The sequence below is a fragment of the Lentzea sp. CC55 genome (genome assembly GCF_021056325.1).
Taxonomy (GTDB): Bacteria; Actinomycetota; Actinomycetes; order Mycobacteriales; family Pseudonocardiaceae; genus Lentzea; species Lentzea jiangxiensis.
This window is the reverse complement of sequence record NZ_JAJCXE010000004.1, coordinates 114,030-169,943: the sequence shown is the minus strand read 5'-3', so window position 1 is coordinate 169,943 and position 55,914 is coordinate 114,030. Positions and strand designations below refer to the sequence as shown.

Below are 55,914 nucleotides of genomic sequence, written 5' to 3'. Positions count from 1 at the left end.
CGAGGAAGCCGGGCTCTCGGTGATCGGCCGCAAGCCGCCGGGCGGGTGCATCAGCGGGCATCGGCGGAGCCGTGGTGGCCTGGGTGGACGAGCGCAGCCGCAGCCGGCGGGCAGCTTGCCCGGTAGTGTCCATTGTGGACATTTCGCGAAAGCGCGGGCCGACGGACCCCCGGTGCGTGCCCTGCGAAGCCATCACGACAGGCGCACGAAATGGTCTTCGAAGTTACTCTCTGAGAGTAGTTGACCAGCTCTCACCTGGTAATTCACTCAATTGTCGTAACTGTTAACGGTGTTTTGTGGCTTAGCGTTACCGGAACCTCCACCTGGAGGGTTGTGTCCTTCCGTTGCAAGGGGAGTCGGTAGGGGGATGCGGGGGACGTAGCCCCCTACCGGCCGTGCACTGGGCAGGTGCCGCGCCCGCACCATCAGCCTGCCCAGTGCAGCAACGGGGGGTCAGCGCGGTGTCGGCCGGTGGACGTTCTCCGCCGTCGACTCGCGGTGGGTCGAGTCCGCGATCCACCGCCCCGGGGTGGACACGTCGACGATGCCGTCCTCCAGCCACGTGTACGCGCCGCCGAGGACCTGCTCGGCCAGCACCTGGTCGCTGTCGTCGGTGTTCTTCCAGAGCTTCTCGAACAGCTCGTCCACCCGGATCCGCGCCTGCCTGGCGAACGCGTCCGCCAGCGCCTGCGAGTTCGGGTTCCGGTCCCGCGCCGCCCGCACGCACGTGGCGCTGATGGCGAACAGCTCGGCCCCGATGTCCACGATCCGGCTCAGGAACCGCTGCTTGCGCTCCATCTTCCCCTGCCACCGCGACATCGCGTAGAACGTCTGCCGCGCCAGCTTGCGCGCCGACCTCTCGACGAACCGCAGGTGCTTGGCGAGCGGCCCGAACTCGGTGTAGCCCACCGGCGTCTGGCCCTTGCCGACGACCAGCGTCGGGAACCACTTCGCGTAGAACCCGCCGGCCTTCGCCGCCGCCCTCAGCTTCGCCTGGCGGTCGGCGTCCGGGTCGATGATGTCGCCCGCGACGCTGAGGTGCGCGTCGACGGCCTCGCGCGCGATCAGCAGGTGCATGATCTCGGTCGAGCCCTCGAAGATGCGGTTGATCCGCAGGTCGCGCAGGACCTGCTCGGCCGCGACGCCGCGTTCCCCGCGCGCGGCCTGGCTCTGCGCCGTCTCGTACCCGCGCCCGCCGCGGACCTGGACGAGCTCGTCGGCGACGAGCCACGCCTTCTCCGACGCGTAGAGCTTGGCCAGCGCGGCCTCGATGCGGATGTCGTGGCTGCCGGCGTCGGCGAGCTCGGAGCTGAGGTCCAGCACGGCCTCCAGCGCGTACGCCGTCGCGGCGATGTAGGCGATCTTGCCCGCGATGGCCTCGTGCCTGCCGACCGGCAGCCCCCACTGGACGCGCTCGCCCGACCACTCGCGCGCGATCTTGAGGCACCACTTGGCACTTCCCGCGCAGAGGGCGGGCAGGCTGAGCCGGCCGGTGTTGAGGGTGGCGAGGGCGATCTTGAGGCCGGCGCCCTCCTTGCCGATGACGTTCTTCTTCGGCACGCGGACGTCGTGGAACCTCGTGACGCCGTTCTCCAGGCCTCGCAGGCCCATGAACGCGTTGCGGTTCTCGACGGTGATGCCCTCGGCGCCGGCTTCCACGACGAACGCCGTGATGCCCTTGCCCGGGACCTGGGCCATGACGACCAGGAGGTCGGCCACCACGCCGTTGGTCGTCCAGAGCTTCACGCCGTTGAGGACGTAGTCGTCGCCGTCCTCCGTAGCGGTGGTGCCCAGCCGGGCCGGGTCGCTGCCGACGTCCGGTTCCGTGAGGAGGAAGGCGGTGATCTCGCCCTTGGCGCACCGCGGCAGGAACTCCTGCTTCTGCTCGGGGCTGCCGAACATGGCGACCGGTTGGGGCACGCCGATCGACTGGTGGGCGCTGAGCATCGCGCCGACGGCCGGGTTGGCGCTGCCGAGGAGCATGAGCGCCTTGTTGTAGTAGACCTGGGTCAGGCCGATGCCGCCGTACTCCGGCTTGATCTTCATGCCGAACGCGCCGAGGTCCTTGAGGCCCTTCAGGACGTCGTCCGGGATCTGGGCGTCGCGCTCGATGACCGCGTTGTCGATGTGCTCTTCGGTGAATTTGCGGAGCTTGTCGAGGAACGCCTCGCCGCGGGCCCTGTCCTCGGCCGTGCCACTCGGATGGGGGTGGATGAGGTCGAGGCGGAAGTGGCCCAGGAAGAGCTCTTTGCCGAAACTGGGGCGCTGCCAGCGGGTTTCCCGTGCTTGTTCGGCGACCTTCCTGGCCGCGCGCTCGTCGACGGTCATGGTTACCTCCGAGTAGGGGTGTGACCTACGTTACTCAGGGGTAGGCGGTTGTCCAGGTGCGTCGGGGTGCCTCCGGGGACCGAGGACGAGCGAAAGGGCCGCCCCCTGCCTTCCGGGGACGGCCCTCGCGGTCGATCGGCGGTACCGGGCTACGGCAGCGGGGCGGCTCCGCGCTTCGCCAGGTAGTCCTTCATCAGGTCGGTCTCGGCCGACTGCGACTTCAGCATGTTGTCGGCCAGCGTCTTCACGAACGGCAGGCCCGCGGTGGCCGAGGCGTACTCGGCCATCGGGGCGCCGCCCATGTGGTGGCGCAGCATCAGCTGGAGCCAGTACACGTCGAAGTCCCGGCCCGCCGCGACCGTGCGCAGCTTGGTGAGCTCCTCGGTGGTGGCCATGCCGGGCATGATCGGCTTGCCGGCTTCCGGGGTGGTGGCGCCGTGGCCGTGGATGCCCGCTGCGTCCATCCACTTCATGTAGACGCCGCTGATGTTCTGCTCGTGCTCATTCCACATCATCAGCCAGCCCTTCATCCTGCCCACCTGTTCGAGCTGGGTGGAGGCGATGTCGAAGGCGAGCTGGCGGATCTCCGGGTCCGCGGAGCGGTCCCTGGCGATGTTGGCCATCTGGATACCCTGCAGGTGGTGCATGGCCATGTCCTGGCAGAAGCCGACGTCCACGGAGCCGGAGGCCGGGGCCGCGGAGCCGCCGGTGGAGCCGGGGAGCTTGACGAGCAGGCCGACCGCCGCGCCGAGCAGGAGCACGGCGAGGACGGCGGCGCTGATCACGAGGGTCCGGGCGACCCCGGAGGCGGGGCGCCCGGACGTGGTCTCGTCAGAGGTCATGTCAGCTCGACGGCGGCGTCGAGGCGGTGCCCGACGGGGGCGTGCTGGGGTTCTGCTGGGGCTGGCCCTCGGTCTGCGAGTCGTCCTTGCCGCCGTCCATCGGCACGGCGTCGGCGCCCGGCTTCTCGGCCACGAACGGGGCCGGGTTGGCGAGGAACTGCGAGTTCTCGCAGGACGCGCCGACCTCGGGGTAGGTGTTCGCGTTGCGCAGCAGCGAGGAGATGAACTGGTCGATGCGCTCGTCGTCGGCGTTCTCGACCTTCAGCTGGTGGCCCCAGGCCTGCAGGGAGATCGGCTTGTCGAGGCCGGGGAACGGCGACAGCATCATGTACGGGATGCCCTCGACCTTGGCCTTGAGCTTGGCGAGCGCGTCGTCCTTGACCTGGTCCGGGTTGTACGCGATCCAGACGGCGCCGTGCTCGAGGCCGTGGACCATGTTCTCGGTGCGGACGGCCTTGTCGTAGACCACGCCGGTGCAGTCGGCCCACTGGGCGTCGTGCGGGCCGCCGAACGCGGGGGTCTGGTCGTAGGCGACGCGCTGGGTCGGCTCGACGTGGCGGGAGCCCTTGTAGTCCTTGATCACGATGCCCGCGAGCTGCGTCGACGGGTCCTTGTTCGTGTCGGAGGGCTTCCACTTGGCCAGGGCGGCCTCTTTGACGTTGTTCGCATGGATCTGCGAGTACGCATACCCGAAAACGCCGCCCGCGAGGCCGAGCACTGCGATCACCGCGATGATCGTGCCCCACGGCTTGGGCTTGCTCGCCACCACCGAGGAACGGGCTGCGGCCACGCTGTTGCGTGTGGCCTTCGTCTTCTTGCCGCTGGTCATGTCCGCCTCAGATGTCGTCCTGGTCAACCGGCGCCAGTGTAGGGACTCCGTGTCGGATCGCTGTCAGCGCAGGGCGATACCACGTGCGCGTTAACACTTGCCGTCTCACCCTCCGAGACCCGGTAACCCGGTCGAGACCTGCGACAACGCTTCTCTAAACTCTTCTGGCGTGACCCCAGAAGCGCTCGCCGATCTGGTCCGGACCACGGTTGCCCGGTTGCTGGCCGACCGACGTCTGGACCCTGCCGCTGCACCCGAGCGGGTGACGGTCGAGCGACCCAGGAACCCCGAGCACGGCGACTACGCCACCAACGTCGCGCTCCAGCTCGCCAAGAAGGTCGGCGCCCAGCCCCGCGAGTTCGCGACGTGGCTGGCCGAGGCCCTGCTGACCGAGGCCGCCATCGCGAAGGCGGACGTCGCCGGTCCCGGCTTCCTGAACCTCACCCTCGCCACCGGGGCGCAGGGAGCGATCGTCCGCGCGGCGCTCGAGGACGGCTACGGCACCGGCACCGAGCTCGCCGGCAAGCGGATCAACCTGGAGTTCGTCTCGGCGAACCCGACCGGCCCCATCCACCTCGGCGGCGCGCGCTGGGCGGCCGTCGGCGACGCGCTCGGCGAGGTCCTGCGGGCCCGCGGCGCCGAGGTCACCCGCGAGTACTACTTCAACGACGCCGGCGCGCAGATCGACAGGTTCGTCCGGTCGCTGATCGCCGCCGCCAAGGGCGAACCGGCTCCCGAGGACGGCTACGCGGGCACGTACGTGAGCGACATCGCGGCCGAGGTGCTGCGCCGCGAACCGGGCGCCCTCGGCGACCCCGAGAAGGTGCGCGAGATCGGCGTCGGGCTGATGTTCGAGGAGATCAAGCGCAGCCTCCACGAGTTCGGCACCGACTTCGACGTCTACTTCCACGAGGACTCGCTGCACGAGAGCGGCCGCGTGGACGAGGCCGTCGCGAAGCTCAAGGCCAACGGCTCGCTCTACGAGAAGGACGGCGCCTGGTGGCTGCGGTCCACCGACTTCGGTGACGACAAGGACCGCGTCGTCATCAAGAGCGACGGTGCCCCCGCCTACATCGCGGGCGACATCGCCTACCTCGTCGACAAGCGCGGCCGCGGCTTCGACCTGTGCATCTACATGCTCGGCGCGGACCACCACGGCTACATCGCGCGCCTCAAGGCCGCGGCGGCCGCCCTGGGCGACGACCCGGACAGCGTCGAGGTGCTCATCGGCCAGCTGGTCAACCTCGTCAGCGAGGGCCAGCCGGTGCGGATGAGCAAGCGCGCCGGCACCGTCATCACGATGGAGGACCTGGTCGACGCGGTCGGGGTCGACGCCGCCCGCTACGCCATGATCCGGTCGTCCGTCGACTCCGGCCTCGACATCGACCTCGACCTGCTGCGCAAACACAGCAACGAGAACCCGGTCTACTACGTGCAATACGCGCACGCGCGCACGTCGTCGATCCTGCGCAACGCCGCTGATCTCGGCATCACCCCAGGTGAGGACTTCGCGCTGCTCACCCACGAGCGCGAGGGCGACCTCATCCGCACCATCGGCGAGTTCCCGCGAGTGGTGGCCACCGCCGCCGAGTTGCGCGAACCGCACCGCGTCGCCCGCTTCCTCGAGGAGCTCGCGGGCACGTACCACCGCTTCCAGCAGGACTGCCGCGTCCTCCCCCGCGGCGATGAGGAGACGACTCCGTTGCACCAGGTCAGGCTTCAGCTCGTCAACGCGACAAGGCGCGTGTTCGCCGCGGGCCTGCGCCTGCTCGGCGTGACCGCCCCGGAGCGCATGTGATGCGCGCGCACCCGGCCGGACCCCGGCACGCCGACGTCGTGGTCCCCGGCAACACCGCCGGTGACCGCCCCACCGCCGCCGGCCAGCTCGACCACCTTCACCCGAACGTGTGGCCGCGCAACGCCCGGCGCAACGACGCCGGCGTCGTGGAGCTGGCGGGCGTGGACGTGCGCGAGCTCGCCGAGCAGTACGGCACCCCGTTGTTCGTCATGGACGAGCAGGACTTCCGCGCGCGGTGCCGCGAGCACGCCGAGGCGTTCGGCGACCCGACGCTCGTGCACTACGCCTCCAAGGCGTTCCTGAGCGTGCAGGTCGCGAAGTGGGTGGCCGAAGAGGGCCTCTCCATCGACGTCTGCAGCGGCGGCGAGCTCGCCATCGCCCTGCGCGCGGACTTCCCGGCCGAGCGCATCGCGTTGCACGGCAACAACAAGAGCGTTCCCGAGCTGATCGCGGCCGTCGAGGCGGGCGTCGGCGGGATCGTGCTCGACTCGTACCACGAGATCGCGCGCCTCGACCAGATCGCGCGCGAACGCGGTGTGGTGCAGCCGGTGCTGATCCGCGTGACGGTCGGCGTCGAGGCCCACACGCACGAGTTCATCGCGACCGCGCACGAGGACCAGAAGTTCGGCTTCTCGCTGTCCTCCGGTGACGCGGCCGAGGCCGTGCGCCGCGTGCTCAAGGCGAGCGGCCTGGAGCTCGTCGGCCTGCACAGCCACATCGGCTCGCAGATCTTCGACGCGTCCGGCTTCGAGGTCGCGGCCCGCCGCGTCATCGGCCTGCTCGCGGCCGTCCGGGAGGAGCACGGCGACGTCCCGTCGCTGAACGTCGTCGACCTCGGCGGCGGTCTCGGCATCGCGTACACGCCGGACGACGACCCGCCCCCGCCGGCCGAGCTCGCGCGGCAGCTGCACAACATCGTGCAGAAGGAGTGCGAGCACAACGGCCTGGAGATGCCCCGGATCGCGGTCGAGCCCGGCCGCGCGATCGTGGGCCCCGGCACCGTCACCGTGTACGAGGTCGGCACGATCAAGGACATCGAGCTCGACGGTGGCGCGCGGCGCCGGTACGTCAGCGTCGACGGCGGCATGAGCGACAACATCCGCACCGCCCTGTACGACGCGGTCTACGACTGCAAGCTGGTCTCCCGCGCGTCCGAGCCCGAATCGAGGGCCGTGCTGTGTCGTGTGGTGGGCAAGCACTGCGAGTCCGGTGACATCGTCGTTCGCGACTGCTGGCTGCCCGACGACCTGGCGCCGGGCGACCTCGTTGCGATCGCTGCCACAGGGGCCTACTGCTACTCGATGGCGAGCGGGTACAACCGACTTCCACGGCCCGCGCTCGCCGCGGTGACCGACGGAGAGGCGCGGCTGCTGCTGCGTCGCGAGACCGAGGACGACCTGTTCCGTCTGGAGGTATGAAAGCCGTGAAACCGATTCGGGTCGCCTTGCTGGGGTGTGGCACGGTGGGCACGGAGGTAGTCCGGCTGCTGACGGACCAGGCAGAGGACCTCACCCAGCGCATCGGCGCGCCGGTGGAACTCGCCGGCATCGCCGTGCGCAGGCCGAACAAACACCGCGAGGTGCCGGAGCACCTGCTGACCACGGACGCCGAGGCGCTCGTGAAGTCGGACGACGTGGACGTCGTCGTCGAGGTCATCGGCGGCATCGACCCCACGCGCGGGTTGCTGCTGGAGGCGCTGCGCCGCGGCAAGTCCGTGGTGACCGCGAACAAGGCGCTGCTGGCCGAGCACGGGTCCGACCTGTTCGAGGCGGCCGACGCGTCCGGCGCGGACCTGTACTTCGAGGCCGCCGTCGCCGGCGCGATCCCGTTGCTGCGCCCGTTGCGGGAATCCCTCGCGGGAGACCGGATCACGCGCGTCATGGGCATCGTGAACGGCACGACCAACTTCATCCTGTCGGCGATGGACGCCACGGGCGCGGGCTACGCCGAAACGCTCGAGGAGGCCTCGCGCCTCGGTTACGCCGAGGCCGACCCGACCGCGGACGTCGACGGGTTCGACGCCGCGTCGAAGGCCGCGATCCTTGCCTCCCTTGCGTTCCACACGCGCGTGACGGCGTCGGACGTCTACCGCGAGGGCATCCGCGCGGTGTCGGCCGCGGACATCGCGGCCGCCAAGGGCCTCGGCCGCACGGTCAAGCTGCTCGCGATCTGCGAGCGCGCGGTCAGCCCGTCCGGCCAGGAATCAGTCGCCGTTCGAGTCCACCCGGCCATGATCCCCAGGACGCATCCGCTGGCGAGCGTCAACGGTGCGTTCAACGCGGTGTTCGTCGAAGCCGACGCGGCGGGGGAGATGATGTTCTACGGGCAGGGCGCCGGTGGCGCCCCCACGGCGAGCGCGGTCGTCGGCGACCTGGTCGCCGTGGCGCGCAACATGGTCGCGAGCGGACGTGGTCCGCGCGAGTCGGCCTACGCCGCGCTGCCCGCGCAGCCGATGGGCAACACGCCCACGCGCTACCACATCAGCCTCGACGTCGCGGACAAGGCGGGTGTCCTCTCGCAGGTCGCCGCCGTGTTCGCCGAGCACGACGTGAGCATCGCCGCGGTGCGCCAGGAGGGCCGCGTCGAGGACGCCAGCCTGGTGATCGTCACGCACGCGGCGACCGACGCCGCGCTGCGGTCCACTGTGGACAAAATCGGTGGCCTCCCCGTGGTGCGGGACGTCGTCAGCGTCATGAGGGTGGAGGGCGAAGAGTGAACGCCTCAAGAGCGGGCTGGCCCGGGCTCATCAACGCCTACCGGGACCGCATCGAGATCCCCGAGGGTGCCGAGGTCGTGACGCTGCACGAGGGCGGCACGCCGCTGGTGCACGCCAAGCGCCTCTCCGCCGCCACCGGCTGCGAGGTCTTCGTCAAGGTCGAGGGCGCGAACCCGACCGGTTCGTTCAAGGACCGCGGCATGACCGTGGCGATGACGTACGCGCTCGCGTCCGGCCTCAAGGCCGTGATCTGCGCCTCCACCGGCAACACCTCCGCCTCCGCCGCGGCCTACGCGGCCAAGGCGGGCCTGACGGCGGCCGTGCTGGTGCCCAGCGGCAAGATCGCCATGGGCAAGCTCGCGCAGGCCGTCATGCACGGCGCGAAGATCCTGCAGATCGACGGCAACTTCGACGACTGCCTGGAGCTCGCGTCGAAGACCGCCGCCGAGTACCCGGTCACGCTGGTGAACTCGGTCAACCCGGTCCGCCTGGTCGGCCAGCAGACCGCCGCGTGGGAGGTCTGCGACGTGCTCGGCCAGGCGCCGGACGTGCACTGCCTGCCGGTCGGCAACGCGGGCAACATCACCGCGTACTGGAAGGGCTACACGTCCTACGACAAGGGCCTGCCGAAGATGTTCGGCTTCCAGGCCGCGGGGGCCGCGCCGCTGGTCAGCGGCCAGCCGGTGCCGAACCCGGAGACCATCGCGACCGCCATCCGGATCGGTTCGCCGGCGTCGTGGACGGGCGCCGTCACCGCCCGCGACGCCTCGGGCGGCCTGATCGACGCCGTCACCGACGAGCAGATCCTCGCCGCGTACCGCCTGCTGGCCTCGTCCGAGGGCATCTTCGTCGAGCCCGCGTCGGCCGCGTCCATCGCCGGTCTGCTCAAGACCGCCGAGGACGGCAGGCTGCCGAAGGGGTCGACCGTTGTGTGCACCGTCACGGGCCACGGTCTGAAGGACCCCGACACCGCGTTGCTCGGCACCACCGAGGTCGAGCCGGTCCCGGTCGACCCCGGCGCCGTGGCGCACGCGCTGGAGCTCGCGTGAAGTTCCTCGTCTCCGTCCCCGCGTCGACCGCGAACCTCGGTTCGGGGTTCGACGCGCTGGGCATGGCGCTCGGCATGTACGACGACGTCGAGGTGGCCGGCGGCGAAGGTGTCGAAGGCCTCTCGATCACCGTTGACGGTGCCGGGGCCGGTGCCGTCCCGCTCGACGAGACCCACCTCGTCGTGCGGGCCGTCCGCGCCACCGGCTACACCGGTGGACTGGCCCTGAGGTGCCGCAACACCATCCCGCACGCACGGGGACTGGGCTCGTCGGCCGCCGCGATCGTGGCGGGTGTCGCAGCCGGGTTCACCCTGACGGGTCGCGAGTTGGACACGGACGCGTTGCAAATCGCCGCCGAGTTCGAGGGCCACGCGGACAACGCCGCCGCCTCGCTCTTCGGCGGTGTCGCCGTCGCGTGGTCGGAGGGCGAGCGGTACCGCGCCGTCCGGATGGACGTCGACGCACGCGTGCGCCCGGTCGTGCTCATACCGTCGCAGGAGTCGTCCACCAAGACCACGCGCGGCCTGCTGCCGGCCGAGGTGCCCCACGCGGACGCGGCGCACGCCGCGGGACGGGCCGCCCTCGCGGTGCACGCGCTGACGTCCGACCCGTCGGTTCTCCTTGCCGCCACTGAGGATCGACTCCACCAGAACTACCGCGAACCCGCATGGCCGGACACCGTTCGGGTGATCAACGATCTCCGCGAGCTCGGTGTTCCCGCCTGCGTGTCCGGAGCGGGACCCACCGTGATCGCCTTCGGCGATCTTCCCGCCGAGGTCGACACGCACGGCTTCGACGTGCGCAGACTCGACGTCGACGCCGCCGGCGTGCGCGTTCGTCCATTGGACTGACACACCCGGACCCGGTTGTTGCATGGTGGAGGAGCGGCGTCTACCCTCGGGGGCGATCAGTCACCGCGCGCACGGGCGCCGGTGTCGCGCCCGGACACTCGTTCCGGGTCGCAATCCTTTTGTGTTCCGGCTCTGTGCCGTGCGGGCGGAGCAGACGCAAAAGAGGCACCCGATCGCCGTGTGACCTGAGAAAAGTCCCGTGCTTGCCGGAAGCGGTGTGTGCTTCCGTCTGCATCGGACTGACCGTCGTTCCCCAGTTGAAGCGGGAAGACGGGTCCGCTGGGCCGCGTAGGAGGCGGGGCCTGGTCAGGAAGGACATGTGTGAGCAACACCGATTTGCTGAGCAGCGACGTCGCAGCTGCGTCTGGTTCTGGAGCCGAGGAGAACGCTCTGTCCACCCCTTCGAACGGCACGACGCCGCGCCGGCGCGCGGGTCTGTCCGGCATGGTGCTCGCTGAGCTTCGAGAGCTCGCGGGCCAAATGGGCATCACCGGAACCGCGGGCCTGCGCAAGGGCGACCTGATCGCGGCCATCAAGGAGAAGCAGGGCTCCGGCGCCCCCGCCAAGGCGGAGAAGCCCGCGAAGGCCGAGAAGGCCGCCGCGAAGGCCGAGGCCCCCGCCGAGAAGCCCGCGGTGCAGGCCGAAAAGGTCGCCGAGAAGCCTGTTCAGCAGCAGCTCGAGGTGGCGGAGAAGCCCGCCGCCGCCGAGCCCGGCGCTGGTGACGACTCCCGGTCGTCCGAGGACGGTGGGCGCCGCGGTAACCGTCGCCGCCGTTCCGGCCGCGGTGGTGGCGGCGCCGAGGGCGAGGGCCAGCCGCAGGCCGAGCAGCGTCCCGACCGCGGTGAGCGGTCCGAGCGTTCCGACCGAGGTGAGCGCCCGGAGCGTTCCGACCGCGGCGAGCGTCCGGACCGCGGCGACCGCAACGAGCGCTCGGAGCGTTCCGACCGTGGTGAGCGTTCCGACCGCGGCGACCGCAACGAGCGTGGTGGCCGTGACCGCAACCGCGACCGCGGCGAGCGTTCCGACCGCGGCGACCGTGGCGACCGTGGCGACCGCAACGACCGCGGCGGCCAGCCGGACGGCGACGACGAGGGCGGCCGTCGCGGCCGCTTCCGCGACCGCCGCAGGCGCGGTGGCCGTGGCGAGGGCCAGGACGGTGGCGGTCGTGGCGACCGCGAGACCGAGGTGCGCGAGGACGACGTCCTGCTCCCGGTCGCGGGCATCCTGGACGTGCTGGAGAACTACGCGTTCGTCCGCACCTCCGGCTACCTGGCGGGCTCGAACGATGTCTACGTGTCGTTGTCGCTGGTCCGCAAGTACGGCCTGCGCCGCGGCGACGCCATCACCGGCGCCGTCCGCCAGCCGCGCGACGGCGAGCAGCAGCGCCAGAAGTTCAACCCGCTGGTCCGCGTCGACAAGATCAACGGCCTGGACCCGGAAGAGGCGCGCAACCGCCCGGACTTCACGAAGCTGACGCCGCTCTACCCGAACGAGCGGCTGCGCCTCGAGACCGAGCCGCACATCCTCACCACCCGTGTCATCGACCTGGTGATGCCGATCGGCAAGGGCCAGCGCGCCCTGATCGTGTCGCCGCCGAAGGCCGGCAAGACCTCGGTTCTGCAGTCGATCGCGAACGCGATCACGAAGAACAACCCCGAGTGCCACCTGATGGTCGTCCTCGTGGACGAGCGTCCGGAAGAGGTCACCGACATGCAGCGCTCGGTGAAGGGCGAGGTCATCGCCTCGACCTTCGACCGGCCGCCGTCGGACCACACGACCATCTCCGAGCTCGCCATCGAGCGGGCGAAGCGCCTGGTCGAGATGGGTCACGACGTGGTCGTGCTGCTCGACTCGATCACGCGTCTGGGTCGTGCGTACAACCTGGCGGCGCCGGCTTCCGGCCGCATCCTGTCCGGTGGTGTCGACTCGACGGCGCTGTACCCGCCGAAGCGGTTCCTCGGAGCCGCGCGGAACATCGAGGGTGGCGGGTCGCTGACCGTCATCGCGACGGCGCTGGTCGAGACCGGTTCCGCCGGTGACTCGGTGATCTTCGAGGAGTTCAAGGGCACCGGCAACGCCGAGCTCAAGCTGGACCGGAAGATCGCGGACAAGCGGACGTTCCCGGCCGTGGACGTCGACTCCTCCGGTACCCGCAAGGAAGAGCTGCTGCTCTCGCCGGATGAGATGGCGGTCACGCACAAGCTCCGCCGGGTGCTGCACGCGCTCGACGGGCAGCAGGCCATCGACCTGCTGCTGGACCGGCTGCGGAAGTCTCGCACCAACATCGAGTTCTTGATGCAGGTGGCGAAGACGACGCCCGGCGCCGAGCAGGACTGACGTCGGACGCCAGTTCCACGTGAAATCGCCCCCGCTGCTGGTCAGCGGGGGCTTTTTCGTGGAACGCCACTCGAATGCCGAGGTGTCCCCGGCGCCGCTGCGGCCGTGCGCGGCGGGTGTCAGCGACAGCCGGCGGTCTGCTGGTTCTCGTCGTTCTGCACGAGGCACTGGAACACCAGGCCCAGCAGCACCGGTACCCCCACCACTGTCGTGACCAGCGCGGGGACCTCCACCGCGCCCACCAGCACGCCGACCACCAGGAACGCCGTCAGGTAGGCCCAGCGGAACCAGACCCGTTGCCAGGCGCGCCTCCAGCGCACGCCGCCCGAGATGGCCGCGGCCACGGCCACGCCGGCGCCCGTCACGACCGGTGACAGGGGGACTGTGGTCCAGGCGGCCGTCAGCAGCCCTGCCGACCCCATCAGGCCGAACACGGCGGCGGAGAACGCGAAAGGCACAGCAAGCCACAGGAGCGGGCTTATCGGCCGTTCAGCGACGCAGAACACCGGCACAGTCTGATGGACACCGACCAACAACACGGAGTCGTATCCAGCCGAACGGTTTCACCTTGCGCCGAACGGGCTATCGCGGGGGATGAACGGTTGTGACTTCGACCACGCATAAGGCCTCGTGCATGCGTCGGGAACAACCGCGTTTTTGCACGTGTTGAACGGTCTGGCAAACTGATCGGTCGAGTCCGGCTCCGGTTCACCCGTTCACCAACTGGGACCCGGCGGCCATCCTTGAAAGGGACAAGATCTTGAAGAGTGGAATCCACCCCGAGTACACCGCCACCGAGGTGACGTGCAGCTGTGGCAACAGCTTCACCACCCGCAGCACCACCTCGGCGTCCGAGGTCCGCGTCGAGATGTGCTCGAACTGCCACCCGTTCTACACGGGCAAGCAGCGCATCCTGGACACCGGTGGTCGCGTGGCGCGCTTCGAGGCGCGTTACGGCAAGCGCAACAAGTAGCTGCTTTCACGGCGCCTGACCTCGGCCTTCACGGCCGGGGCGGGCGCCGTCGCCGTTTCCGGGGCAACTCAAGACGAAAGCAGGAGAAGTGTCGCAGTCGCTGGACAGCTTGCTCGCCGAGTACGACGAGCTCGAGAAGAAGCTCGCGGACCCCTCCGTGCACGCTGACCAGGCGGGAGCGCGCAAGCTGGGCAAGCGGTACGCGCAGCTCGGTCCCATCGTGCAGACGGCCAGGGAGATCGAGCAGGCCCGCAACGACCTCGAGGCGGCCAAGGAGCTCGCGGCCGAGGACAGGACGTTCCAGGACGAGGTCGAGCAGATCGAGCAGCAGCTCCCCAGGCTGGAGGAGCGGCTCACCGAACTGCTGCTGCCGCGTGACCCGCACGACGGCGACGACGTGCTGCTGGAGATCAAGTCCGGTGAGGGCGGCGAGGAGTCCGCGCTGTTCGCCGGGGACCTGCTGCGCATGTACACGCGGTACGCCGAGCGCCAGGGCTGGAAGGTCGAGATGCTCGACGGCACCGACTCCGACCTGGGCGGGTTCAAGGACGTCACGGTGGCCATCAAGGCCAAGACCACGACCCCGGACGGCGTGTGGAGCCGGCTGAAGTGGGAGGGCGGCGTGCACCGCGTGCAGCGCGTGCCCGTCACCGAGTCGCAGGGGCGCATCCACACGTCCGCCGCGGGTGTTCTCGTCTTCCCCGAGACCGAGGAGACCACCGAGGTCGAGATCGACGAGAAGGACCTGCGGATCGACGTCTACCGCTCGTCCGGCAAGGGCGGTCAGTCGGTCAACACCACCGACTCCGCGGTGCGCATCACGCACCTGCCGACCGGCATCGTGGTCTCGTGCCAGAACGAGCGCAGCCAGCTGCAGAACAAGGCCCGCGCGATGCAGGTGCTGCAGTCGAGGCTCGCCGCGCTCGCCGAGGAGCAGAAGGCGCAGGAGCAGTCGGACGCGCGCCGCACGCAGATCCGCACCGTCGACCGCAGTGAACGGGTGAGGACCTACAACTTCCCCGAATCACGCATCTCCGATCACCGCGTTGGGTACAAAGCGCATAACCTGGACCAGGTCCTCGACGGTGACCTGGACGCGGTGGTGGACGCTCTCGCCGCCGCTGACCGGGCAGAACGGCTCGCAGGCGGGTAATCCGACGTGGGAGGGGCGCGTTGTGGCCGAGATCCTGGTGAAACCGCAGACAGCGCCCCTCGACCACCCGGTCGGGGTGCAGGTCGTCGGCCTGGAACCGGGCCAGACGATCACAGTGCAGCTCTCCACGGGTGAGCGCGCCTCTCATGCCGTGTTCGACGCGGACGACCATGGTGTCGTAGACCTCACCAGGCACGCGCCAGCCGAGGGCAGCTATCGCGGTGTTGACCCGATGGGGTTGTTCTGGTCGCTGGAGCGCACGGGTGGCAAGCCCGGCCCGGCCGTTCTCTCCGTCGAGGGCGTGGGGGACCGCGTTCTCGACCGCCTGACGGTGCCCGAGGGCGTCGAACGCCAGGAGGTCCGGGAGAACGGGCTCGTCGGCACGCTGTTCGCCCCTGAGGACGACGGAGGAGACCTTCCGGGCGTCATCGTGCTCAGCGGGTCCGAAGGCGGCCTGCACGAGACGGACGCGGCGCTGCTGGCCGGGCACGGGTTCGTCACGTTCGCGCTGGGCTACTTCGGCCTGCCGGGGCTGCCCGAGCACCTCGTGGACGTCCCGCTCGAGTACTTCGGCAAGGCCATCGACCACCTGAGCGAACGCGCCGGAGAGATCGGTGTGGTCGGCGGCTCGCGCGGCGGTGAGCTGGCGTTGCTCGTCGGATCGACGTACTCCCAGGTCAAGGCAGTGGTCAGCGTCGTGGGCAGCGGTGTCGTGACCCAGGCGATCGGACCGGGCGCGAACCTGCTGCAGAAGCTGTCGTACGAGGCGGCGTCCTGGACGCTCAAGGGCGAGCCGCTGCCGTACCTGCCGTACGAGATCGGCGACGAGCTGCGCGCGAGGATCGTCAACGGCGAACCGGTGCCGTTGCGGCTCGCGTTCAGCACCGAGGACGGCGTCCCGGAGGACACCGAGATCGGAGTCGAACGGATCGCCGGGGGTGTGTTGCTCATCTCGTCCGGACAGGACGACGGGTGGCCCTCGACCGAGCTGAGCGACGTCGCGCTGCGGCGGCTGAAGGACCACGACCACCCGTTCGCGCACGAGCACGTCGTGTATCCCGAGGCAGGACACCTGATCGCGGGCCCGCCGCACCGGCCGGCCACCGAGGTGACCTACCCGGGACCCGGCGTCACCTTCTCGGGTGGTGGGACTCCGCAGGCCACCGCGCACGCCCGCGCCGACGCGTGGAAACGGACGGTTGAGTTCTTGCGGGAGCAGCTCGGCACCTAGGCTGGTGCTCATGAGCGCACACTTTGATGTCGTCGTCGTGGGTGCGGGTCCCGGCGGGTACGTCGCCGCGATCCGTGCGGCTCAGCTCGGGCTGAAGACCGCCATCGTCGAGGAGAAGTACTGGGGCGGCGTCTGCCTGAACGTCGGCTGCATCCCGTCGAAGGCACTGCTGCGCAACGCCGAGCTGGCGCACCTCTTCACGCACGAGCAGAAGACGTTCGGCATCAAGGTCGACGGCACCGTCAGCTTCGACTACAGCGCGGCGTGGCAGCGCAGCCGCAAGGTCGCGGACGGGCGCGTCAAGGGCGTGCACTTCCTGATGAAGAAGAACGGCATCACCGAGTACAACGGGTGGGCCGACTTCACCGACGACCACACCCTGACCGTCGGGGACGAGACGATCACCTTCGGCCACGCGATCATCGCCGTGGGCGCCACGACCCGGATGCTGCCGAACACGCAGAAGTCCGACCGCGTCGTGACCTACGAAGAGCAGATCATGACCGAGGACCTGCCGGAGTCGATCATCATCGCCGGCGCGGGCGCCATCGGCGTCGAGTTCGCGTACGTCATGCACAACTACGGCGTGAAGGTCACCATCGTCGAGTTCCTCGACCGCATGGTGCCGCTCGAGGACGAAGAGGTGTCCGCCGAGCTGCTCAAGCGCTACAAGAAGCTCGGCGTCGACGTGCGCGTCGGCACGCGGGTCGAGTCGATCGACGAGTCGGGCGAGAAGGTCCGCGTCACCGTGTCGAAGAACGGTGCCGAGGAGGTCCTGGAAGCCGACAAGGTCATGCAGGCCATCGGCTTCGTGCCGCGCGTCGAGGGCTACGGCCTCGAGAAGACCGGCGTGAAGCTCACCGAGCGCGGCGCGATCGACATCGACGGCCGCGGCCGCACCAACGTGCCGCACATCTTCGCCATCGGTGACGTGACCGCGAAGCTGATGCTCGCGCACACCGCCGAGTCCATGGGCATCATCGCCGCCGAGACCATCGCGGGCGCCGAGACCATGGAGCTCGACTACGTCATGATCCCGCGCGCGACGTTCTGCCAGCCGCAGATCGCCTCGTTCGGCTACACCGAGAAGCAGGCCCGCGAGAAGGGCTTCGACGTCCAGGTCGCGAAGTTCCCGTTCACCGCGAACGGCAAGGCGCACGGCCTGGCCGAGCCCGGCGGCTTCGTGAAGCTGATCAGCGACGGCAAGCACGGCGAGCTGCTCGGCGGCCACATCATCGGCCCCGAGGCGACCGAGCTGCTGCCCGAGCTCACGCTGGCGCAGCAGTGGGACCTCACGGTCCACGAGGTCGCGCGCAACGTCCACGCGCACCCGACGCTCTCGGAAGCCGTCAAGGAAGCGGTGCACGGCCTGGCCGGGCACATGATCAACTTCTGAGATGGCTTCCTCCCGATGATGAACCGGCAGCCGCTCCGCCTCGCGATCTCCGAGGCGGCCAAGATCCTCGCCGAGGCGGGGGTGGACAGTCCGCGCGTCGACGCGGAGTACCTGGCCGCGCACGTGCTCGGGGTCGAGCGCGGTCGGCTGCCGCTCATCCCGCTGGTCGACCCGCCGGTGATCGACCAGCTGCACAAGCTCGTGCGCACGCGTGCCTCGCGCGTTCCGCTGCAGCACATCCTCGGCTGGGCGCCGATGGGCTCCGTCTCGGTCGAGGTCGGGCCGGGGGTGTTCGTGCCGCGGCCCGAGACCGAACTGCTGATGGAGTGGGGCCTGAAGGCGCTCTCCGACGTTTCCTCGCCCGTCGTCGTGGATCTCTGCACCGGAACGGGCGCGCTGGCGCTGGCGATCGCCGCTGCCCGTCCCGACGCGGTGGTGCACGCGGTGGAGATCGACCCGCAAGCGCTTGCGTGGACGCGTCGCAACGCGGACGCGCGGGTCGCCGCCGGGGACACGCCGATCCGGCTGCACTCCGGTGACGCCACGGACCCGTCCCTGCTGTCCGATCTGGACGGCCAGGTGGACCTCGTGGTGTGCAACCCGCCCTACGTGCCGGAGGGAACGCCCGTGCAGCCCGAGGTGGGCGTGCACGACCCGCACCACGCGGTGTTCTCCGGGCAGGACGGGCTGGACGTGATCCGGCACGTCGTGCGGGCCGCCGCGCGGTGGCTCAAGCCCGGCGGGTCCGTCGGCATCGAGCACGACGACACGCAGGGGGAGTCCGTGCCGGCGCTGCTGTCCGCGCGCCGGGTGCTCACGGACGTCGCCGGCCACCTGGACCTGGCGGGGCGGCCCCGGTTCGCGACCGCCCGCAGGGTCTAGCACTTCCTCAGTAGAGGGCGTCGAAGGCCTTCGCCAGGTCCTTCATCCGCTCGCCGAGACCCCGGTCCGCCAGCTTGTCCATGAGGTGCGCCGCGACGTCCCTGCTGGGCTTCGGCTTGCGCGCCTCCGCCCGCAGGTCGTCGACTGCCTCGACGGTCGTCGTGGCCGCCCTGGCGTCGTCGAGGTCCTCCCGCAACTCGTCGAGCAGTCGCAGGACGGCGCTCACGTCCTTGATGTGTCCGATGTGGACGTCCCCGGCCCTGGCGCGTCCGCTGGTGCCGACGTTGCTGCCGATCACGGGGCCGAGGATCTCGAACTTGCGGTCGTTCATGATCGTCCTTTGGTGTTGCCCGCCCGTGCCTTGCCGGCCGTGGCGATGTTGCTGGAGATGACCGGACCGGTGATGTGCACGTTGTTGCTCGTGACCTGCATGGCCTGCTCCATGAACTCGGTGACCGAGATGCCCTTGCTCTCCAGGAACTCGCCGAGCGTGCGCAGCAGCCGTGACTCCAGCACCTTGACGTAGCGCTCGATGTCGGTGAGCTGGAAGTAGTTGTCGACCTCGCTCCTGCTCGCGAGCTCCCGCAGGCTGGTCGTGGCGCCGTACCGCTCCGCGACGAACGTGCCCTCGGCCTGGTGGATCGGGGTCAGCCAGCCCACCGCCGTCGCGATCCGCTTCGGCAGGGACGCCGGGAACCTCAGCAGGTCGGCGACGGCCTCGAGGAACGGCCTCGCCGACTGCGCCGGCAGCACGTCGATCTCGCGGTGCCGGGCGTGGATCGGGTGCAGGATGCAGGGCGTCCACTCGACGTAGAGCATCTCGTCGTCGAGCCCGAACGTCAGGTAGGCCGAGACGACGACGTCGCGGTCCCACGTCTCGACCTGGAACGAGCGGAAGTAGCGCATCCACTCCATCGGCTCGGTGATCAGACCGTCCACAACGGATCTGCCGACCACCGCGCGTGGCGCGTGGTCCTTGTCCGGCAACACGATCCGTGCTTCGGCGTCGTCGATGTGGTCCACCAGCTCGACCGAGGAGATGACGACGCGGTCACCGGTCTTCATCCCGCGCAACCGGTGGCCGGGGGAGAGCGACGGCGAGCGGCCCGTCTTGACCAGCTCGCTCGTGACGCGGTCGTACAGCTCGGGGAGGGTGAACCCGGGCAGCGGGGCGTCGGCCTCGTCCTCGGCGGGCTTGAGGGGCAGCGCCATGGACCACGGTTCGAACATCACGCCGGAGCCGATGAACGGGCGGTAGCCGTGGTAGACGATGACCTGCGCCACGTCCGGGTCGTCAGGCCCGCCGTCCTCGTCGGTGGGGTAGAGCGCGAGCGCTTCGGCGTAGTTCGCGTGCCCAAGCCGCCGGATCGCCCATTCGTTCCGCCACAGCTCCCGCTCGCCCTTGCCGATGCGGAAACCGTTGCGGCGGAAGCTCTTCGTGACCAGTAGCCAGACGATCACCCGATCCGCCAGCAGCACCGCGAAGACCAGCGCGATCCCGATGATCACGAGCGCGAACTCGGCGTCGCTGTTCACCGGCCCGCACTCCTCCCACCTGCGCCTGCAGTAGTTGCTGGTGTCGTCGAGCTCTTCCATGAACTTGAACAGCGCGAAGAAGAGCGCGATCACGCTGGCGGTCAAGCCGAGCACGGCCGGCCCCCGAACGGCCGTCGAGGCCTGCCGCTGACGCGGCGAGGCCAGCCGTGACCCGCTCGCGGCCGCGACGACCGCGGCGATCAGCAGCCACGCCACCAGCACCGTTCCGGTCGCGGCGAACAGCACCACGAGCGACAACACCAGCAACAGCCCGTCGCGCACCTTCCGCCGCGTGCGTCCCGCCACCGCCTCCCGCAACACCGCGCCGGCGTTGACCCCGGGCGAGCGCGGAATCGACCGGGTGGACTCCACCAGGTACTCGCGAATGGCCGAGTCCGCGAACTCCTCGTCGCGGTGAGCGGCTCCGCAGAGGAAGCGGGTGGTGTCGTCGCGCACCCTCGAAGAATCGTTTCCCTGCGCCGCCCCCGGCATTGACATTGTCCTGTCCACTTTCTGTCATTGAATCGAGCACTTCTTGTTCGTGCTGGTCAGAGACGTTGTGCGACATGGGCAACACGCTTTTCCATTCCGATGGGTGGCACAATAGTCGGTCCTGATCAGAATGGGGTGGAAGTGGCGGAAACGCGAATTGTCAATGCGCCGGGAGAAGGCAGATGACGCCCCCGTCGGACGCCCCCGCCATCCGTTGCTTCCTGAGCTACGCACGCCAGGACGACGTGGTGATGGACTTCGTGGGCCCGTTCGCCGAAGCCCTGCGCCACTACGCCTACGCCGACCGCGGCCGAGCCCTGGAGATCTTCCTCGACCGCGAGGCCATCGGCTGGGGAGACCTCGTCCAGCCGACCCTGCGCGCCGCGGTCCGCAGCGCCGCGGTCCTCCTGCCCGTGCTGACCCGCCGCTACTTCGACCGCCCGTACTGCCGCGAGGAACTGTTCCTGTTCCACAACCAGGCCTCCGCGGACGACGTCCGCGGCCTGCTGCTGCCCGTCGTCCTGCTGGGCGAGGACCACCTGACCGAGGACAACCCGGACCTGGCCGTGCAGATCGTCGTGGAACGCCGGCACCACAGCGTCCGCGAGGCGTGGATCGAGGGCCCGAACTCCCCGGTGTGGCGCCGCACCATGCTGACCCTGGCCTCCGCGATCGTGGACAACGTCGAAGCAGCCGAACGCGCGTTGACCTCCACCCCGACTCCCACCGCGGCCGACGTTCCCGCCGTGCTGTCCCAGCTGTCGCTGGACGTCGACTCCGCCACCCGCACCGCCGGCTCCGTCGTCGCGGAGTTCCACGCGCTGCTGGCCACCGACTCCCCGGACTTCTCGCCCGGTGCCACCCGCCTCCGCGAGGCCGCCCTGACGTTCGAACGCCAAGCCTTCGAAGCCGACCGCCTCCTCCGCGCGGCCCACGCTTCCAGCGCCACCCTGACCGCGGCCGACCCGGGCGACCTGCTCGCGGGCATCGAAGCGCTGCTCACCGCCACCCACCGCCTGGAGACCTCCGACGTGCCGATCCGCCTGGCGATGGCGGCGTTCCGCGAAGGCCTCACCGCGCTGCGCAGCGGTCTGAGGGTGGCGAAGTCGTGGTCGAAGTTGCCAATTCCTGGCCAATAACCCGACGTTTCGTCGCACTGCGGCCGAGCGGTCGTACGTTCTCGGCGGGGAGGGCACGCGGTCACGCGCTACGAGGATCCGCCGCCTCGCGCGTGACCGCGTGTGCGCCTACTGCTTCTCGACCACCGGCTCCGGCCGCCGAGCCGGGAGCCGGGCGACGAGCAGGACGAACCCGGCGCTGCCCAGCAGGCCGATCGCGAACAGCGCGTTGTGGAGCCAGGAGACCTCGTCGCGTTCGAGGCTGGTGAAGAACCCGGTCTCGTCCACTACGACATCGAGCTCGGCACCGACCGGCTTGGCCTTCCGCGCACCGGCGGGCGAAAGCTTCAGCTCCCTGTCACCGCACCGCAGGTGAGCCGTGAACGAGTCGGCGCCACGGCTGCTGGGGTGCCGCTCGACGGTGTCCACGCGGCAGTGCAGCGTCTCGCCGAACGCGGTGAGCCACACCGAATGCCCGCCGATGCCGGCGGGGAACAGGCTGCCGACGAAGACAGCCAGGGCGGGGATCAACAGCCACCCACCACCCCGCGGGCGGAGCTTTCCCAGGGCGATGATCCAGAACGGCAGTGCGGCCACGGACAGGAATCCCAGCGCCACGATGAGGCCGACTTCGCCGGTGTTGCTCAGGAAACCCGTCATCGTGGGCACCGTGATGGCGGCGCCTGCCAGAAGCACGTGCTTCGGGCTGGAAGCTGGAGTCGCTTCGGTCATTCGTCCAAAGACCCTTGCTGTCGCGGGAAAGTCCGGCCTTGGTTCTCCAACTCGTCGTACTTCGCCCATTCGCGGAGGTGATCCGCCGTGGCCTTCGCGACCCATCCCCCATCAACGAGGTTGGGCGACGAGTGCGGCGCCACCGTGCCATCCGGCCGGGTTTGCGGCTTGTACGGCGTGTAGGCGTCGACGGCGTCGCGGAACGGCTCGACGAACCGCGGGACCTTCTGCTGGTACGGCTCCTCGTAGTTCTTTTTCCAGGTGGTGCCGGCGTCCCCGTAGCCGTCCTTGAACTCGCGGCCTGCCTGCTTGAGCTTGTCACCGGCGTCGCTGAGTGACGGCCTGGTGTTGCCCCAGTCCTCCAGACGCCTGCCCGCGTCCGCCAAGCCGTCTCCGCGAGTCGACGGGGGTTGCGGAGCACGTGGCGCGCTCGGGCCGCCGCTTCTGCCGAACCTGCCGAGGCGCTTGAGCGCGTCGCCCAGCTGGCCGAAGAGCCCCTTCACACGGCTCATGATGCGCATGACGAGCTTGACCAGCTTGGCGAGCTGCTGCGTGATCTTGCCGAGCACGACAGCGCCGCGTCCGACGGCCCAGGCGGTGAAGGCCGCGATCGAACTGCCGAGCGACACCACGGAGGAGGCGAGCGCGATGACCGCGTTGCGGATGACCTCCCAGATGAACAGCGCGATGAGATCGCGGATCATGCCGCGGATCGCCGCTGTGATGGTGCCCGCGGTCGCGACCTCGGAGGCGACGTAGGCGCTCATCTTGGAGACCATCGCGATCTCGGCTGCCAGTTCGCCCTGGCTCTGGCGGAACTTCTCGCCGGCGGTGCCCTGCTCCCAGCACGGCAGTTCGCTCCTGACGGCCTTGTCCTGCTGCTCACCTATGTCGTGGAGAGCGGCGGCGACCTCGTTCCAAGTCGTGACGGCAGCCTTGATCTTGTCGCCGCTCCCGGCCAGCCAGTCCAGCGGCTCACGCAGGAAACTGACGTGCTCGATCAACCAGCCGATGCCCGCGGTCGCGAGCGCGCCGACCGGATCCATGATCATGCCCAGGAGATCCAGCCCGGAGGCCGCGAGGTTCATCCCGAACTCGGCGAAGTCGCCTTCGCTCAGGCGGCTGGCCGAGTCGACGGTCTGCATGACGGACTCGGCGAGACCGCCACCCGCGAAGTTGTCCGGGTTCGCCACATCGCTGTTGAAGCCCGTCCAGCTCATCGGGGCTCTCCGAACCTGTTGCGGTTGGCGTCCTCGTGCGACTCGTAGGTCTGCGCGGTTGCCTTCGTGTCCTCAGCGGCGTTGCCCGCTGCCGCAGCCAGTTCCCTGATCGCGGCGGTTGTGCCCTCCGCCCACTCCTGGGCGTTCGAGGCGAAGAAGGACAGCAGCTGGCCGAACGTGTCACCACCGAGGTCGACGCCCGCCGCCTTGTTGCCGGCCGCGTCCAGTGCGTCCTGCCTGGACCGCTGACCGGCGGCGAACCTGTGGAGTTCGGTCGCGTCGACGCTGAAGCCCGGCCCGGTCACCGGAGCACGCTCCCGAAGCCGTCCTCGTCGTCGTCTGCGGGCCGCGCAGGCCGTGGCTGTGCGGGTTTCTGGGCCGGCGCGTTCCACGAGACCTCGCGCATGACCTGGCCGTCCTCGGGCGGAGGTGGCTGTTCCTCTTCCTCCGGCTGCGGAATGAAGCTGCGCAGGAAGTCCATCGCCTCGGTGCCGCCGAACTCGGGCTCCACGATGGACGCCACCTGCTCGGCGGCCTGGATCTGGGCCTTCTGCACGGTCTGCATCACGAGCTGGCCCAGTTGCACGTGCGTCAGGCGCAGCGCCGCCGGTGAGAACTCGATGTGCTGCAAGGCACCGTTCGGTGCCACTCGGACCGTCACGGCCTCGTTGGGCGCGGTGACGGTGCTGCTGGCCTGCTGGATCTGCTCCTGCATCTGCTGGGAGCGTTGCTGGAGCTGCTGCGCCCTCGACTCGAGGTCCGCGATCATCTTCTCGGGGTTCATCGGTCGCTCGTCATCGCCAGGACCTGCCCCAGGTGCCTCGCCAGCCCCATGTTGTCGGCTGGGCCGATCGTGAACCAACCGGCGCGGGCGGGCACGTTCGAGTAGCGCCCGGCCTTCGTGTCGATCCAGGTGACGGGCGGGAAGTCGCGCTTGGTGCGCCCCTGTCCCATCTGCACCAGGAAGTGGCCGTTGCCGATGGCCGGACCGGTCAGCATCTGCTTGGCCAGGCGCACGTCGTCGTTCTCCGCCGTCCTGACCGCCTGGCGGAAGCCTTCCTGCCGCTGCGGCTGCTCCTCGAACGCCTGCGCGGGCACCGTCACCGGCTTGCCCGGCCCGGGACGTCCCGGCGGCATGGCGTTCGCGAGGCTGGTCGCGATCTCGTTGGCCTGCACCAGGTTCAGCGTGATGCCGCTGTCGTCCTGGACCACCAGCACCGCGTACCCGCCGCGCGCCACCACGCTCGCCCGGACCACTGTCCGCTGGCTCATGTCCGGCATGCACAGCGCGATGACGCGCAGCTCCGGACGCGCCAGCAGGTTCAGCGCGTCCTCGAGGTCGGGCTCGGGCCTGCCGCGGCGCGCGAGGTTGCGGCGTTCGAGATCGGCGTGCACCGCCGCCTTGATGCGCGCACGCTCGTCGAGCGTCTCACCGTGCTGGTCGACCTCGAAGGGGTACGGGATGCTCCCCGCCCGCAGGTCCTCCCAGAGGACCTCGAACGCGGGCAGGGAGAGCTGAGCGATCCGCCTCATCCGCCGATCACCGGCGGCGCGACCATGCGATCGTCGTCGAAGAACTCGTCGGTGGGCACCAGGTAGTTGGACTTGTGCTCCTTGTCCTCCCCGCCCTGGCCGCCCTGACCGGCGCCACCGGCACCCATGCCACCGGCGCCCGCGGCCCCGGCACGACCGGAGCCGGCGCCAGCGCCACCCGCGGCGCCGGCACCACTGCCGGGCCCCATGACACCGGCGCTGCCACCGGGGGTCGCCGGTCCGAAGCTGCCCATGCCACGACCGGCGCCCATCCCGCCGCCCATGCCACCGGGTCCACCCGTGCCACGGCCGCCACCAGCACCGCCACCGGGCCCACCCGGTCCGCCGGGGCGCATGCCGGGCCCGCCAGGTCCGCTACCGGGAGGCCGGCCCGGCAGGCCACCACCAGGCGGTCGCATGCCGGGCGGCAACATCCCGGGCGGGGTGAACGGCGGCCGGTTCTGGCCACCGGGGTTGTTCTGGTTGTTGCCGCCGGGCTGCAGCGACGGGTCCTTGACCTGGGGCGCGGCCCACGAGACGTTCGTGGTGCCGTTGTTGATGCCCGACGGCGTGGACGGCATGCCCGCGTTGCTGGTGCTGCTGAAGCGCTGGCTCGCGTTGACGTTGCTCAGGCTGTGCGAGCTGTTGGTGCTGCTCGCCTGCGTGACGCCCTGGTCCTGCGTGACCTGGGGCGTGGACTCCATGGTGGGCATGGACATCGCCGCGGACATCATCGTGTTGTCGCGCGTCTGCATGACCTGGACGGCTTCTTCTTTGGCGCCCTGCTGCTTGTTGTACGTCGCCATCATCTCGATGGGCGCGCCCACCATCATGACGGGGTTGACGATGCCGCCCTTGTTCGTCAGCCAGTCGCCGGCGATGGAGAGGGGGTCGAACTTCACGGGGTCGGGCATGGAGCTCTTGGCCTGAGCCGCCGCTTCACGCTGCTGCTCGATGGCGCTCGCGGTGCGGGTGAACCCTTCGCCGGTCGTTTCCGCGAACGTCCCGACTTTGGCGAGCGCTGCTCGAACGCCCTCGGCGGCCTTGCCCGTCCAAGCGGACTGGGAGCCGTTCACGAGGATGCTGAAATCGGTGGCCAACTCCTTGAACGTTTCGCCCAGCGCCTTCCAGGCGTCGCTGACTGCGGTTGCCGTGTCAGGGATGTAGTTCTGGGTGACCTGGGCCTTCATCTGCTCGTGTTGCAGGCCCGGGTAGTTCGCGTCCGGCATGGGGACAGCGGGTTTGACGACGGGTGCCATGAGGATCCCCCCTCGGACTTCGTTACGGCAGTTTCGGCGCGATCAGTTCGGCGGCTTTGGACGCGCGGTCGCAAGCGGCAGCGGTGTCGGTCGAAGTGATCCCGATGTTCCCGATGATGGAAACCGAGGACGACTCGCTCACCGCGATGAAGTACGTGCAAGCGCCCTTGGCTCCGTCCGGAGCTTCCACTTTGGTCACGTCGTACTTGCCGATCTTGCTCTGCGACTTGGCGCCGTTGTCGGTGTTCAGGTCCTTGACACCGGAATCAGTGCGGATGCCGACGCGCAGGCCGCCCTTGCCGCTCTCGTTCCAGTCGCAACCCTGAGAGGTTCCGACTTTCGCTGCTTCGCCCGCGGCCTTCAGGCCGACCGTCGCCAGCTCGGCTTCCGTGAGCAGTTCGCAGGGCTCTGCGGCCAGCGCCTCCAGGCCAGATGCGGAGTTGGAGTCGCTGGTGGGAGCGGTGCTGCCGGCTGTCGGCGTCGGTGTGCCCGTCGTGCCGGCGCTGGTGCAGCCGGCAGCGAGCACGCTCAGGCCGATCGTCGTGGCGATGAGAATGCGCTTCATTACTTCCCGAGTTTCTTGAGCGAGTCAGCACCCGCTTGGTCAACGTTCGTGTACGACGCCCGGCTCTTCTCGATCTGCGTTTTGAGCTCGTCGAGCGCCGTGCCGAGATCTCTGAGGGTCTGCTGGGCCGCGAGGCCGAACGTCCTGTTCCCCCGGCTGATCACCTCGGCGTACCCACCGCCGAGCTTGGTCTCCTGGGCCAGCTCCAGCGACCTCTGGCCGACCTGCTCGAGCTCGAGCTTCATCGCGTCGAGCTTCTTGATCATGGCGTCGACCAGGTGAGGGTCGACGGACAGCTGCTGGGTCTCGACGGCCACGGCCACGGCCTTGCCGGCGGCCATCACGGCGCTGAGACCGCCGTCGAAGATGCTGTTCCAGGTACCCCCGGCGGCCTTGTCGGCGAAACTGCCGACCTTGCCGCTCGTCACCACTTCCTCGGACACAGGAACTCGACCCTCCCCCATTGCGCTCTGTGGTCGACTCATGACCATACAGTTGTGCCGCCGTTCGGTGGATGCGTTGAACTACTTAGCCCTGTTTGGGTTGGAACATCGGCTGGTCAGCCGCGTTGTGGACGCCAGAAGTGAGAATGAAAGCGCAGGTCCGAGCCGGTGTTCCGGACTGCGCGCACCTGCATGCGGTGAGAGCAGCGCGGCTGGCTAGGCTCAGCGAGGTGAGCACGGTCTACGACTGCAGCGAACCCGACAACCGCGCGGCCGGACTGGCCGCTGCCGCCGGTGCGGTGCGCAGCGGACGCCTCGTCGTCCTGCCCACCGACACCGTCTACGGGATCGGCTGCGACGCGTTCGACGCCGAAGCCGTCCGGAGTCTTCTCGACGCCAAGGGGCGCGGGCCCGACATGCCCGTGCCCGTGCTGGTCGGGTCCTGGACCACCATCGACGGGCTGGTCCTGAGCGTTCCCCGGCAGGCTCGGGCGCTCATCGAGGCCTTCTGGCCCGGTGGGTTGAGCATCGTGCTGCCGCACGCGCCGAGCCTCGCCTGGGATCTCGGGCAGACGCGCGGCACGGTGATGTTGCGCATGCCGTTGCACCCCGTGGCGCTCGAGTTGTTGCGCGATGTCGGGCCGATGGCCGTGTCCAGTGCGAACAAGACGGGGCACGCGCCGGCCGCGAGCGCCCAGGAGGCGCGGGACCAGCTCGGTGACGCTGTGCCCGTGTACCTCGACGGTGGTCTCAGCGGCGAGAACATCGCCTCGACCATCGTGGACCTCACGGGGCCGGACGCGTTGATCCTGCGTGAGGGTGCTGTCAGCAAGAAGGACGTCGACGAGGTGCTCGGCATCGAGGTTGAAGTCGCTCGCTGACGAGCGGCTGCCAGAATGATCATGCTGCCGCGAGTACCGTGGCGTGCACCCCGAACAGACCCCGATTGATTGGTAGGCCCGTGGGGCCCGCATCCTCGTTCGTCCTTCCCGTGCGCGAGTACCTGCTCGTCGCGCTGATTGCTGCCGTGGTGACGTTCCTGCTCGTCGGTCTGGTGCGCGCGCTCGCGTTCCGGGTCGGGGCGGTGGCCTATCCGCGGCAACGGGACGTGCACGTGCAGCCGATGCCGCGCATGGGTGGTGTCGCCATCTACGGCGGCGTGTTGTGCGGCATGTTCGTGGCGCACCAGTTGCCGGTGCTGCGGGCGGCGTTCGACTTCTCCAACGATCCGTGGGGTGTCATCGTCGCGGGCGGCGTCATCGTGCTCGTGGGGGCGATCGACGACAGGTTCGAGCTCGACTCGCTCACCAAGCTGGCGGGACAGGTCACCGCGGCCGGCATCCTCGTGCTGTTCGGTCTGCAGTGGATGATCGCGTGGGTGCCGTGGGACGGCGGCGCGACCATCTCGCTGGACCAGAACCAGGGCGCGCTCCTGACCGTGTTGCTCGCGGTCACCATGATCAACGCGATGAACTTCGTCGACGGTCTCGACGGGCTCGCGGCCGGCATCGGCCTGATCGCCGCGGCGGCCACGGCGGTGTTCTCGATCGGCCTGCTCGTCGAACGCCAGGGCGCCGTGGAGGCCTACCCGCCGGCGCTGATCGCCGCCGTGCTGGCCGGCGCGTGCCTCGGGTTCCTGCCGCACAACTTCAACCCCGCGCGCATCTTCATGGGCGACTCGGGCTCGATGCTCATCGGCCTCATGCTCGCCGCCGCGACCACCAGTGCGTCCGGCAAGATCAACCAGGCCACGGGCAGCGCGGCCGACCTGCTCGGTCTGCTGTCGCCGCTGATCGTCGTGGCGGCGGTGTTGTTCGTGCCGCTGCTCGACCTGCTGATGGCGATCATCCGCAGGACCCGCCGCGGCGAGAGCCCGTTCTCCCCGGACAAGATGCACCTGCACCACCGGCTGCTGGAGATCGGCCACTCGCAGCGGCGCGCGGTCCTGCTCATCTACCTGTGGGCGGGAGTGCTGGCGTTCGGCGCGGTGGCTCTCACGCTGTTCGACCCCATCATCGTGGCCACGTGCTTCGTCATCGGGCTGATCGTGACGTTCGTGGTGTCGGTGATCCCGCGGCTGCGAGAAGCGCGCAAGTCCTGAGGGGAATTGGCGCGCCATCTTGTTTGGAGCCGCTTAACCGTCGTTAACGAGGGCTGCGCGCAAGGCCTCACGAGCCGGTTCCTAGACTTCGGGACATGAGCGACGCGGACAAGGCCGTCACGCACGAGCTGACCGTCCAGCGACTCGCCGGGGAAATGTTCCGCGAGGCCGCCTGGGCCGCGCTCGGCACGTTTGTCCTCGGCGTCGTCGTGTCAACGGTGATCTGGGGGACTGCTGGTCTCTTCGGATCATTGATCGGTGGTGCCATCGCCATCGGTTCGAGCCTCGGCACGCTGTTCCTGATGCGCAAGACGGCGTCTCTCGACCCGATGTTCGTGATGGTCGCCGCACTCGGCGGATTCATGGGCAAGCTGATCGTGCTGCTGCTCGCGGTGATCCTGCTGCGGGGCCAGTCGTGGCTCGAACCCAAGGCGCTCGGAATCACCCTGGTGGCGACCGTCCTCGTGACGTCCTTCCTGGAGGCGAGAGCCTCCAGGCGCAGCCGTAGCCAGATGGTGGTCCCCGCCTCCGAAGGCACCTGAGACCTGCTGATATGGTCCGCGCAGACCAGGGACACCCGATCGCAGGGGTGCCTCGCGTAGTCGCTTGCGAACCGTAAGGTACGTTAAGTCCAGATCGTGACGATTCCCCCGGCGGAGTGAACGCCGGCCGGGAGAACCGGAAGGAACACAGTGACCAAGTTGCTGGCTTCGGGGAGTGAGTTCGTAGCTCCCGGTGTGAAGGACTTCTTCCTCCCGCCGATCTTCGGCTCGGTCACGAAGCCGATGGTCCTGCTGGTGCTGTCGATCGTGATCATCGGTGTCTTCTTCGTCGCGGCCACCCGCAACATGAAGCTGATCCCCGGCAAGTTCCAGTTCGCCGCCGAGTCGGTTTACGACTTCGGGCGCAACAGCATCGCCCGGGAGCAGATCGGCGCGAAGGACTTCAAGCCCTTCATCCCGCTGATCCTCACGATCTTCACCTTCGTCCTGGTGAACAACCTGTTCGGGCTCATCCCCGTCATCCAGTTCCCGACGATGTCGCACATCGGCTTCCCGCTCGCCGTTTCGTTGCTCGTTGTTTACCCGGTGTACCACTTCGTCGGGTTCAAGCGGCACGGCTTCGTGGGCTACTTGAAGCACCAGACGGTTCCGCCGGGCGCGCCGTGGTTCGTGCTCCCGCTGCTGATCCCGATCGAGTTCTTCCAGAAGTTCATCCTGAACCCGCTCACGCTGGCGATCCGAGTCTTCGCCGCCATGTTCGCGGGTCACCTGCTGCTGCTGGTGTTCACCCTGGCTGGTGAGTTCCTGCTGCTGAACGGTGGGCTGACCGTCATCGTGGCGCCGGTGTCCTTCGCCTTCGCCATCGCGCTGACCTTCCTGGAGGCACTGATCATGTGCCTGCAGGCCTACATCTTCGCGCTGCTGTCTGCCAGCTACATCGGCATGGCGCTGGCAGAAGAGCACTGAGTAACAGCACAAAGCCTCCGATCCGCGAACACTCGCGGACCGAGTTGGAAAGGGAACAGCAACAGTGAGCGCTCTCCAGATTGCCCAGGACGCCGGCTCCATCAACCCGGGTCTCGCGGCCATCGGTTACGGTCTCGCGGCCATCGGCCCCGGCATCGGCGTGGGTCTGATCTTCTCCTCGGTCATCAGCGGCACCGCCCGTCAGCCCGAGGCCCGCGGCGTTCTGCTCGGTCTCGCGTGGACCACCTTCGCCATCGTCGAGGTCCTCGCGCTGATCGGCTTCGTCGTCTACTTCATCGCGACTGCCTGACCGAATCCAGATCGCGTTAGGAGAAACCGTGATGGACACCCTCATCCTGGCGGCGGAGGGACCGGTCAACCCGGTCCTCCCGCACACCTCGGAGATCATCCTCGGTCTCGTCGCGTTCCTGCTCCTCCTCTTCGTCATCAAGAAGTTCGTGTCACCGCGCTTCGAGGCGTTGTACGAGGAGCGGACTGCCAAGATCGAGGGTGGCATCGAGAAGGCGGAGCAGGCTCAGGCCGAGGCTCAGCGCACGCTCGAGCAGTACAAGGAGCAGCTGGCCGAGGCTCGCGCCGAGGCCGCGCGCATCCGCGACGACGCACGGGCCGAGGGCCTGCAGATCGTCGAGGAGCTGCGTGAGCAGGCGCAGGCCGAGTCGGCCCGCATCGTCGCGCAGGGCCAGCACCAGCTGGACGCGCAGCGCGCCCAGATCGTCGCCGAGCTGCGTGCCGACCTCGGCCGCACCGCCGTCGAGCTGGCGAGCAAGGTCGTGGGCGAGTCCCTCGAGGACGAGTCCCGCCGCCGCGGCACCGTCGACCGCTTCCTCAACGAGCTGGACGCCGTCGCGGCGCCCGCGAGCAAGTAGAGGCAGCCGATGACGTTGCATGCCGCAAGTCGTGAAGCTCTGGCAGCCGCGGAACTGCGGCTGCTGGAGCTGGCCGACGCCACCACGTCGACGGACGACCTCGCCACGCTCGGCGAGGAGCTCTTCGCCGTGCTCGGCCTGCTGATCGAGCAGCGGACGCTGCGCGGCGCGCTCGCCGACGCCTCGTCCGAGGCCGCCGGTCGTGAGCAGCTGCTCCGCGGCGTGTTCACGGGCAAGGTGAGCGACGCGACCCTGCAGGTCCTGGCCGCGGTCGTGACCGCGCGCTGGTCCAGCCCGCGTGAGCTCGTCGACGGCGTCGAGTCGCTGGCCCGCACCGCGCTGCTGGTGCGTGCCGAGCGCGACGGCCAGCTCGACTCGACCGAGGACGAGCTCTTCCGCCTCGGTCGCATCGTCGCCGGTTCGAACGAGCTCGAGCTGCTGCTGGCGGACCCCGCCGGCGACGCCGCGGGCAAGGTCGCGCTGGTCGGCTCCCTGATCCAGGGGAAGGTCAGCCCGGTCACCAAGACGCTGGTGGACCAGCTGGTCCGCAACCCGCGCGGTGTTCGCGTCGCGGACGGGCTCTCCGAGCTCGCCGACCTGGCGGCCAAGCGCCGTCAGCGTTCCGTCGCGCACGTGAAGTCCGCCGTGGAGCTGACCGCCGAGCAGGTCGACCGCTTGACCGCGACGCTGACCACGATCTACTCGCGCCCGATCGCGCTGCACGTGGAGGTCGACCCCTCGCTGGGCGGCGGCCTCTCGATCAAGATCGGCGACGAGATCATCGACGGAAGCATCGCCGGCCGGTTGGCGGCACTGCGCCGCAATCTCGCCAGCTAGCCCCCGAGCCCTTTCCCAAGAACGAAGAAGTGAGAGCAGGAACGACATGGCGGAGCTGACGATCTCGTCGGACGAGATCCGCAGTGCGATCGAGAAGTACGTCTCGAGCTACTCCCCGGAGGTCAGCCGGGAAGAGGTCGGTACCGTCTCCGAGACCTACGACGGCATCGCCATCGTCGAGGGCCTTCCGGGCACGATGACCAACGAGCTGCTCGAGTTCCCCGGTGGCGTCCTCGGCGTCGCCCTGAACCTCGAGGTCCGCGAGATCGGTGCGGTCATCCTCGGTGACTTCGACAAGATCGAAGAGGGCCAGGAGGTCCGCCGGACGGGCAAGGTCCTCTCCGTGCCGGTCGGCGACGGCTTCCTCGGCCGCGTCGTCAACCCGCTGGGTCAGCCGATCGACGGCCTCGGCGACATCGTCGCCGACGACACCCGCGCCCTCGAGCTGCAGGCCGCGACCGTGCTGCAGCGCCAGCCGGTGTCCGAGCCGATGCAGACCGGCATCAAGGCCATCGACGCGATGACCCCGATCGGCCGCGGCCAGCGCCAGCTGATCATCGGCGACCGCAAGACCGGCAAGACCGCGGTCTGCATCGACACGATCATCAACCAGAAGAAGGCCTGGGAGTCGGGCGACCCCAAGCAGCAGGTCCGCTGCGTGTACGTCGCCATCGGCCAGAAGGGCTCCACCATCGCGGGCGTCAAGACCGCGCTGGAGGAGGCGGGCGCTCTCGAGTACACGACGATCGTCGCCGCCCCGGCCTCCGACTCGGCCGGCTTCAAGTGGCTGGCGCCGTACACCGGCTCCGCCATCGGCCAGCACTGGATGTTCGAGGGCAAGCACGTCCTCATCATCTTCGACGACCTGACCAAGCAGGCCGAGGCGTACCGCGCCATCTCGCTGCTGCTGCGCCGTCCGCCGGGCCGCGAGGCCTACCCGGGCGACGTCTTCTACTTGCACTCGCGTCTGCTCGAGCGTTGCGCGAAGCTCTCGGACGACCTCGGCGGCGGTTCGATGACGGGTCTCCCGATCATCGAGACGAAGGCGAACGACGTGTCGGCGTACATCCCGACCAACGTCATCTCCATCACCGACGGTCAGTGCTTCCTCGAGTCCGACCTGTTCAACGCCGGTGTCCGCCCGGCCGTCAACGTGGGTATCTCGGTCTCCCGCGTCGGTGGTGCCGCGCAGATCAAGGCGATGAAGTCGGTCGCGGGCTCGCTGCGCCTCGACCTGTCGCAGTTCCGCGAGCTGGAGGCCTTCTCCGCGTTCGCGTCCGACCTCGACGCCGCGTCGCGCGCCCAGCTGGACCGCGGTGCCCGTCTGGTCGAGCTGCTCAAGCAGGGCCAGTACTCGCCGGTCCCCGTCGAGGAGCAGGTCGTCGAGATCTTCGCCGCGACCAAGGGCCACCTCGACGACGTCCCCGTCGCCGACATCCGCCGCTTCGTGGCCGAGTTCAAGGACTCGCTGCGCCGCAACCACGCCGACGTGCTCAGCGGCATCGTGGAGACGAAGCAGTTCGGTGAGGACTCCCAGAAGCGCGTCGTCGACGCCGTCAAGGAGTTCAAGAAGCAGTTCACCGCTTCGGACGGCACGACCATCGTCAACGAGGCCCCCGAGAAGGCGCTCGACGCCGACAAGGTCGGCCAGGAGTCGGTGAAGGTCCACAAGCCCGAGCCCACCAAGAAGTGATCTGAGCCATGGGCGCACAGATTCGGGAGCTCCGCCAACGGATCCGAACGGTCAACTCGACCAAGAAGATCACGAAGGCCTACGAGCTCATCGCGACGTCTCGCCTCGCGAAGGCGCAGACCAGGGTCGCGGCCTCCCGGCCGTACGCGGACGAGATCACGAACGTGCTCTCCGCGTTGGCCGAGGCCTCGGCGAACCTCGACCACCCGCTGCTGACGGAGCGCACTGACCCGAAGCGCGCCGCGGTGCTGGTGATCACGAGCGACAAGGGCATGTGCGGCGGTTACAACGCCAACGTGCTCAAGGCGGCCGAGCAGCTGCTGCAGCTGCTCCGGTCCGAGGGCAAGGAGCCGGTGCTGTACGTGACCGGCCGCAAGGGCCAGGGCTACTACCAGTTCCGCCGCCGCGAGGTCACCGGGGCGTGGAGCGGGTTCTCGCAGACCCCGCACTACGTCAACGCCGTCGAGGCCGGTGACGCGCTGGTGGAGGCGTTCCTGGAGGGCACGGAGAACGGTGCGCAGGGCGTGGACGAGATCCACATCGTGTACACCGAGTTCAAGTCCATGCTGAGCCAGACGCCGACCGCCCGCCGTGTCGCGCCGATGGACGTCGAGTACACCGGCGAGACCTCCAAGGGTCCGCGCGCGGTGTACGACTTCGAGCCCAGCGCCGAGGCGCTGCTCGGCGCGATGCTGCCCAAGTACGTGAAGACTCGCCTGTTCTCCGCCATGCTGGAGGCGGCGGCTTCGGAGTCGGCTGCCCGTCGTACGGCCATGAAGGCCGCGACGGACAACGCGACGGAGCTGGTCCGGAACCTCAGCCGGGCGGCGAACTCGGCCCGTCAGGCCCAGATCACCCAGGAGATCAGCGAGATCGTCGGTGGCGCTGCCGCGCTTACCGGTGGCGCAGGAAGTGATGAGTGACATGAGTGCTACTGCCACCACCACCCGCACCGGCCGTGTGGTCCGGGTGATCGGTGCGGTCGTCGACGTGGAGTTCCCGCGCGACGCCGTGCCGGAGCTGTTCAACGCCCTGAACGTGGAGATCACGTTCGAGGCCGTCGCCAAGACGCTGACCCTCGAGGTCGCGCAGCACCTCGGCGACAACCTCGTCCGCACCATCTCGATGCAGCCGACCGACGGTCTCGTCCGCGGCGCTGTCGTCACCGACACCGGCGCCGCGATCTCGGTGCCCGTCGGCGACGTCGTCAAGGGCCACGTCTTCAACGCCCTCGGCGACTGCCTCGACCAGCCGGGCCTCGGCCGCGACGGCGAGCAGTGGGGCATCCACCGCAAGGCTCCGTCGTTCGACCAGCTCGAGGGCAAGACCGAGATCCTGGAAACGGGCATCAAGGTCATCGACCTGCTCACCCCGTACGTCAAGGGTGGCAAGATCGGCCTGTTCGGCGGCGCGGGTGTCGGCAAGACCGTTCTGATCCAGGAGATGATCACGCGTATCGCGCGTGAGTTCTCCGGTACCTCCGTGTTCGCCGGTGTCGGCGAGCGCACCCGTGAGGGCACCGACCTCCTCCTGGAGATGGACGAGATGGGCGTCCTCCCGGACACCGCTCTCGTCTTCGGTCAGATGGACGAGCCGCCGGGCACGCGCATGCGCGTCGCCCTGTCCGCTCTGACGATGGCGGAGTACTTCCGCGACGTCCAGAACCAGGACGTGCTGCTCTTCATCGACAACATCTTCCGCTTCACCCAGGCGGGCTCCGAGGTGTCGACCCTGCTGGGCCGCATGCCTTCCGCCGTGGGTTACCAGCCGACGCTGGCGGACGAGATGGGTGAGCTCCAGGAGCGCATCACCTCGACCCGCGGTAAGTCGATCACGTCGCTGCAGGCCATCTACGTGCCCGCCGACGACTACACCGACCCCGCGCCGGCCACCACCTTCGCCCACCTGGACGCGACGACGGAGCTCTCCCGTCCGATCTCCCAGAAGGGCATCTACCCGGCCGTCGACCCGCTGTCGTCGTCGTCTCGAATCCTCGAGCCGTCGATCGTCGGCGAGGAGCACTACCGGGTCGCCCAGGAGGTGAAGCGCATCCTGCAGAAGTACAAGGAGCTGCAGGACATCATCGCCATCCTCGGTATGGACGAGCTCTCCGAGGAGGACAAGGTCCTCGTCGGTCGCGCGCGTCGTCTCGAGCGCTTCCTCGGCCAGAACTTCTTCGTCGCGGAGAAGTTCACCGGTCAGCCGGGTTCGTTCGTGCCGATCAAGGACACGGTCGAGGCGTTCGACCGCGTCTGCAAGGGCGAGTTCGACCACTTCCCGGAGCAGGCGTTCTTCTCCTGCGGCGGGTTGGACGACGTCGAGGCCAACGCCAAGAAGCTCGCCGGCAACTGAGCCGGCTGGTTTTGCGAAGGGCCGTCCCTCCTTTGTGGAGGGGCGGCCCTTCGCCTTTCCGCACGACATGACGTTTCCGCCCACCGGAAACAGCTCTCCCGGCCGCGGGTCCCAGGTCGCACGATGCACGGCATCACCAGGGCCCCTCGGCGAGGAGAGAGCGCGTGAACAAATGGGTGTTGCCGTTGTGCTGGACGGCGGTCCTGCTCGACGGCTTTGACCTCGTCGTGCTCGGCACGGTGATCCCGACGCTGTTGCAGGAGGGGGTCCTCACGACGGCGTCCGCCAGCGCGGTGTCCACGGCCGGGCTGGTCGGGATGATGCTCGGCGCGCTCGTCATCGGGACCGTCACCGACGTCATCGGGCGGCGCAAGGTGATGATCTGGGCCGTCGCCGGGTTCTCCGTGTTCACCCTCGCCTGTGCGGTGGCGCAGGACGCCACGACGTTCGGCGTCTTCCGGTTCCTCGCCGGGCTGGGGCTCGGCGGGTGCCTGCCCACGGCCATCGCGCTGGTCAACGAGGCCCGGCCGCGGCAGGGCGGGCGGGCCACCACGCTTATCATGACCGGGTACCACGTCGGTGCCGTCATCACGGCGCTGCTGGGGATCGTGCTCATCCCGGACCTCGGTTGGAGGTCGCTGTTCGTGGTGGGGGCGTTGCCCGCGCTGGTGCTGATCCCGTTGATGGTCAAGCACCTGCCGGAGACGGTCGCGCGCAAGGCTCCCGCGCTGGAGGCGGTCGGGTCGTTGTTCAAGCCCGGGCTGCGGAAGGCGACGATCGCCTTCTGGGTGGCCTCGTTCATGGGGCTGTTGCTCGTGTACGGGCTCAACACGTGGCTGCCGCAGATCATGCGCAGCGCCGGGTACGAGCTCGGCGCGGCGCTGGCGTTGTTGCTGACGCTCAACATCGGTGCCGTGGTGGGGCTGGTGATCGCCGGTGCGGTGGCGGACCGGATCGGGGTCCGGACGGCGGCCATCGGGTGGTTCGGTGCCGCGGTGGTGTTCCTGGCGTTGCTGAGCATCAAGCTGCCCGGGTTCGGGGTGTACGTGGCCGTGTTCTCGGCCGGGTGCTTCGTGTTCAGCGCCCAAGTCCTCGTGTACGCGTACGCGGGCCGGGTCTACGAGGAGAACCGGGCCACGGGCATCGGATGGGCCGCCGGGGTGGGGCGGTTGGGCGCCATCAGCGGGCCGTTGCTCGGCGGTGCGTTGCTCACGGCCGGATTGGCGCACCCTTGGGGCTTCTACGCGTTTGCGCTCGTTGCGGCGTTGGGCGCAACGGCCGTTGGTGCGATTGGGCTGACGGCGAAATCGGTCGTGGGCCGGACCGGGTGATGGCAAGGTCGGGGCATGGCCCGACATGCTCCGTACGACGATCCCGGGACGCCCGACGTTCGCTCGCCAGGGCGGTACCTGTGGTGGCTCGTGTCCGCGCAACGGTGGCGGGTGCTGGCCGGCGCGTGGTGGGGGTCGCTGTGGATGTGCGGGCTGGTCGTGCCGCCCTACCTCATCTCACGGGCCATCGAGGACGGTCTGCGGGGCGGTGACCGCGTGGCGCTCGTGTGGTGGTGTGCGGCGCTCCTCGTGATGGCGGCGGTGCTGGCGCTTCTCGGGGTCGCGCGGCACCGCACGATGACGCTGGTGCGCACGGATGCCGCGTTGCGGACGGCGCAGGTCGTCGTCCGGCACGTCACGCGGCTCGGCGGGGTGGTGCGGCGCAAGCTGTCCACCGGCGAGCTGACGTACCTGCAGAACGGCGACACGCAGCGGATCGCGCACGCGCTCACCAGCACCGGCCCAGGCGTCGGGGCGGTCATCGCGTACGGCGTCACGGCGGTGTTGCTGGTGCGGATCTCGCCGTTGATCGCGGTGGTGGTGCTGCTGGGGGTGCCGGTGCTCGCGGTGGTCACCGGGCCGGTGCTGCGGCGGCTGCACGTCGTGGAGGCCGGGTACCGCGGCAGCCAGGGGGAGCTGAGCGCGCGGGCCGGTGACATCGTCGGGGGACTGCGGGTGCTGGCGGGCATCGGGGGGAAGCGGGCGTTCGAGGAGCGCTTCCGGGCGCAGTCGCGGGAGGTCCTGCGGGACGGCTACCGGGTCTCGGCGTCGCTCAGCTGGGTGCAGGCGCTGACGTGGGGGCTGCCCGCGCTGTTCTCCGCCGTGGTGACGTGGATCGTGGCGCGCAGGGTGGTCGCGGGGGAGATCTCCGTCGAGGACATGGTCGCGGTCTACCTGTACGTGACGACGCTGATCGTGCCCGTCAGCTTCTTCGTCGAGGGCGCGGACACCATTCCGCGGGCGCTCGTCTCGGCACGGCGGGTCGTGGACGTCCTGCGGTTGCGGCCGGAGGAGAAGGGCGGCGGGGAGGGGACGCTGGAGGTCAGGTCCGGTGCGCTGACGGTGGTCGTGCCGGCGAACGCCGCACAGGCGCGGGAAGCCGTCGAACGGCTGCCGGGGGTGGTGGCGGACAACGACGACTACCTGTTCCCGGGGACGGTGCGCGAGGCGGTCTCGGTGGCCGAGCACGACGACCGCGAGATCCAGGAGGCGTTGCACGCGGCGGCCGCGGTCGACGTCGTGGAGGCGATGCCGGACGGGCTCGACTCGCACCTGGAGGCGCAGGGGCGCAACGTCTCCGGCGGTCAGCGGCAACGGCTGCGGCTCGTGCGGGCGCTGCTGAGCGAACCGGACCTGCTGGTGCTCGTGGAGCCGACGTCGGCGCTCGACGCGGTGACCGAAGCCGCTGTGGCGCAACGGGTCCGTGAGAAACGGCTGGGGCGGACCACGGTGGTCGTGTCGTCGTCGCCGTTGTGGGCGGGGCAGGCGGACCAGGTCGTGCACCTGGAGGGGAGCCGGTGAAGCGGCTTCCCGTCGCGGACCGGCGTGAGGTCCGGCGCGCGGCCGCGCGGCTGGTGCGCGGAGAACGGCGGGCGCTGGCCGTGGTGGTCGCGCTGACGGTGCTGACGGCGGCGTCCGGTCTCGTCGGGCCGTACCTGCTCGGCAAGGTCGTCGGCGGGGTGGAGGCCGGCACCCTCACCCTGTCCACTGTGGACTGGATCGCGCTGGGCGTGCTCGGTTCGGCCGTGGTGCACCTGGTGCTGGTGCGGTGCAGCGCCTTGCTGGCCGCTCGGCTCGGCGAACGGGTCCTGGCGTCGTTGCGGGAGGAGGCGGTGGCGCGCACGCTGGCGTTGCCCGCGCGGGTGGTGGACCGGCTGGGCACGGGCGACCTGCTGAGCCGCGTGACGAGCGACGTCGGGGTCGTCGGCCAGGCCCTGCGGGACGCTGTGCCCGAGGTGCTCACCGGCGTCGTGCACCTGGTGGTGATCTACGCGGCGCTCTTCTGGCTGGACCCCGTGCTCGGTCTCGTCGCGCTGGCGGGCCTGCCGTTCGTGGCGTGGGCGCTGCGCTGGTACCTGGCCCGTGCGCGGCAGGCGTACCTCGCGGAGAGCGAGGCAGTCGGCGACGTCGCGGAGATCTCCGCCGCCGTCGGCGAGGGCAGCCGGACGATCGAGACCTACGGGCTGCGGGACCGGCTGGTGGCGGTCGCGGAGGCCGCCATCGCGCGGTCGTTCCGGACCCGGCTGCGGACCCTGCGGCTGCGGAACGTGCTGTTCCCGGTCGTCAGCTTCGCGAGCACCGTGCCCACCGCCCTGGTGCTGCTCTTCGGGGGCCTGTTCTACGCGGCGGACGCGGTGGGCGTCGAGGTCGTCGTCACGGGCGCGCTGTACGTGTGGCGGCTCGTGGAGCCGTTGGAGCGCATCATGTTCTGGGTCGAGTTCCTGCAACGCGGTGGTGCGTCGTTCGCCAGGGTCGAGGGGATCGGCGCCGACGTCGAGCCCGTGCCGGAGGTGGGTGAGCCGGACGGCGACCGCATCGAGGCGTCCGGCGTCCGCTACTCCTACGTGGACGGTCACGAGGTGCTGCACGGTGTCGACCTCGTCGTGCAGCCGGGGGAGAGGCTCGCGGTCGTCGGGGTGTCGGGAGCCGGCAAGTCGACGCTGGGCAGGCTGGTCGCGGGCGTCGACCGGCCGGCGGCCGGATCGGTCCTGGTGGGCGGTGTGCCGGTCGCGGACCTCACGGCGGCGGGCGAGCAGCGGATCGTGCTGGTGACGCAGGAACACCACGTGTTCATCGGCACGGTCAGGGACAACCTGGCGATGGCGGCTCCGGACGCTCCCGACGACAGGCTCGTCGAGGCTCTGCGGACGGTGGGCGCGAGCTGGTTCGACGACCTGCCGCGAGGCCTGGACACGCCGCTGGGCGCGGGCGGGCTGGAGCTCGACCCCGCGCAGGCGCAGCAGCTGGCGCTCGCGCGGGTGGAGGTCGCCGATCCGCACACGCTGGTGCTGGACGAGGCGACGTCCTCGCTCGACCCGGCCACGGCCAGGCACGCCGAGCGCGCGATCGCGGCCGTGCGCGAAAGACGCACGGTGATCGCGATCGCGCACCGGCTGCAGACGGCGCGCGACGCCGACCGGATCGCGGTCGTCGACGCCGGCCGGGTCGTGGAGCTGGGTTCCCACGACGACCTGGTCGCCAGGGACGGCACCTACGCGGCGCTCTGGCGTTCCTGGCACGGGTGATCAGGACAGCGGCACGACCGAGGAGACGTCCCCGTGGCGCACCGTCACGTCCTTCGTGCCCGCGGGGGCCAGCCAGGCGTGGATCCGCTCCCGCGGGCCGATGCGGCCGTCGAAGTCGGCGACGATCGTGTCTTGGCCGTCCGGCAACGGCACGACCACGACGTGCCCTTCACGGCCTTGCCGCCGAGCAGGGGGCGCTGAACGAGCCGGACGGGTCGTAGAACGCGCCGTACAGCTCTCCGTACGCCTCGAACACCTCGAACACCTCGGCATAGCGGCCGTCGGGCAGCCACGCGCAGACGCTCCACTCGCCTGTCGCGTCCCAGTCGGCCACGTAGTCGAGCAAGCCCCGCTGCTGCAGGCCCCCTGGGGCGACGGCGCCTTCTCGACAGGCCACCCCGGACCCCCGGCGGGGCTGTCCGACGCGCACCGCCGACCGGACCAGCCGAGGCCGGGGTGCGGCACGAACGCCGCGTCCGGCCGCCACGCGAACCTGCCGCGCAGCGGCTCCGAGGCGAAGTCCTGGGGCAGCGGGGGGTTGTCCGCGCGGACGAACACCGGCCGTTCGGACCGCTGTGCGCTGATCACGGCGACGCCTCCCGGGCTTGTCCCGGCCTCCCGCCACGTCCGGCTCAGCCGGTTGTCCGTGCCCCGCACCGGGTTCACCGACCAGAACACCCTGCCGCCCAGGCCGGGGGCGAGGTACGTCGAGCCGTCCGGCCCGAACCGGTAGAGCCCGCTCTCCTGGCCGCGGTCGAGCTCGCGTTGCACAACGGCGCCGCCGGGCCGCTCGGGGTGGTCGCGGCCCAGAAGACGTTCAACGGACCCGTGAACTCCGTCACGTTCTCGTAGGGTCGAAGGCCTGCGTTCTTCGGACGGCCCCGCAGCGCTTGCACCTCGCTGATGAACGCCCTGCCACCGGAGAGATCACCCGCGGTCGTCGCCGTCAGGCGCGCGTCTGCCGCGACCGCGGGCTCCGGGGAGGAGTCCGTCAGCACCACCCCGGTCGTCACGCCCGCGAGCAGAGCCACCGCCGCGGTCAGCGCCAACTGGCTGCGCGTGTGCCGCCGCCTGCCTCCCGCCATCACGTCTCCCACGAATCCCGGCCGCACGTCCAGGTCCGCCGTCGCGGCCTCCACCGCGCTCCTCAGCTCCACATCAGCACCTGCTCGCCCATCAGTTCCCGCAGGCGGTGTCGGCCTCGGTGAGGTCGTCGAAGTACCGCAGCACCAGGACGGCGCGCATCCCGCTCGGCAGCTGCGCCAGCGCGCGCACGACGCTGTCCGCGTCCACGACCTGTTGTTCGTGGCCTTTCGTCAGCGGCGTTTCCGCGTGCTCCATTCGGTGCCTCCGGCTTGCGGGACCGCCGTAGCCACCGGTTCGCGGCGGCGTTGGCCAGTGCCGCACGGCAGGTAAGCGGTGCGCAACAACGCCTGTGAGCGCAACGCCACGAAGTCCTCGAAGTCCTGCATGTCCCCCCTTCGGCGGTTGCCGTAGGTGCTGACACCGGGCGGGGCGGCGAGGCTGTCAGGCGACCGTTTAGACTCCAGTTCGACTCCAGACGACGAGGGAGATACGCGTGGCCGAGATGACCGTTGAACTGGTCGCCGTTGAACGCCGCCTGTGGTCCGGCACGGCCACTTCCGTTTCGGCACAGACGACCGAGGGCGAGATCGGCATCCTGCCCGGTCACGAGCCCGTTCTCGGTCAGCTGGTCGAGGGTGGCGTGGTGCGCATCCGCACGACGGACGGCGGCCTGGTGACCGCCGCCGTGCACGGTGGCTTCCTGTCCGTGACCGGCACCGGCGTGTCGATCCTCGCCGAGGACGCCGAGCTCGCGGGCGAGATCGACGTGAACGCGGCGCGATCGGCGCTGCAGGACACGGACGACGCCGAGCGCGCACGTGCGGCAGCGCGCGTGCGGGCCGTGGAACAGTCGGCCTGAGACCGGGCGCGAGGGCCCAGCCGTGGGGATCACCGAAATCGCCGGACTGATCCTGCTCGGGGTGGCGATCGTCATCGTCTACTTCGCCTGGCGCCGCATCCGGCTGCTGCGCGAAGGTGGCGTGCACGTCGCGCTGCGCAGCAAGTTCGACGATCGCGGCCGTGGCTGGCACCTGGGGGTCGGGCACTACCGGGGCGACTCGTTCGCCTGGTTCCGGGTGCTGTCCCTGGGGTCGCGGCCCGACGAGCTGATCTCCCGGGACGGGCTCGAGATCGACGCCCGGCGTGAACCCACGGGGCCCGAGGCCTACGCCATGCCGGTGGGGGCGACGGTGCTGCGGTGCCGGTCCGCCTCCGGCGAGGTGGAGATCGCGATGGGGCCGGACGCTCTGACCGGGTTCCTGTCCTGGTTGGAGTCGTCGCCTCCCGGGCGCTCGATCCCCTGGGCTTCCTGATGTGACGACGAAGGGCGCTTCCCGCTGAGGGAGGCGCCCTTCGTCGTGGTCAGGCGTTGCCGCCCGGCTCCCACAGCACGTCGCCGTCCGGGTTCGCCACCCGCGCCAGGATGAACAGCAGGTCCGACAGCCGGTTCAGGTACTTCGCCGTCAGCACGTTGGTGTGCTCGGCGTCGGCCTCGATCAGCGACCACGTGCGGCGCTCCGCCCTGCGGGCGATGGTGCGGGCCTGGTGCAGCAGGGCCGCTCCCGGCGTGCCGCCGTTGAGGATGAACGAGTCGAGCTTGCCCAGGCGTTCGTTGAACGTGTCGCAGTAGGTCTCCAGGCGGTCCACGTAGGCCTGGGTGACGCGCAGCGGCGGGTACTTCGGGTCCGGGACGACCGGGGTGCAGAGGTCCGCGCCCACGTCGAACAGGTCGTTCTGCACCTTGCGCACGACCTCGAAGACGTCCGGGGCCAGGTCGCCCAGTGCCAGCGCCACGCCGAGGGACGCGTTGGTCTCGTCGACGTCCGCGTACGCCTCGATGCGCGGATCGGTCTTCGGGACGCGGGAGAAGTCGCCCAGGCCGGTCGTGCCGTCGTCGCCGACTCGTGTGTAGATCTTGGTGAGATGCACCGCCATAACCGGCACTCTATGGGCGTACGTAGGATTGCCGCGTGAGCGAGCATTTCCGGGTACACGGTGGCGCACGTCTGGTCGGCGAAGTTGACGTCGTCGGCGCCAAGAACAGCGTCCTCAAGTTGATGGCGGCGGCCCTGCTCGCCGAGGGCACCACGACCATCACCAACTGCCCGGACATCCTCGACGTGCCGTTGATGGCCGACGCGCTGCGCAGCCTCGGGTGCGAGGTCGAGCTCGAAGGGGACGTGGCGAGGATCACGACCCCGGCCGAGCTCAGCTACCACGCCGACTCCGAGGCGATGGGCAAGCTGCGGGCGTCCATCTGCGTGCTCGGGCCGCTCGTCGGGCGGTGCAAGCGCGCGGTCGTTGCGCTGCCCGGTGGTGACGCGATCGGCTCGCGGCCGTTGGACATGCACCAGAGCGGTCTCGAGAAGCTCGGTGCCACGACCGGCATCGAGCACGGCTGCATCGTCGCCGAGGCCGAGGGGCTGCACGGCGCGCAGATCTGGCTCGACTTCCCCAGCATGGGGGCGACCGAGAACATCCTGATGGCGGCCGTCCTGGCCGACGGCACGACGGTCATCGACAACGCCGCGCGCGAGCCCGAGATCGTCGACCTCTGCCTGATGCTCACGCAGATGGGCGCGAAGGTCGAGGGCGCCGGCACGTCCACGTTGACCGTGCACGGCGTCAAGGAGCTCAAGCCGACCGAGCACCGCGTCATCGGCGACCGGATCGTGGGCGCCACCTGGGGCTTCGCCGCCGCCATGACGCGCGGCGACGTGCGGGTGCGCGGTGTGAACCCGCACCACCTCGACCTGGTGCTCGAGAAGCTGCGCATGGCCGGCGCCGAGGTCACCGTCTACGAGGGTGAGGACGAGGGCTTCCGCGTCGTCATGGACGGCCGCCCGAAGGCCGTCGACTTCGTGACGCTGCCCTATCCCGGTTTCGCCACGGACAACCAGCCGTTCGCGATCGCGCTGTCGGCCGTCGCCGAGGGCACCTCGATGATCACCGAGAACCTGTTCGAGGCGCGGTTCCGATTCATCGACGAAATGATCCGCCTCGGGGCCGATGCGCGCACGGACGGGCATCACGCCGTCATCCGCGGCGTCGAGCAGCTGTCCAGCGCGCCCGTGTGGGCTTCGGACATCCGTGCGGGTGCGGGACTCGTCCTCGCCGGTCTGTGCGCGGACGGGGCCACCGAGGTGTACGAGATCTTCCACATCGAGCGCGGCTACCCCGGGTTTGTGGAGAACCTCCGCAAGCTCGGTGCCAACGTGGAGCGCGTGAGCTCCTAGGTCTTGAGCACGAGCCGCGCGTTCGCGACGTCCGACGGGAACACCATCACCTGGTAGGGCGCGTTCCGCGAACGCGTGGCCCGCACGCCGTTTCTCTTCAGCTTCTGCACGAGGACGTTCGCGGCCTCCTCGGTGGGCACGACGGCCACCTCGCTCAGCAACCCGAAGTCCGTGCCGTCCAGATCCGGCACGGGCCTCCTGTCGTTGCCCACGAAGTACCGCAGCACCAGTGCCAGCAGGCCTAGGACCGCGAACACGACCACGGTCTGGTAGATCCCTGTCACCTCTTCATCATGCTCCTTCTGGTCTCGATTCAGTGAGCAAGCGCACGCGCGGCAATGGTTACCGGCCAGTACGCTCCGATGAACGACGATGTGGGAGGTTGCTGTGCCGTATCCAGCTGACCGCGAACGCGACCGCCCCTGGGTGATGCGGACGTACGCGGGGCACTCCTCGGCGGCGGCGTCCAACGCCCTCTACCGCCGGAACCTCGCGAAGGGCCAGACGGGTCTGTCGGTGGCGTTCGACCTGCCGACGCAGACGGGCTACGACCCCGACGACGAGCTCGCCAAGGGCGAGGTCGGCAAGGTCGGTGTGCCCATCAGCCACATCGGCGACATGCGCCAGCTCTTCGACCAGATCCCGCTCGCCGGCGCCAACACGTCGATGACGATCAACGCGACGGCCATGTGGCTGCTCGCGCTCTACGTCACCGTGGCGGAGGAGCAGGGCGCGGACCCGTCGGCGCTCGCCGGCACGACGCAGAACGACATCATCAAGGAGTACCTGTCCCGCGGCACGTACGTGTTCCCGCCGGGGCCGTCGCTGCGGCTGATCACCGACATGGTCGCGTGGACCGTGTCGAACGTGCCGAAGTGGAACCCGATCAACATCTGCAGCTACCACCTCCAGGAGGTCGGCGCGACGCCGGCGCAGGAGGTCGCGTACGCGATGTGCACGGCGATCGCGGTCCTCGACTCGGTGCGCGACTCCGGTCAGGTGCCGCAGGAGAAGTTCGGGGACGTCGTCGCCCGCATCTCCTTCTTCGTGAACGCGGGTGTGCGGTTCATCGAGGAGATGTGCAAGATGCGCGCGTTCGCCCAGTTGTGGGACGAGATCACGCGCGAGCGCTACGGCGTCGAGAACCCGAAGCACCGCCGGTTCCGCTACGGCGTGCAGGTCAACTCGCTCGGCCTCACCGAGGCGCAGCCGGAGAACAACGTCCAGCGCATCGTGCTGGAGATGCTCGCGGTGTCGTTGTCCCGCAACGCCCGTGCGCGCGCGATCCAGCTGCCGGCGTGGAACGAGGCGTTGGGCCTGCCGCGTCCGTGGGACCAGCAGTGGGCGTTGCGCATGCAGCAGGTGCTCGCCTACGAGACGGACCTGCTGGAGTACGAGGACATCTTCGACGGCTCACCGGTCATCGAGGCGAAGGTGGACGAGATCCTCGCCGGTGCGCGCGAGGAGATCGACCGCGTGCAGGCGATGGGCGGTGCCGTCGCGGCCGTCGAGTCCGGCTACATGAAGTCGCAGCTCGTGTCGTCCCTCGCCGATCGGCGTCGTCGTGTCGAGTCCGGCGAGGAGGTCGTGGTCGGCGTCAACAAGTTCGACACGACCGAGCCGTCGCCGTTGCAGGCCGAGGGCGCGAACGCCATCGAGACCATCGACCCGGTCGTCGAGTTGCACGCCGTCGAGGCGATCCGGCAGTGGCGTGCTTCCCGGGACGGCGCCGCGGTCGAGGCGTCGCTGGACGCCTTGCGCGAGGCCGCGAAGACCGAGCAGAACCTCGTCGAGGTGACGCTGGCGTGCGCGCGTGCCGGCGTCACGACGGGCGAGTGGTCACAGGCCCTGCGCGAGACCTTCGGCGAGTACCGTGCGCCGACCGGCGTCTCCGGTGCTTCGGCGTCGGGCGAGGCGGGCTCGGAGATCGCCCGGGTGCGCGACCGGGTGCGCGCGACCGGTGAGGAGCTCGGCGAACGGCTGCGCATGCTCGTCGGCAAGCCGGGGCTCGACGGGCACTCCAACGGTGCCGAGCAGGTCGCCGTGCGGGCCCGCGACGTCGGTTTCGAGGTCGTCTACCAGGGCATCCGCCTGACGCCGTCGCAGATCGTGTCCGCGGCCGTGCAGGAGGACGTGCACGTCGTCGGTCTCTCGATCCTCTCCGGCTCGCACCTGGAGGTCGTGCCCGCGGTGGTCGACGGCCTGCGCGCGGCGGGCGCGGGGGACATCCCGGTGATCGTCGGCGGCATCATCCCGCCGGACGACGCGGCCAAGCTGCGCGAGCGGGGCGTCGCGCGGGTGTTCACGCCCAAGGACTACGAGCTGACCGAGATCATGGACGAGATCGTCACCGTGATCCGGGAGGTGCGCTCTCCCGCGTAGGGCTTTACTGTCGCGGAATGGTGGACGTTTCGCGGGACGGGTCGGTCGTCCGGATCACGATGAACCGCGTGGCCAAGCGCAACGCGCTGTCGGCGGAACACCTCGCGGAGTTGCTGGAGGCGTTCCGCGAGGTGCGCACGTCCGACGCGGCGGGCATCGTGCTCGGCGCCGAGGGGCCGGTGTTCTCCGCAGGGCATGACTTCGCGGATGTGCACGCACGCGATGAGGAAGGTGTACGGCTGCTGCTGGAACTGTGCACCGTGCTGATGAAGACCATCCAGTCCGCGCCGCAGGTCGTGATCGCGCGCGTGCAGGGACTGGCGACGGCGGCCGGGTGCCAGCTGGTGGCCTCGTGCGACCTCGCGGTGGCGGCGGACACCGCCGGGTTCTCGTTGCCCGGCGGCAAAGCGGGCTGGTTCTGCCACACGCCCGCGGTGCCGGTGGCCCGGTCGATCGGGCGCAAGCGGCTGATGGAGCTGGCGCTCACCGGAGACGTGATCGACGCGGCCACGGCGGTGGAGTGGGGCCTGGTCAACCGCGCGGTGCCCGCGGACGAGCTGGACGCCGCCACCGACGACCTGCTCGCGCGTGCCACGCGGGGGAGCCGGGTGTCGAAGGCCATCGGCAAGCGCACCATCTACGCGCAGCTGGACCGGCCCGAGATCGACGGCTACGAGATCGCGTTGTCCGTCATGGCCGAGACCTCGCAGTCCCCGTCAGCCAAAGAGGGGCGGGCGTCGTTCCTGGAGAAGCGTTCTCCCGTGTGGCCCGACTAGTCGCGAGGAGCTTCAGCGCGTCGGCGTCCGGACCCGGTTCCGCCTGGTAGACCACCAGGAACTGGCCGGGAGCCTCCCGCACGTCGAACGAGTGGTAGGTCAGCTTCACCCGGCCGACCGCCGGGTGCGCGAACTCCTTGGCGTCCTGCGTCTTCCCGCGCACCTCGTGGTTCTCCCAGAGCTCCTTGAACACCGGGTTGCCGCTGAGCTCCGCGACCATCCGCCCCAGCCGCGGGGAGGTCGGGTCGGCCGTCAGCCGCAGGTTGCCGACCGTGCTCTGCGCGACCCAGTTCCAGCGCGGGTAGAAGCTCGCGGCGGCGGGGTCGAGGAACGCCATCCTGGCCAGGTTGTCGGCGGGCGTGAACGGCTCGTACAGGGCGTCCGCGAGCGCGTTCGTGGCGAGCAGGTCGAGGTAGGAGCTCATCACGAACGCCGGCATGTCGTGCAGGCCGCTGATGAGGCGCCGCAGCTCGGGGCTGACCTTGTCGGTCGAGTGGCCCTCGTCCGCGACGACCCCGGCGAGGCGGTGCAGGTGCGCGCGGGCGTCGGTGTCGAGCTTCAGCGCGCGGCTGAGGGCGTCGAGGACCTGCGCCGACGGGTTGGTCTCGCGGCCCTGCTCCAGGCGGGCGTAGTAGTCGGCGCTCACCCCGGCGAGCACGGCGACCTCCTCGCGCCGCAGGCCCTTGACCTTGCGCTGGGTGTGACTCGGCAGACCCGCGTCCTGCGGGTTGACGCGGGCGCGGTGCGCTTTCAGGAACTCCCCGAGCATGGTTCCGAGCCTAAGCGCTGCGTTCGCGTGTTGCCCGGGTGTGCCGCACCTAGGGAGGAGGTGTCCTGGTCGGCCGCGGGTTTCGCGCCGAGTGTTGTGGCCATGAGCAAAGTCGTTCTGATCAGTGGAGCTTCCAGCGGCATCGGCGAGGCCACGGCCCGCGTTCTCGCGAAGGCGGGGCACAGGGTGTTCCTCGGCGCCCGGCGCGAAGACCGGCTGAAGGCGCTGGCGTCCGAGATCGGTGCCGCCTACGCGCCTTTGGACGTGACCTCGCGCGAGTCCTTCAAGTCCTTCGTGGATGCCGCAGTCGCCGAGCACGGCCACGTCGACGTGCTGGTGAACAACGCCGGCGTGATGCCGTTGTCCCTCATGGACTCGTTGAAGGTCGACGAGTGGGACCGCATGGTGGACGTGAACATCAAGGGCGTGCTGAACGGCCTCGCCGCCGTGCTGCCCCTCTTCACCGGCGGAGGGCACGTCGTGAACGTCGCCTCGATCGGCGCGCACCTGGTCACGCCCACGGCCGCGGTGTACTGCGCGACCAAGTACGCGGTGTGGGCGCTGTCCGAGGGACTGCGCCAGGAACGCGACGACCTGCGCGTCACCGTGATCTCCCCCGGCGTCACGGAGTCCGAGCTGGCGGACACCATCACCGAGGAGCACGCGGCGTCGTTCATGGCGGAGTACCGCAAGAACGCGCTGCCCGCGTCGGCGATCGGGGACGCCATCGCGTACGCGATCTCGCAGCCCTCGGAGGTCGACGTCAACGAGATCGTCGTGCGGCCGGTCGCGACGCGTTAGGCGCCGGTCGTCGAGCCCGGCCGGAGGATCATCAGCACGGTCACGGTCGCCCACAGCAGGTTGAACACGCCCGTGTACATCGCCAGGTGCTTGATGTCGTTGGTCTTCAACGCCTTCTCCTGGCCGGGCAGGACCTTCAGCGCGAGCACGAACGCGGCGGCGGTGGTGAGCGCGATCGACACGACCACCCAGGGGTGGCCGGTCACGCCCATCACGCCCGCCGTCGCGAACCCGAAGACCGGCACGGAGATGCCGATGACGGCGTAGACGCGGCAGATCCGGTGCAGCAGCTCGGGGTTGCCGCCGGTCCTCACGGCCTTCGGGAACATGCTGGCGGCGACCGTCACCGGACCGATGGCGATGATCGCGGCCAGGACGTGCAGCGAGAGGAAGAGCTTGCTCACGCGGCCCTCCACACCGTGCCGCGGCGTTCGTGCGCGAACAGCTGCTCGACCTCGAAGGCCTTCCTGGCGCCCACTTCGCGTTCGAGGAGGTACAGGCCGAGGTCCACACCCGAGGTCACACCGGCGGCCGTGACCAGGTCGCCGTCCTCGACGACTCGGGCCGCGACCGCGTTCACGCCGAAGCTCGCGAGGGCCTCCAGCCCGAGGTGGTTGGTCGTGGCGGTGCGCCCCTCCAGCAGTCCGGCCATCGCCAGCACCAGCGAGCCGCCGCACACCGTCGCCACCGTGACGCCGTCCCGGTCCAGCGCCTGCCGCACCGGGGCGGCGAGAGCCGGCGCCGCCGCGGCCAGCAGCGCGAGGACCTCCTCGTCCGTGCGTGCCGCGGCACCGGGGACCAGCACGATCCCGGGCTCGTTCGCGTCGAGCTCCCCGGTGGCCCGCAGGGAGAAGCCCACACCGCTCGGCACCTCGCGCGGGCCCTCGGCCGTGACCAGCTCGGCCTGGATCCCACCGGCGGTCAGCGTCTCGTACGGGCCGATCGCGTCCAACGGGTCGAAGCCGTCGAACAACACCACTTGAGCTTTCACTTCGTCTGACTCCTTGCGTCGGTGATCACACCGTAGGAGCGCGGGTGCCGCGGCAGAACTGGCTGGAATGCCATGTTCCAACGGATTCTCGCCAGCTAGGGTGGTGGACGTGCACGAGGTGGCAGTGGTGGCGATGGACAGCGTGGTCCCGTTCGACTTCGCGACGCCGGTCGACGCGTTCAACTGGACCGGGCAGTACCGGGTACGCGTCTGCGGTCCGAAGAGGACGGTCGACGCGGGCTGTTTCGAGATCAAGGTCCCGCACGGCTTGGAGATCCTGTCCGAAGTGGACACGATCATGCTGCCGGGGCACGACCCCGACATGGCCGTGCCCCGTCCGGTGCTCGAGGCGTTGCGGAAGGCGGCGGCACGAGGTGCCCGGATCGCGTCGATCTGCACGGGCGCGTTCGTGTTCGCGGAAACCGGCTTGCTGGACGGCCTTCGCGTCACCACGCACTGGCTGGGCGCCGAGGAGCTGGCCGCGCGCTACCCGGCGCTGGAGGTCGACCCGGACGTGCTCTACGTCGACAACGGCCAGTTCCTGACGTCCGCCGGTGCCGCGGCGGGCCTCGACCTGTGCCTGCACATGATCCGGTGCGACCACGGGTCGGCGGTGGCGGCCGACGCGGCGCGGTTCGCCGTCATGCCCCTGGAGAGGGAAGGCGGGCAGGCGCAGTTCATCGCGACCCCGCCCGCGGCGCCCCAGGGAGCCGAGCTCGAGCCGCTGCTCAAGTGGATGGAGGCCAACGCCGCGCGCGAGCTGACGCTGGACGAGCTCGCGCGCCGGGCCGGGATGAGCACGCGGACGTTGAACCGGCGCTTCCGCGAGCAGACCGGGACGACGCCGTTGCAGTGGCTGCACCGGGCCCGCGTCCGGCAGGCGCAGCACCTGCTGGAGACGACGAAGGAGTCCGTGGAGCTGATCGCGAGCAGGGTCGGGTTCGGCTCGGCCACGGCGTTCCGCGACAGGTTCAAGCGGATCGCCGGCACCTCACCGCAGAGCTACCGGTCGGCGTTCCAGGGCTGCCGGAACTAGGGCTGCCGGAACTAGGGCTGGGCGTTCTCGTGCAGCAGCAGGAGGGTGTAGGCGGCGATCGACTGCGCGTCGGTGATCTCGCGCTGGGCGATCATCGCCTCGAACTCGGCACGCGGGAACCACCGCGAGCGCATGTCCTGCTCCTCGTGCTCCCGCTCGTGGAACCCCTCGGTGAGCTCCGTGGCGAGGAAGACGCGGCCGCGCTGCGACGACATGCCGGGCGCGACGTCGAGCAGCCCCAGCTCGACCAACCGGCCGGCGCGCAACCCGGTCTCCTCCCGCAGTTCGCGACGTGCGAGCTCCAGCGGGTCGGAGTCCTCCCGGTCGGGCGCGGTGCCCTGCGGGAACTCCCAGCGGCGCAGGCCGAGCGGGTAGCGGAACTGCTCGACGAGCCGCAGGCGTTCCCCGTCGAGCGGGATGACCAGCGCGAAGTCGGGCTTGTCCACCACGCCGTAGATGCCGTTCGAACCGTCCGCGCGCCGGATCTCGTCCTCGCGAACGGTCATCCACGGGTTTGCGTACACCTGACGGGTGCCGAGGCTTTCCACGGCACGGACCGTACCTAACGACCCGTTTCTGGACACACCCCGTAGCCTGTCGCGGTGCGTCTCGTCATCGCTCGCTGCAAGGTCGACTACGTAGGCCGACTCACCGCCCATCTGCCGATGGCCCAGCGCTTGCTGCTCATCAAAGCCGACGGTTCGGTGTCGATCCACTCCGACGACCGCGCGTACAAGCCGTTGAACTGGATGAGCCCGCCCTGCTGGCTGATCGAGGACCCGGACATCTGGACGGTGCAGAACAAGGCGGGGGAGAAGCTGATCATCACCCTCGAAGAGGTCCTGCACGACTCCAAGCACGAGCTCGGCCCGGAGCCCGGCCTGCAGAAGGACGGCGTCGAAGCCGACCTGCAGAAGCTCCTCGCCGAGCACGTCACCACCCTGGGCGACGGCTGGACCCTGGTACGCCGCGAGTTCCCGACCGCGATCGGCCCGGTCGACCTGATGTGCCGCGACTCCGCCGGCGCGTCGGTCGCCGTGGAGATCAAGCGCCGCGGCGAGATCGACGGCGTCGAGCAGCTGACCCGGTACCTGGAGCTGCTGAACCGCGACCCGCTGCTCGCGCCGGTGTCCGGTGTGTTCGCGGCGCAGCAGATCAAGCCGCAGGCGCGGACGCTGGCCGAGGACCGCGGGATCCGGTGCGTGGTGCTGGACTACGACGCGTTGCGCGGGATCGAGCCGGACGAGTTCCGGCTGTTCTGACCGTTCCGACTCACGACGAACCCCGCGCCGCCGGCGCGGGGTTCGTTGCTTTTCGTGCGGATTCGTTCACCTCTCCGCTTCCGACGAGCGTTGTGGATCACCTCGTGGTTTGGTGTGTCCACACGCGGGGTAAGACGTCGCGCACCTGGAGTACTGTCCCCTCCTGGTTGCTGATGTTGGACTTTGTGGAACCTTGGAGGTGGACGGTGACGATCTTGGCCGAGGCGGACCTGCGGCTGGATGCGGGACCGATCGACTACGCGTTGCTCGTCATCTACTTCGTCGTGGTGCTGGGCATCGGAGTCATGGCACGACGATCCGTCTCCTCCAGCCTCGACTTCCTGCTGTCCGGGCGGTCGCTGCCGGCGTGGGTGACGGGTCTCGCGTTCATCTCCGCGAACCTCGGCGCGCTCGAGCTGATGGGCATGACGGCCAACGGCGCGCAGTACGGCATGGCGACCGTGCACTACTACTGGATCGGCGCCATCCCCGCGATGGTGTTCCTCGGTCTGGTGATGATGCCGTTCTACTACGGCTCGAAAGTGCGCAGTGTTCCCGAGTTCATGCGCCGCCGGTTCGGCAAGCCGGCCCACCTCGTCAACGCGATCAGCTTCGCCGTCGCGCAGATCCTGATCGCGGGCATCAACCTGTTCGCGCTCGCGGTGATCATCGACGCGCTGCTCGGGTGGCCGCTGCCGGTGTCGATCTGCGTCGCGGCGCTGGTGGTCCTCGCCTACACGACGCTCGGCGGTCTGTCCGCCGCGATCTACAACGAGGTGCTGCAGTTCTTCGTCATCGTGGCCGCGCTGGCGCCGTTGACGATCGTCGGCCTGATCAAGGTCGGTGGCTGGCAGGGCATCGTCGAGAAGGTCACCGACCAGGAGCAGCTCAGCGCGTTCCCCGCGACGGAACTCACCGGCATCAACAGCCCGGTGTGGAGTGTGGTCGGGTTGGTGTTCGGTCTCGGCTTCGTGCTGTCGTTCGGGTACTGGACGACGAACTTCGCCGAGGTGCAGCGCGCGATGAGCGCCAAGTCCATGTCCGCGGCCAAGCGCACGCCGATCATCGGCGCGTACCCGAAGGCCCTGATCCCGGCGATCATCATCATCCCCGGCATCATCGCCGCGCTGATCGTGCCGGAGATGGCCCAGCTCAAAGCCGGCGACACGAGTGGCGGCGTGGCCTACAACGACGTGCTGCCCCTGCTGATGCGCGACCTCCTGCCGAACGGCATCCTCGGCATCGCGATCACAGGTCTGCTGGCGAGCTTCATGGCCGGTGTGGCGGCGAACGTCAGCTCGTTCAACACCGTCTTCACGTACGACCTGTGGCAGGACTACGTGAAGAAGGACCGGCCGGACGAGTACTACCTGCGCGTCGGGCGCCTGGCGACGGTCGGTGCGTGCGTCCTCGCGATCGGCACGGCGTTCATCGCGGCGGCGCTCGGCGGGTCCAACATCATGGACTACATCCAGGCGCTGTTCTCGTTCTTCAACGCGCCGCTGTTCGCGACGTTCATCCTCGGCATGTTCTGGAAGCGGATGACGCCGACCGCCGGTTGGGTCGGTCTGCTCGCGGGCACGTTCACCGCGATCTTCATCTACGCCATCTCGGAGCCGTCGTTCGGCATCGAGCTGCTGGAGCTGCCCGGCCAGGGCGCCAGCTTCCTCGGCGCGGGCCTGGCGTTCGTGGTCGACATCGTCGTGAGCGTCGCGGTCACGATGGTCACGCGGCCCAAGCCGGACAGCGAGCTCGTCGGGCTGGTCTACAGCCTCACGCCCAAGGAGGACAGGGCGCACTCCACCACGGGTGAGGACGCGGGCTGGTACCGCTCGCCCGCCCTGCTCGGTGGCGGTGTGCTGGCCCTGACCACCGTTCTCTACTTCATCTTCGGCTGAGGGAGGCCGCCATGAGGTTGTTCGACCTGCGAATCATCATCGCTTTCCTCTTCGGCCTGTACGGCGTTGTACTGGTCGTCGTCGGTCTGGGTTTCACGACGGACGAGGACCTGAAGAAGGCCGAAGAAGTCAACATCAACCTGTGGGCCGGCATCGCCATGGCGGTGCTGGCGGCGCTGTTCGCCGCGTGGGCGGTGCTGCGGCCTCAGTTCGCGGACACGGACAAGCAGCCGCTCAAGGAGCTATGACTCCGAACGACCGGGGTAAACAGGGTTGAAGGCCTCGATCGTCCACGCGTCGAGCCAGTTGATTGCGCGGCGAATTCGGTTGCGCACGTCTCTCCTCTTCTCGGGGTCTTCACCCTGTACATCGCGTCGATCTTCTGAATCGTTCCCGTAGCGCTGCGTGACATGTGCCACGGAGCAACTCGGGGTACCGGCCACAAACCTCCGCGAAGGTCGCTACCGTGCACGTCGTGC

At 69.5% G+C, this 55,914-nt stretch carries 60 protein-coding genes (1 of these 60 cut by a window edge); 36 read left to right on the top strand and 24 right to left on the bottom strand.

The window, feature by feature from the left end; translation table 11 throughout:
* Positions 1-453: 453 nt before the first annotated feature.
* The 3 genes from L6E10_RS03135 to L6E10_RS03125 all read right to left on the bottom strand — a co-directional run bounded on the left by L6E10_RS03135 (position 454) and on the right by L6E10_RS03125 (position 3,999).
* A complete protein-coding gene (locus L6E10_RS03135) occupies positions 454-2,328 on the bottom strand; it encodes an acyl-CoA dehydrogenase family protein (protein WP_236216581.1) in 1,875 nt (624 codons plus the stop codon).
* A gap of 149 nt (positions 2,329-2,477) precedes the next feature.
* A complete protein-coding gene (locus tag L6E10_RS03130; protein ID WP_236216579.1) occupies positions 2,478-3,170 on the bottom strand; it encodes a DUF305 domain-containing protein in 693 nt (230 codons plus the stop codon).
* A gap of 1 nt (position 3,171) precedes the next feature.
* Positions 3,172-3,999: a DUF3105 domain-containing protein gene (locus tag L6E10_RS03125; RefSeq protein WP_236216726.1), complete on the bottom strand. Its 828-nt coding sequence runs from the start codon at positions 3,997-3,999 to the stop codon at positions 3,172-3,174.
* 169 nt (positions 4,000-4,168) lie between these two features.
* Here L6E10_RS03125 and argS point away from each other — a divergent pair, with 169 nt between their 5' ends.
* The 6 genes from argS (at position 4,169) to rho (ending at position 12,750) form a co-directional block, all read left to right on the top strand.
* Positions 4,169-5,797: an arginine--tRNA ligase gene (gene argS, locus L6E10_RS03120; protein ID WP_236216577.1), complete on the top strand. Its 1,629-nt coding sequence runs from the start codon at positions 4,169-4,171 to the stop codon at positions 5,795-5,797.
* Positions 5,797-7,215 (top strand): diaminopimelate decarboxylase, encoded by a 1,419-nt coding sequence (gene lysA / locus L6E10_RS03115; RefSeq protein WP_236216575.1) that lies wholly within the window; start codon positions 5,797-5,799, stop codon positions 7,213-7,215. The genes argS and lysA overlap by 1 nt, the downstream gene beginning before the upstream one ends.
* On the top strand, positions 7,212-8,513 hold the full coding sequence (locus L6E10_RS03110; RefSeq protein WP_236216573.1) for a homoserine dehydrogenase: 1,302 nt from the start codon (positions 7,212-7,214) through the stop codon (positions 8,511-8,513). Before lysA ends, L6E10_RS03110 begins: the two co-directional genes overlap by 4 nt.
* A complete protein-coding gene (gene thrC / locus L6E10_RS03105; RefSeq protein WP_236216571.1) occupies positions 8,510-9,562 on the top strand; it encodes a threonine synthase in 1,053 nt (350 codons plus the stop codon). The genes L6E10_RS03110 and thrC overlap by 4 nt, the downstream gene beginning before the upstream one ends.
* Positions 9,559-10,413: a homoserine kinase gene (gene thrB, locus L6E10_RS03100; protein ID WP_236216569.1), complete on the top strand. Its 855-nt coding sequence runs from the start codon at positions 9,559-9,561 to the stop codon at positions 10,411-10,413. The genes thrC and thrB overlap by 4 nt, the downstream gene beginning before the upstream one ends.
* A 321-nt stretch (positions 10,414-10,734) precedes the next feature.
* Positions 10,735-12,750, top strand: a complete 2,016-nt coding sequence (gene rho / locus L6E10_RS03095; RefSeq protein WP_236216567.1) for a transcription termination factor Rho — start codon at positions 10,735-10,737, stop codon at positions 12,748-12,750.
* Positions 12,751-12,869: 119 nt separating this feature from the next.
* Here rho and L6E10_RS03090 read toward each other — a convergent pair whose 3' ends face one another.
* Entirely contained in the window at positions 12,870-13,208 is a 339-nt protein-coding gene (locus L6E10_RS03090; protein ID WP_236216565.1) for a hypothetical protein, read from the bottom strand.
* 302 nt (positions 13,209-13,510) lie between these two features.
* On the opposite strand from L6E10_RS03090, the gene rpmE reads away from it, so the two are divergent.
* The 5 genes from rpmE (at position 13,511) to prmC (ending at position 18,385) form a co-directional block, all read left to right on the top strand.
* A complete protein-coding gene (gene rpmE / locus L6E10_RS03085; protein WP_090095185.1) occupies positions 13,511-13,723 on the top strand; it encodes a 50S ribosomal protein L31 in 213 nt (70 codons plus the stop codon).
* Between the two features lie 88 nt (positions 13,724-13,811).
* Positions 13,812-14,876 carry a peptide chain release factor 1 gene (prfA, locus tag L6E10_RS03080; protein ID WP_236216563.1) on the top strand — a complete coding sequence of 355 codons (1,065 nt, stop codon included), beginning with the start codon at positions 13,812-13,814 and terminating at the stop codon, positions 14,874-14,876.
* A complete protein-coding gene (locus tag L6E10_RS03075; RefSeq protein WP_236216561.1) occupies positions 14,809-16,107 on the top strand; it encodes an acyl-CoA thioesterase/bile acid-CoA:amino acid N-acyltransferase family protein in 1,299 nt (432 codons plus the stop codon). Before prfA ends, L6E10_RS03075 begins: the two co-directional genes overlap by 68 nt.
* Positions 16,108-16,117: 10 nt before the next feature.
* Positions 16,118-17,503, top strand: a complete 1,386-nt coding sequence (gene lpdA / locus L6E10_RS03070; RefSeq protein WP_236216559.1) for a dihydrolipoyl dehydrogenase — start codon at positions 16,118-16,120, stop codon at positions 17,501-17,503.
* Between the two features lie 18 nt (positions 17,504-17,521).
* Positions 17,522-18,385 carry a peptide chain release factor N(5)-glutamine methyltransferase gene (gene prmC, locus L6E10_RS03065; RefSeq protein WP_236216557.1) on the top strand — a complete coding sequence of 288 codons (864 nt, stop codon included), beginning with the start codon at positions 17,522-17,524 and terminating at the stop codon, positions 18,383-18,385.
* Positions 18,386-18,392: 7 nt separating this feature from the next.
* Here the strand turns inward: prmC and L6E10_RS03060 are convergent, their stop codons facing one another.
* Both L6E10_RS03060 and L6E10_RS03055 read right to left on the bottom strand, forming a co-directional pair.
* The gene (locus tag L6E10_RS03060) at positions 18,393-18,716 is read right to left on the bottom strand and encodes a hypothetical protein (RefSeq protein ID WP_236216554.1); all 324 of its coding nucleotides are present in this window, start codon (positions 18,714-18,716) and stop codon (positions 18,393-18,395) included.
* A complete protein-coding gene (locus tag L6E10_RS03055) occupies positions 18,713-20,377 on the bottom strand; it encodes a hypothetical protein (protein WP_236216552.1) in 1,665 nt (554 codons plus the stop codon). Before L6E10_RS03055 ends, L6E10_RS03060 begins: the two co-directional genes overlap by 4 nt.
* Before the next feature lie 218 nt (positions 20,378-20,595).
* On the opposite strand from L6E10_RS03055, the gene L6E10_RS03050 reads away from it, so the two are divergent.
* A complete protein-coding gene (locus tag L6E10_RS03050) occupies positions 20,596-21,552 on the top strand; it encodes a TIR domain-containing protein (RefSeq protein ID WP_236216550.1) in 957 nt (318 codons plus the stop codon).
* Positions 21,553-21,660: 108 nt separating this feature from the next.
* Here the strand turns inward: L6E10_RS03050 and L6E10_RS03045 are convergent, their stop codons facing one another.
* From L6E10_RS03045 to L6E10_RS03010, 8 genes are all read right to left on the bottom strand, one after another.
* Positions 21,661-22,191, bottom strand: a complete 531-nt coding sequence (locus L6E10_RS03045) for a hypothetical protein (protein WP_236216548.1) — start codon at positions 22,189-22,191, stop codon at positions 21,661-21,663.
* A gap of 68 nt (positions 22,192-22,259) precedes the next feature.
* Positions 22,260-23,483, bottom strand: coding sequence for a hypothetical protein (locus tag L6E10_RS03040; protein ID WP_236216546.1), 1,224 nt, complete (start codon positions 23,481-23,483; stop codon positions 22,260-22,262).
* A complete protein-coding gene (locus L6E10_RS03035; RefSeq protein ID WP_236216545.1) occupies positions 23,480-23,788 on the bottom strand; it encodes a type VII secretion target in 309 nt (102 codons plus the stop codon). Before L6E10_RS03035 ends, L6E10_RS03040 begins: the two co-directional genes overlap by 4 nt.
* On the bottom strand, positions 23,785-24,267 hold the full coding sequence (locus L6E10_RS03030) for a YbaB/EbfC family nucleoid-associated protein (RefSeq protein WP_236216544.1): 483 nt from the start codon (positions 24,265-24,267) through the stop codon (positions 23,785-23,787). Before L6E10_RS03030 ends, L6E10_RS03035 begins: the two co-directional genes overlap by 4 nt.
* Complete coding sequence (locus L6E10_RS03025) at positions 24,264-25,016, bottom strand: ESX secretion-associated protein EspG (RefSeq protein ID WP_236216543.1); 753 nt, start codon at positions 25,014-25,016, stop codon at positions 24,264-24,266. The genes L6E10_RS03030 and L6E10_RS03025 overlap by 4 nt, the downstream gene beginning before the upstream one ends.
* Positions 25,013-26,275: a hypothetical protein gene (locus tag L6E10_RS03020; protein WP_236216541.1), complete on the bottom strand. Its 1,263-nt coding sequence runs from the start codon at positions 26,273-26,275 to the stop codon at positions 25,013-25,015. The genes L6E10_RS03025 and L6E10_RS03020 overlap by 4 nt, the downstream gene beginning before the upstream one ends.
* 22 nt (positions 26,276-26,297) lie before the next feature.
* Entirely contained in the window at positions 26,298-26,840 is a 543-nt protein-coding gene (locus L6E10_RS03015) for a DUF3558 family protein (RefSeq protein WP_236216539.1), read from the bottom strand.
* The gene (locus L6E10_RS03010; RefSeq protein ID WP_236216537.1) at positions 26,840-27,283 is read right to left on the bottom strand and encodes a hypothetical protein; all 444 of its coding nucleotides are present in this window, start codon (positions 27,281-27,283) and stop codon (positions 26,840-26,842) included. The genes L6E10_RS03015 and L6E10_RS03010 overlap by 1 nt, the downstream gene beginning before the upstream one ends.
* Before the next feature lie 230 nt (positions 27,284-27,513).
* On the opposite strand from L6E10_RS03010, the gene L6E10_RS03005 reads away from it, so the two are divergent.
* The 13 genes from L6E10_RS03005 to L6E10_RS02945 all read left to right on the top strand — a co-directional run bounded on the left by L6E10_RS03005 (position 27,514) and on the right by L6E10_RS02945 (position 41,198).
* Positions 27,514-28,164, top strand: a complete 651-nt coding sequence (locus tag L6E10_RS03005) for an L-threonylcarbamoyladenylate synthase (RefSeq protein ID WP_236216535.1) — start codon at positions 27,514-27,516, stop codon at positions 28,162-28,164.
* 80 nt (positions 28,165-28,244) lie between these two features.
* Positions 28,245-29,384, top strand: a complete 1,140-nt coding sequence (locus tag L6E10_RS03000) for a glycosyltransferase family 4 protein (RefSeq protein ID WP_090095205.1) — start codon at positions 28,245-28,247, stop codon at positions 29,382-29,384.
* A 95-nt stretch (positions 29,385-29,479) separates the two neighbouring features.
* Positions 29,480-29,926, top strand: coding sequence for a hypothetical protein (locus L6E10_RS02995; RefSeq protein ID WP_236216533.1), 447 nt, complete (start codon positions 29,480-29,482; stop codon positions 29,924-29,926).
* A gap of 150 nt (positions 29,927-30,076) precedes the next feature.
* Positions 30,077-30,853 (top strand): F0F1 ATP synthase subunit A, encoded by a 777-nt coding sequence (gene atpB, locus L6E10_RS02990; RefSeq protein ID WP_236216531.1) that lies wholly within the window; start codon positions 30,077-30,079, stop codon positions 30,851-30,853.
* A gap of 64 nt (positions 30,854-30,917) precedes the next feature.
* Positions 30,918-31,163 carry an ATP F0F1 synthase subunit C gene (locus L6E10_RS02985; protein ID WP_089921586.1) on the top strand — a complete coding sequence of 82 codons (246 nt, stop codon included), beginning with the start codon at positions 30,918-30,920 and terminating at the stop codon, positions 31,161-31,163.
* A 31-nt stretch (positions 31,164-31,194) separates the two neighbouring features.
* Positions 31,195-31,740 (top strand): F0F1 ATP synthase subunit B, encoded by a 546-nt coding sequence (locus L6E10_RS02980; protein WP_236216529.1) that lies wholly within the window; start codon positions 31,195-31,197, stop codon positions 31,738-31,740.
* A gap of 9 nt (positions 31,741-31,749) precedes the next feature.
* Positions 31,750-32,577: a F0F1 ATP synthase subunit delta gene (locus tag L6E10_RS02975; protein ID WP_236216527.1), complete on the top strand. Its 828-nt coding sequence runs from the start codon at positions 31,750-31,752 to the stop codon at positions 32,575-32,577.
* A 46-nt stretch (positions 32,578-32,623) separates the two neighbouring features.
* Positions 32,624-34,270: a F0F1 ATP synthase subunit alpha gene (gene atpA, locus L6E10_RS02970; protein WP_236216525.1), complete on the top strand. Its 1,647-nt coding sequence runs from the start codon at positions 32,624-32,626 to the stop codon at positions 34,268-34,270.
* 8 nt (positions 34,271-34,278) lie between these two features.
* Positions 34,279-35,193 carry a F0F1 ATP synthase subunit gamma gene (locus tag L6E10_RS02965; protein WP_236216523.1) on the top strand — a complete coding sequence of 305 codons (915 nt, stop codon included), beginning with the start codon at positions 34,279-34,281 and terminating at the stop codon, positions 35,191-35,193.
* Positions 35,186-36,622, top strand: coding sequence for a F0F1 ATP synthase subunit beta (gene atpD, locus L6E10_RS02960; protein ID WP_236216521.1), 1,437 nt, complete (start codon positions 35,186-35,188; stop codon positions 36,620-36,622). The genes L6E10_RS02965 and atpD overlap by 8 nt, the downstream gene beginning before the upstream one ends.
* 164 nt (positions 36,623-36,786) lie before the next feature.
* A complete protein-coding gene (locus L6E10_RS02955) occupies positions 36,787-37,953 on the top strand; it encodes an aromatic acid/H+ symport family MFS transporter (protein ID WP_236216519.1) in 1,167 nt (388 codons plus the stop codon).
* Positions 37,954-37,968: 15 nt separating this feature from the next.
* The gene (locus L6E10_RS02950) at positions 37,969-39,474 is read left to right on the top strand and encodes an ABC transporter ATP-binding protein (RefSeq protein WP_236216517.1); all 1,506 of its coding nucleotides are present in this window, start codon (positions 37,969-37,971) and stop codon (positions 39,472-39,474) included.
* Positions 39,471-41,198: an ABC transporter ATP-binding protein gene (locus tag L6E10_RS02945; protein WP_236216515.1), complete on the top strand. Its 1,728-nt coding sequence runs from the start codon at positions 39,471-39,473 to the stop codon at positions 41,196-41,198. The genes L6E10_RS02950 and L6E10_RS02945 overlap by 4 nt, the downstream gene beginning before the upstream one ends.
* Here the strand turns inward: L6E10_RS02945 and L6E10_RS02940 are convergent, their stop codons facing one another.
* The 4 genes from L6E10_RS02940 to L6E10_RS02925 all read right to left on the bottom strand — a co-directional run bounded on the left by L6E10_RS02940 (position 41,199) and on the right by L6E10_RS02925 (position 42,539).
* A complete protein-coding gene (locus tag L6E10_RS02940; RefSeq protein ID WP_236216513.1) occupies positions 41,199-41,357 on the bottom strand; it encodes a hypothetical protein in 159 nt (52 codons plus the stop codon). It abuts the gene before it with no gap.
* A gap of 10 nt (positions 41,358-41,367) precedes the next feature.
* Positions 41,368-41,544 carry a hypothetical protein gene (locus tag L6E10_RS02935; protein WP_236216511.1) on the bottom strand — a complete coding sequence of 59 codons (177 nt, stop codon included), beginning with the start codon at positions 41,542-41,544 and terminating at the stop codon, positions 41,368-41,370.
* A 316-nt stretch (positions 41,545-41,860) separates the two neighbouring features.
* The gene (locus L6E10_RS02930; protein WP_236216509.1) at positions 41,861-42,355 is read right to left on the bottom strand and encodes a hypothetical protein; all 495 of its coding nucleotides are present in this window, start codon (positions 42,353-42,355) and stop codon (positions 41,861-41,863) included.
* Positions 42,356-42,374: 19 nt separating this feature from the next.
* Positions 42,375-42,539, bottom strand: coding sequence for a sigma-70 region 4 domain-containing protein (locus L6E10_RS02925; RefSeq protein ID WP_236216507.1), 165 nt, complete (start codon positions 42,537-42,539; stop codon positions 42,375-42,377).
* Positions 42,540-42,786: 247 nt separating this feature from the next.
* Between L6E10_RS02925 and L6E10_RS02920 the strand changes: the two genes are divergently transcribed.
* Both L6E10_RS02920 and L6E10_RS02915 read left to right on the top strand, forming a co-directional pair.
* On the top strand, positions 42,787-43,143 hold the full coding sequence (locus L6E10_RS02920; protein ID WP_176959606.1) for a F0F1 ATP synthase subunit epsilon: 357 nt from the start codon (positions 42,787-42,789) through the stop codon (positions 43,141-43,143).
* 22 nt (positions 43,144-43,165) lie between these two features.
* Positions 43,166-43,597, top strand: coding sequence for a DUF2550 domain-containing protein (locus tag L6E10_RS02915; protein ID WP_236216505.1), 432 nt, complete (start codon positions 43,166-43,168; stop codon positions 43,595-43,597).
* A 49-nt stretch (positions 43,598-43,646) separates the two neighbouring features.
* Here L6E10_RS02915 and L6E10_RS02910 read toward each other — a convergent pair whose 3' ends face one another.
* Positions 43,647-44,219 carry a cob(I)yrinic acid a,c-diamide adenosyltransferase gene (locus L6E10_RS02910; RefSeq protein ID WP_236216503.1) on the bottom strand — a complete coding sequence of 191 codons (573 nt, stop codon included), beginning with the start codon at positions 44,217-44,219 and terminating at the stop codon, positions 43,647-43,649.
* A gap of 35 nt (positions 44,220-44,254) precedes the next feature.
* Between L6E10_RS02910 and murA the strand changes: the two genes are divergently transcribed.
* A complete protein-coding gene (gene murA / locus L6E10_RS02905; protein ID WP_090095227.1) occupies positions 44,255-45,520 on the top strand; it encodes a UDP-N-acetylglucosamine 1-carboxyvinyltransferase in 1,266 nt (421 codons plus the stop codon).
* On the opposite strand, the gene L6E10_RS02900 is transcribed toward murA, so the two are convergent.
* Positions 45,517-45,804, bottom strand: coding sequence for a hypothetical protein (locus L6E10_RS02900; protein WP_236216501.1), 288 nt, complete (start codon positions 45,802-45,804; stop codon positions 45,517-45,519). The genes murA and L6E10_RS02900 overlap by 4 nt on opposite strands.
* A gap of 103 nt (positions 45,805-45,907) precedes the next feature.
* Here L6E10_RS02900 and L6E10_RS02895 point away from each other — a divergent pair, with 103 nt between their 5' ends.
* Positions 45,908-47,902: a protein meaA gene (locus L6E10_RS02895; protein WP_236216498.1), complete on the top strand. Its 1,995-nt coding sequence runs from the start codon at positions 45,908-45,910 to the stop codon at positions 47,900-47,902.
* Between the two features lie 17 nt (positions 47,903-47,919).
* Positions 47,920-48,678: an enoyl-CoA hydratase-related protein gene (locus tag L6E10_RS02890; RefSeq protein ID WP_236216496.1), complete on the top strand. Its 759-nt coding sequence runs from the start codon at positions 47,920-47,922 to the stop codon at positions 48,676-48,678.
* On the opposite strand, the gene L6E10_RS02885 is transcribed toward L6E10_RS02890, so the two are convergent.
* On the bottom strand, positions 48,593-49,447 hold the full coding sequence (locus L6E10_RS02885) for a helix-turn-helix transcriptional regulator (RefSeq protein ID WP_236216494.1): 855 nt from the start codon (positions 49,445-49,447) through the stop codon (positions 48,593-48,595). The two genes, L6E10_RS02890 and L6E10_RS02885, sit on opposite strands and share 86 nt — an antisense overlap.
* A 102-nt stretch (positions 49,448-49,549) precedes the next feature.
* Between L6E10_RS02885 and L6E10_RS02880 the strand changes: the two genes are divergently transcribed.
* On the top strand, positions 49,550-50,248 hold the full coding sequence (locus L6E10_RS02880) for an SDR family oxidoreductase (RefSeq protein WP_236216492.1): 699 nt from the start codon (positions 49,550-49,552) through the stop codon (positions 50,246-50,248).
* Here L6E10_RS02880 and L6E10_RS02875 read toward each other — a convergent pair.
* Positions 50,245-50,652, bottom strand: coding sequence for a hypothetical protein (locus L6E10_RS02875; RefSeq protein ID WP_236216490.1), 408 nt, complete (start codon positions 50,650-50,652; stop codon positions 50,245-50,247). The two genes, L6E10_RS02880 and L6E10_RS02875, sit on opposite strands and share 4 nt — an antisense overlap.
* The gene (locus L6E10_RS02870; RefSeq protein ID WP_236216488.1) at positions 50,649-51,239 is read right to left on the bottom strand and encodes a DJ-1/PfpI family protein; all 591 of its coding nucleotides are present in this window, start codon (positions 51,237-51,239) and stop codon (positions 50,649-50,651) included. Before L6E10_RS02870 ends, L6E10_RS02875 begins: the two co-directional genes overlap by 4 nt.
* Before the next feature lie 109 nt (positions 51,240-51,348).
* On the opposite strand from L6E10_RS02870, the gene L6E10_RS02865 reads away from it, so the two are divergent.
* Positions 51,349-52,275, top strand: a complete 927-nt coding sequence (locus tag L6E10_RS02865) for a GlxA family transcriptional regulator (protein WP_236216486.1) — start codon at positions 51,349-51,351, stop codon at positions 52,273-52,275.
* 11 nt (positions 52,276-52,286) lie between these two features.
* On the opposite strand, the gene L6E10_RS02860 is transcribed toward L6E10_RS02865, so the two are convergent.
* Positions 52,287-52,781, bottom strand: coding sequence for an NUDIX hydrolase (locus tag L6E10_RS02860; protein ID WP_240009980.1), 495 nt, complete (start codon positions 52,779-52,781; stop codon positions 52,287-52,289).
* A 96-nt stretch (positions 52,782-52,877) separates the two neighbouring features.
* Between L6E10_RS02860 and nucS the strand changes: the two genes are divergently transcribed.
* The 4 genes from nucS to L6E10_RS02840 all read left to right on the top strand — a co-directional run.
* Positions 52,878-53,537, top strand: a complete 660-nt coding sequence (gene nucS / locus L6E10_RS02855) for an endonuclease NucS (RefSeq protein ID WP_236216483.1) — start codon at positions 52,878-52,880, stop codon at positions 53,535-53,537.
* A gap of 206 nt (positions 53,538-53,743) precedes the next feature.
* Positions 53,744-55,435 carry a sodium:solute symporter family protein gene (locus L6E10_RS02850; protein ID WP_236216481.1) on the top strand — a complete coding sequence of 564 codons (1,692 nt, stop codon included), beginning with the start codon at positions 53,744-53,746 and terminating at the stop codon, positions 55,433-55,435.
* Positions 55,436-55,446: 11 nt separating this feature from the next.
* Positions 55,447-55,683 carry a hypothetical protein gene (locus tag L6E10_RS02845; protein ID WP_236216479.1) on the top strand — a complete coding sequence of 79 codons (237 nt, stop codon included), beginning with the start codon at positions 55,447-55,449 and terminating at the stop codon, positions 55,681-55,683.
* A gap of 227 nt (positions 55,684-55,910) precedes the next feature.
* Positions 55,911-55,914: the 5' end (the start) of a DUF3558 domain-containing protein gene (locus tag L6E10_RS02840; RefSeq protein WP_236216477.1), read on the top strand. Its footprint extends 1,001 nt past the window's final position; the window shows 4 of its 1,005 coding nt (coding positions 1-4); its start codon is at positions 55,911-55,913; the stop codon falls past the right edge of the window.

Bases quoted from the DNA above. Each gene is read 5' to 3' on its own strand.
- L6E10_RS03135 (WP_236216581.1), bottom strand. From the start codon at position 2,328: ATGACCGTCGACGAGCGCGCGGCCAGGAAGGTCGCCGAACAAGCACGG.
- L6E10_RS03130 (WP_236216579.1), bottom strand. From the start codon at position 3,170: ATGACCTCTGACGAGACCACGTCCGGGCGCCCCGCCTCCGGGGTCGCC.
- L6E10_RS03125 (WP_236216726.1), bottom strand. From the start codon at position 3,999: ATGACCAGCGGCAAGAAGACGAAGGCCACACGCAACAGCGTGGCCGCA.
- lysA (WP_236216575.1), top strand. From the start codon at position 5,797: ATGCGCGCGCACCCGGCCGGACCCCGGCACGCCGACGTCGTGGTCCCC.
- L6E10_RS03110 (WP_236216573.1), top strand. From the start codon at position 7,212: ATGAAAGCCGTGAAACCGATTCGGGTCGCCTTGCTGGGGTGTGGCACG.
- lpdA (WP_236216559.1), top strand. From the start codon at position 16,118: ATGAGCGCACACTTTGATGTCGTCGTCGTGGGTGCGGGTCCCGGCGGG.
- prmC (WP_236216557.1), top strand. From the start codon at position 17,522: ATGAACCGGCAGCCGCTCCGCCTCGCGATCTCCGAGGCGGCCAAGATC.
- L6E10_RS03060 (WP_236216554.1), bottom strand. From the start codon at position 18,716: ATGAACGACCGCAAGTTCGAGATCCTCGGCCCCGTGATCGGCAGCAAC.
- L6E10_RS03050 (WP_236216550.1), top strand. From the start codon at position 20,596: ATGACGCCCCCGTCGGACGCCCCCGCCATCCGTTGCTTCCTGAGCTAC.
- L6E10_RS03045 (WP_236216548.1), bottom strand. From the start codon at position 22,191: ATGACGGGTTTCCTGAGCAACACCGGCGAAGTCGGCCTCATCGTGGCG.
- L6E10_RS03040 (WP_236216546.1), bottom strand. From the start codon at position 23,483: ATGAGCTGGACGGGCTTCAACAGCGATGTGGCGAACCCGGACAACTTC.
- L6E10_RS03030 (WP_236216544.1), bottom strand. From the start codon at position 24,267: ATGAACCCCGAGAAGATGATCGCGGACCTCGAGTCGAGGGCGCAGCAG.
- L6E10_RS03025 (WP_236216543.1), bottom strand. From the start codon at position 25,016: ATGAGGCGGATCGCTCAGCTCTCCCTGCCCGCGTTCGAGGTCCTCTGG.
- L6E10_RS03020 (WP_236216541.1), bottom strand. From the start codon at position 26,275: ATGGCACCCGTCGTCAAACCCGCTGTCCCCATGCCGGACGCGAACTAC.
- L6E10_RS03015 (WP_236216539.1), bottom strand. From the start codon at position 26,840: ATGAAGCGCATTCTCATCGCCACGACGATCGGCCTGAGCGTGCTCGCT.
- L6E10_RS02995 (WP_236216533.1), top strand. From the start codon at position 29,480: ATGAGCGACGCGGACAAGGCCGTCACGCACGAGCTGACCGTCCAGCGA.
- L6E10_RS02980 (WP_236216529.1), top strand. From the start codon at position 31,195: ATGGACACCCTCATCCTGGCGGCGGAGGGACCGGTCAACCCGGTCCTC.
- L6E10_RS02975 (WP_236216527.1), top strand. From the start codon at position 31,750: ATGACGTTGCATGCCGCAAGTCGTGAAGCTCTGGCAGCCGCGGAACTG.
- atpA (WP_236216525.1), top strand. From the start codon at position 32,624: ATGGCGGAGCTGACGATCTCGTCGGACGAGATCCGCAGTGCGATCGAG.
- L6E10_RS02965 (WP_236216523.1), top strand. From the start codon at position 34,279: ATGGGCGCACAGATTCGGGAGCTCCGCCAACGGATCCGAACGGTCAAC.
- atpD (WP_236216521.1), top strand. From the start codon at position 35,186: ATGAGTGACATGAGTGCTACTGCCACCACCACCCGCACCGGCCGTGTG.
- L6E10_RS02950 (WP_236216517.1), top strand. From the start codon at position 37,969: ATGGCCCGACATGCTCCGTACGACGATCCCGGGACGCCCGACGTTCGC.
- L6E10_RS02925 (WP_236216507.1), bottom strand. From the start codon at position 42,539: ATGGAGCACGCGGAAACGCCGCTGACGAAAGGCCACGAACAACAGGTC.
- L6E10_RS02920 (WP_176959606.1), top strand. From the start codon at position 42,787: ATGACCGTTGAACTGGTCGCCGTTGAACGCCGCCTGTGGTCCGGCACG.
- L6E10_RS02910 (WP_236216503.1), bottom strand. From the start codon at position 44,219: ATGGCGGTGCATCTCACCAAGATCTACACACGAGTCGGCGACGACGGC.
- L6E10_RS02890 (WP_236216496.1), top strand. From the start codon at position 47,920: ATGGTGGACGTTTCGCGGGACGGGTCGGTCGTCCGGATCACGATGAAC.
- L6E10_RS02885 (WP_236216494.1), bottom strand. From the start codon at position 49,447: ATGCTCGGGGAGTTCCTGAAAGCGCACCGCGCCCGCGTCAACCCGCAG.
- L6E10_RS02880 (WP_236216492.1), top strand. From the start codon at position 49,550: ATGAGCAAAGTCGTTCTGATCAGTGGAGCTTCCAGCGGCATCGGCGAG.
- L6E10_RS02860 (WP_240009980.1), bottom strand. From the start codon at position 52,781: ATGACCGTTCGCGAGGACGAGATCCGGCGCGCGGACGGTTCGAACGGC.
- L6E10_RS02845 (WP_236216479.1), top strand. From the start codon at position 55,447: ATGAGGTTGTTCGACCTGCGAATCATCATCGCTTTCCTCTTCGGCCTG.